Genomic DNA, 57,671 nt, shown 5'->3' on the forward strand with positions numbered 1-57,671 from the left:
GTTTTCCACCTGCTTCAAAATAGTTTTTCGTGTAACGCTGCATTCCATCTAAAGGAAACGTGCCCTTTTTTGCCTTTTCTAAAATAGTAGCATTTATATCTGTAGCAAAAATTCTTGCTTTTTCATAGAGCCCTTCTTCGTGTAAAAGAATCGCCATGGAATAAACTTCTTCACCCGATGAACAGCCGACATGCCAAATACGAATCTCAGGAAATTCCTTCATAATCGGAATCACTTTTTTTCGAATAGCCAAGAAGAAGTCTGGATCACGAAACATCTCCGTCACATTGATCGAAAAGTCTGATATCAGCCTCTCCATGACATTATGGTCCCGTAGAATCTTTTCCTGAAGGGCTGATATACTAGAAAGATTTTCTTTATTCACTCTATGGCAGATTCTCCTTTGAATAAAAGGAGATGCATAATTTCGAAAATCGTATCCATAATAGCGAAATACCGCTTCTAAAAGTAACTCTATTTCAATTTTTTCAATTTCATCTAGATCAGTTTTAACAGAGTTAATTGGAAATAGTTTTGTAATGTCCTAGCCCTCCTTCCTATAAAGCCAAACTTGCATAAGTGAGAATAATTGATCCAAATTAATCGGCTTACTAATATAATCAGTTGCACCAGCGTTTAGGCATTCTTCACGGCTATGCTTCATGGCCTTTGCTGTGAGGGCAATGATTGGAATCGTGCTAAATTCATGTTTTTTGCGGATTCTGCGCATGGCTTCAAATCCATCAATCTCGGGCATCATAATATCCATTAAAACTAAATCGGTATCTGGATTGTTTTGCAGCACTTCAATACCTTCACGGCCATTTTCCGCGACAATAATATCCATTTCATATTGTTCCAGCGCAATGGTTAATGCATATACGTTGCGAATATCATCATCGACAATCAAGATCTTCTTATCCTTAAGCATTGATCTCCCATGCTGTTTCAGATTTTCGTCTTTTCTTGCCAGGTCTCCCTTATTTAATTGATACTGGTTCACTTCTAGACTGACAGCTGCTTCTTCAAAAGCAGAAGTTTCTTCGATCTTGTCAATTTGCTCAAAGTGTGGCAAGTATAATGTAAAAGTGCTCCCTTCGCCTTTCTCACTTCTGACCTCAATAAATCCGCCCAGCAGCTGGGCAAATTCTCTGCTTATAGAAAGACCTAGTCCTGTACCGCCATATTGACGGCTTGTCGTTCCATCCGCTTGTTTAAATGCATCAAAAATCGTTTGTTGTTTATCTCTGGCAATGCCAATTCCCGTATCAATAACAGAGAAGGCTAACATATACTTTGTTTCTCGATCGACAGAATGGAGCCTTGTACCAATTGCTTCTTTTCCAACCTTATGAACAACTAGGGACACACTGCCGCTTTCGGTAAATTTAAAGGCATTAGAAAGCAGATTTTTTAAAATTTGCTGAAGTCTTTGTTCATCTGTATAAAAACGATCTGGTACTTGTACAAGTTCAACAGAAAACTGGACTTGCTTCTGTCTGGCAATCGGAGAGAATTGACTTAAAATATCGTCTCTTACCTGCTTGAGCTCTATTTCTTTAGGAACAACTTCCAATTTGCCTGATTCTACTTTTGCGAGATCCAAAATATCATTAATCAAGTGAAGCAAATCATTTCCTGACGAATAGATGGTCCGAATATATTCTTCTTGCTTTGATGTAAGATTTCCCTCACCATTTTCTGAGAGAATTTGTGCCAGAATTAGCAGGCTATTTAACGGTGTCCGAAGCTCATGGGACATATTAGCTAAAAACTCGGATTTATATTGGGAACTTAACTCTAGCTGTTGCGCCTTTTCCTCAAGAGCCTCTCGAACCTTTTCAATCTCTTTTTTCTTTTGTTCCGATGCTTCATATTGCTCTTCAAGCTTTTCATTCGTTGTCCTTAATTCCTCTTGCTGCAATTGCAATTCCTCAGATTGAGCCTGAAGCTCTTCTGTTAAGGCTTGAGATTCTTGCAGCAGCCTTTCAACCCTCATCCTGTTTGAAATACTATTAAGCGTAATGCCGATAGTGCTGTTTACTTCTTCAAGCAGCTTTACCTGTGACGGAGTAAATGACTCAAAAGAGGCAATTTCGATGACTGCCAGGACATCGCCTTCAAATTGAACCGGCAGAATAATAATATTTTTCGGTGCGCCTTCTCCCGTGCCTGAACGAACTTTTATGTAATGTTCGGGTACTTGGTTAAGCAGGATTGGCCGTTTTTCAACCGCACACTGTCCAATCAGCCCCTCGCCAAAACGAAAACGATCAAAGTCTTTCTCTTCTTGCGACAATGCATATGCTGCGATCCTTTTTAAATACGGATGGCTTTCCTCTATCTCCTTGACATAGAAAGCGCCATGGCTTGCACTGACCATTGGGACAAGCTTCGCTATTAACAGCTCAGCCAACATCTGAATATTTTCAACCTCAGGATACATGGTGGATATTTCGGCAATCTTCGTCTTCAGCCAGCTATGTTCCTCCGCTTCTTCAACTAGCTTTTTCTCAAGCTTGCTATGCTCCTCTAACGCTCTGGCCATTTTATTAAAGGCTAAGGCAATTTCACCAATTTCATCTTTATAAAAAACCTCAATTCGAGGCAGTCTGCCAAAATCACTTGATGTCACACGTTTCATAACAGAGGTTACATTATTAAGGTTTTTCGTCATGCGTTTAATCATATAAATTGTGTAGCTAATACCAATAGTTAAGCCAATGGCCAAATAAATATAAATCACCATGACAGCCCAATTATACGTTTCTCTCGATCTTAAAAGCTCATTTTTCATCTCTTGCTCCTGCAACCCATGGAGAAGCTCTGCAATTTGAAGCATCCTTTGTCTCGTAAGCTCTGCTTCATTCCATAGGGCAGGTTTAATTTCAACATTTTGATCAATCTTCCTAGCCGTCATCACCTGCTGTGCCAAGTTTTGATAGGACTCGTGCAAGGTTTTAAACTTTGCAATCAACTCCTGAGACTCTTCTTGTGTATCCTTTTTTTCCAGTGACTCAATGGCAAGCTGCATATTGATATGAGATTGCTCCCAAGCATTTGTCGCTTTTTGTCTATTTTCACTTGATTGTTCAGTTGTGATTTCTCTTAACTCTCTGCCTATATTAGATGTCTCGTACTTAATATCTGAAGCCATATTAATTCTCTGATACAATTCATTCACAACAACATGCATATTAACTGTCGATTGTTCAAGCATATTCAATAAAATAACAACAATAATCGAAATTAATAGCAATAATGATCCAATACTCAGATAAAGCTTTGTTTTAAATTTCATTTGGCCTCCGCGAATAATTTTTTTCATTATCGTTTAATGATTATTTATAATATTTCAATATTCTGTAAATTACTTTTCCACTAGATAAATCTTTTTCAATTTATCTCTTAAAATTACATATTTTGCTTATAATAATACTTTAAATCGCTGATTATCGTCTACCCATTATTTCATACAAGCAAATAGTCAAACGAACTTTTTTTCAACATAAAATGACAATTTATCTGTTTTCGAAAATTATATTAGTATATTAATATGGAATTTAATTAACAATAAAAAAAGAACCTAGATAGACAATTAGGTTCACCTTACACCAATATATTGGGCACCCCATTACACTAAGTTCATTTTTCCCTTCTTGCTTGCGGAAGTAAGTATTATTTTTTAAAATCTTATACAATTCAATTTACCGTTTATTCATCCCTTTAACAAAGCGTAAGGACCTGTCGTTTGTAATAAATTCCCAACAAATAATTCAACATCTTATCAAAAGGGATTATAAAAACGATTCCCATCAAAGAACGTAACGATAAGTGAAATGGATGAAATGACTCCGATCAGACATAATGCGAGATAGTCGTTTTTAGTAAATGGGCGCGCGCTATACCATGTTCGTTTATCCTTCTTCCCAAACCCGCGCAGCTCCATAACATTACTAATCGCTTCAATTCTATCCAAGCTCGAAAAGATAAGAGGCATAATGATTGATAACGCATTTCTCATACGTGCTGGAAGCTTTTCTTTTTTAGACATGTCAAGGCCTCGTGCCTGTTGTGAACGTGCAATATTTCTAAAATCCCTTTGAAGGTCTGGAATATATCGCAAAGTTAGCGATACAGCAAATGCAATTCGGTAGCTTATGCCAATTTTATTTAATGAAGCAGCAAATTCACTAGGATTTGTGGTTAAGATGAGGATAAGTGCTGCCGGAATGACAGTTATGTATTTTAACGTTAAATTAAATTGATAGAATAGTTGCTCAAGAGTTAGTTCATAACCTTTAGGCAACTCCACTAGTAGATGCTTTGATCCATAAATTCCAACACCCTCCTGAGGTGAAAAGATATAAATGGCCACATTATTAATAAAAAGGAAGAATAGGATAAAACCTAACACAAAAGATATCTCGCTAAATTTAATTTTTGAAACAAGAAAGAGAAAAAAACTAATAAAAAGCAAGAAAAGGAGAATTCGTGTATCATATGTAAGCATAGCTGCAGTTGACCAAAAGAGAAAACAAATCAATTTCGTTGCACCTGTTAATCGATGTACTGGTGATTCTCGATCAATAAAAGACAGCATATTAACGGCCAAAGTGTTTTTCCCCCTTTTCATGGAAGATAAAATGGTTTATAAAATCGTTGATTTCATTGATACCTGCTCTTTTGGCTAATTCGTATAAAGATGTTTCTTTTAAATTAGCCTGTTCCAATACAGGCCGGCTGCTTAAAATTTTGGTTGCCCGATCATCTGCGAGCACTCTTCCATTTGCAATGACAATTGCTCGAGGGGTATACTCCAGCATAAGATGCATATCATGTGTAATGATTAAAATAGTGACCCCAAGTCCATTAAGTTTAACAAGAAAGTCCATTATTTCCGTGTAACGGCGGTAATCTTGACCTGCTGTAGGCTCATCCAATATGATAATATCCGGCTGCAGCACAAGAATGGATGCAATCGTGACCCGTTTTTTTTGACCATAGCTTAGTGCAGAAACCGGCCAATTTCGAAAAGGGAGCAGCCCGCATATGTTAAGTGTATGTGTAACTCGTTCCTTTATTTCATTATCCGGAATCCCTCTAACGAGAAGCCCCAAGGCAACCTCATCATAGATCATTGCTTTTGAAATCATTTGGTTCGGATTTTGCAGCACCATACCAATGTTAAGGGATCGCTCCTTCAGCGTATCATGCGTAATATCCCTGCCATCTACTAAGATTCTTCCGGTATCAGGTTTTTCAAATCCGCAAATCAGCTTAGAAAGAGTAGACTTTCCCGCACCATTTTTACCAACAATACTGACCATCTCACCTTTTGAGATAGTAAAAGAAACATCCTGTAAAATTTTACGTTGATCATCATATTGAAAATGAATTTGCTCAAGCTCTAACACAGGGGCTTTTTTCAAATTTGACTCTTGCTGAACCCCTCCTTTAAACCAGGAAAACAGCTTTTCTTTACATGATTTTACTAAAAGGCGCTCCATTTGGGTTGGACTTGAATCTGGAGTAATTCGATAACCGGCATATTTTAATGCTTTCACATATAAAGGCTCACGTAAATTATTCTCCTCTAATACATTTGAGGCTAATACCTCATCGGGAGACATATCACATACAACTCGTCCATTATTTACGATGATGATTCGGTCTATTTTTTGATCCAGAACATCCTCTATTCGATGTTCAACAATAAGAACAGTCGCGTTTGTTTCTTCATGGATGCGATTTATGAGTTCCATTGCATGCTTACCAGTTGCTGGATCGAGATTTGCCAAAGGTTCATCAAATAGAAGAATTTTCACCTGATCAACAAGGACTCCGCCAAGAGCAGCCCTTTGTCGCTGCCCGCCTGATAGTTCGTGCAAAGAATGATTTAAATGGCCATCAAGCGCCACTATTTTGGCTATTTCAAAAACCCTTTCCTTCATTTCCTTTTGGTTTATACAATCATTTTCTAAAGAAAAGGCCATATCTTCCCCAACTGTTAAACCTATAAATTGCCCATCAGCATCTTGCAGGACAGTCCCTACTATTTTTGACAGAGCAAATATCCCTTGTTCTTTTGTATCTTTTCCCTTCACCTTTAGTTCTCCAGTGATTTTCCCTTTATAAGAAAAAGGAACCAATCCATTAATACAATGTGCAAGCGTACTTTTTCCAGAGCCTGAAGGTCCTGCAATGAGTATTTTTTCACCCTCATAAATTGTTAGGTTAATATCTGTAAGCGTTGGCTCTGCTTGACTTTTATATTTAAAACCAAAGTTTTTAAATTCAATTACTGGCACTTTCATTGCATTTCCCCTATCAAAAGAGACTGACCTTTCTATCAAAGAAGTCAGTCTCTTTTATTAATGAAATCATATTGAAATTTTGGCTTTAGGCGATCACTTTCCGCAGGTGGTCCTGGTCCTCCTCAGCGCTTTGCAGCTCGTTTGGTCTCCCCTGTCCCGTTGTTCCGATGGGAGTATCGCTTCCTACGCTCCAATCGACATTGTAACTGAGCTTAAATTAAAGAGTTTCTTCTTTTTTCAAACTGTCTGATTTCGTACGTGTTTTTGCATAGGCAGTGATTAAGATCGTACCTAAGACACCGACGGTTACTATATTTGCAATTGCGGCAACTGCTCCTTGTAAGAAAACTTTGTTAACTGGTTCAGCATAAATTAAAATATCTAAAATCGGAGCAACAAGGATCCATCCAATCGCCTGGACAATCGCTTGGATGATGTTAAACGAAACAATTTGCTTTGTTGCAAAAACACCCTCCTGAACCGTTGATTTTCGTGTTGCATAACCGATTAAAAAACCAACAAGTGCAGAGACAATCACCCAGCTCCACCATGGTGAGCCATAAAATAATGCATCCTTCAACGCATGTCCTATAAATCCTATAAGTCCGCCGGCAATCGGCCCAAAAACAACAGCCATTAAAGCCAGAAAAGCATAAGACGTTTCAATCGACGTGTTTGGAATTCCAGTTGGAATAGAGGCAAAGCGACCTAAAATGACAAAGACAGCAGTTCCAATTCCTATTGCAACGATTGTTTTTGTTGATAAGCTTTTTCCCTTCATAAAGATCCTCCTTTACGATTAAGTATTTTTGGCTCTTTTGCCTAAATCAACTGAGCATTTACTTTAAGGAAAATGAGAGCATAATAAATTGCCTTTTAAATTTTATTTAACAATTCAAAGACTTATGCTAGGCATTTGGTTGTAAATTTATTACAGAAAGACAACTGCCCTATACGACCAAAACCAAACCAATTTGACATACCAATTCCTTGGAAATCAAAAAAACTCGTCAAATTGACGAGTTCTTTAACAATAGCAGTAAACTGGATATTTTTTAAAAGCTGGAGAATCTTAAATAAAGTGAGAAAGTGACCTTGATTATGCTCTTCTAATGAAAAAATTTCCATGAATAGATGAAAAGTAGCCTTGATCTCCCTTCTCAAGGACATTTCTCTAGGTGAAGTGATGAAAACTGGCCTTGATCTCTCTTACATAGACTTAACTCTTGGTGAATCGATCTAAACTGGCCTTGATCTCTCTCCTCAAGGACGAAACTCCCGGTGAACCGATGATAAATGGCCTTGATACCTCTTCTCATGGACTTAACTCTCGGTGAAATGATGATAAATGGTCTTGATCTCTCTCCTCATGGACTAATCTCCATGTAAATCGATCTAAACTGGCCTTGATACCTCTCCTCATGGACTTAACTCTTGGTGAATCAATGAAAACTGGCCTTGATCCCTCTCATCAAGGACTTAACTCTCGGTGAAATGATGAAAAGTGGCCTTGATACCTCTCATCAAGGACTTAACTCTCGGTGAATCGATCTAAACTAGCCTTGATCTCTCTCATCAAGGACTTAACTCTTGGTGAAATGATGAAAAGTGGCCTTGATCCCTCTCCTCAAGGACTTAACTCTCGATGAATCGATGAAAAGTGGCCTTGATACCTCTCATCAAGGACTTAACTCTTGGTGAATAGATGAAAAGTGGCCTTGATCCCTCTCCTCAAGGACTTAACTCTCGGTGAACCGATGGAAAAGGGCTTTGGTCCCTCTCTTCAAGGACTAAACTCTTTGTGAATCGATGAAAAATGGCCTTGATACCTCTCCTCATGTACTTAACTCTCGGTGAATTAATAAAAAGCGTCCTTGATCACTCTCTTCAAGGACGAAACTCTTGGTGAATCAATGAAAACTGGCCCTGATCATGCAATAACAATGAACTGCTATCAAAACTAGCACCTTTAGCTAGTTTATTCTCCTAGCAGCCTGCTGAATAGGATCCCATACACTATTATATGGAGGAGCATAAGCTAAATCTAAATCCAGTAATTGATCGGTTGTCAACGATTGGAATAAAGCTGTAGCTAATACATCAATTCGTTTATCCACGCCATTTTTGCCGATGATTTGTCCACCTAAAAGCTTATAGGAATGCTCATGATACATTAATTTCACCGTCATTTTTTGATCATCTGGATAGTAGCCAGCAATATCAGTGGCTTGGATAGTTACTGATTGACTAGGGATATTTAATCGTTTTGCTTCTGTTTCAGATATCCCTGTTCGTCCCAGTGTTAGATCAAAAAATTTAATGATTGATGATCCTACCACACCTTTAAATGTTTTATGGTGATTGATCATGTTCAAGCCGGCAATTTGCCCTTGTTTATTTGCATGAGTTCCTAAAGGAATATGGTCATCCTTTTCTTTAATGCGATGAAATTGGGTGGCACAATCCCCGGCGGCATATATATCCTCTATGCTTGTCTGCATATAGGCATTTACCTGGATCGCACCATTAACGCTTGTCATAATGCTGGTGTCTTTTAGAATTCCCGTATTGGGTCTGACACCAATTGCCAACAGAACAAGATCTGTTTTATACTCTCCTTTGTCGGTTTTCACAAATTCCACATGGTCCTGACCCTTGAAAGCTTCAACAGACTCTCCAAACTTTAAAACAATTTCTTTCCTCTTGGCTTCTTCATGGATCAACTCTGCCATCTCTTTATCAAAAATCTTTGCTAATTGCTCATTCCGTTCTATGATGGTTACCTTCTTACCTAATTCCACAAAGCTTTCTGCCATTTCAAGACCTATGTATCCGCCGCCGATCACCGTAACATGCTTGATCTCTTTTTGCAGGTAAGCCATCATACTTTTTGCGTCCGGAATCGTTTTTAACGTAAAGATACCTGGCAGGTTCACACCCTCCCAATCTGGGATCACCGGACTAACACCTGTTGCGATGAGGAGACGGTCATACGGCATGTTAAATGCTTTTCCATTTGAATGATCAGTTCCGCTCACCTGCTTATTCTTTGGATCAACATTAACCACTTCATGGAAAATTCGTGCATCAATTCCGTATTTGTTGCGAAACGTTTCCTGTGTACGGGCAACCAATTTATCAGCAGATTCAATTTTTCCACTAATCACATAGGGAAGGCCACATTGACCGTAGGAATAAATTCCCCCCTTTTCAAAAACCGTTATTTCATGTCCGGAGCTATTCCGGACAATTTGCATGGCAGCACTCATCCCTGCTGCATCCCCGCCGATAATCACAAACTTCATTTTCATCCCTCCTTTCATTATTTTCCATTTAAATGATTTTTTTAAACATAGAAAAAATACCTGCTATCATCCTGAAAATCGGACAAATGACAGGCAGATCATTATTTTGGTTGTTTTCTAAAATTTGGTGCTATTTGCCAAGATATGCGGTGTGATTGATTGCAGTTAGAAATGCTCGCATTCCATGGAGAGAGCGGCGAGCCCCTTCGACTTAAATGCATGCCTAATAAGTCTCACCTGTCCCCTGCTCTATGCAGTCTCGCAATCAACTCCAATCAATCTTAAACAGCTTTCGCCAAAAGCTATTTAAAGGCAGCAATCTCTTTAGAAAGAACCCTTTATATAAATAGCCATTGGCATCATGAACTGTTCTCCTAGATAAAATCAGCCATCGAACGCACTTCTATTTTTTCTGGATTTTCATCCTGTTTCCGTGCCTTAAACCTTACCTTTTTAGGCAGACCTGGAATGAGGTCAAAATAGTTATCGGTAAAAATACCTTCTGTTTCTGTTGACAGCCAAACTTGTTTAGCTAACACATCAGTTGTCAGGATCCATTCAGCTCCCTCGCTGCTTTCTACTAATTCCATGGAAATTGCAGGTGGTTTAAGGACTAATTCTTTAGAAGGGACAAAGTAATATTCCTTGCTATCGATCACTTTTTCATCTTGATCCAATACATAGCGCAATACGACATTACTGCGATTCCGATCATTTAGAAGCTCGTCGACTTGAATGGTCTTCACGACAGTGCTGGAATTTGGGCTTATTGTTACTGGACTTGTCTCCTCGAGAAGCAATTGTCCGTCAAAATCGTATAGTTCAATTGTGACATTACCTACAACCTGGCTTAATTGATCGGAAACGACATAAATATCTAATGATTTTTCTTTTGCTTCAATTGAAAGAATGACATCCTGGAAGCTTTTCTTTCCGTAATAATGAAGGGCTTTCCATCTTCCATAATAGTCCATGCTCGACCATGAAGCAACCGGCCAGCAATCATTCATCTGCCAATACAATGTTCCCATGCAGTAAGGTTTTCTTCTCCGATGGGCTTCAATTGCCACCTTTATTCCTTCTGCTTGCAGAACCTGACTCATATATAAAAATCCAGGAAAGTCTTTCGGGGCAGGGCAATATGCTTCCATATATTCCTTAATTAACTGGTTTCCTCTTACATTCTTTTGATGGTGGAGCATAATTTCCGATTCTAGTGCCAGATCCTTCTCTTCAGCATAAGAATGGACTGTTTTTAATTCAGGAAATGACTGAAAGCCATACTCACTCATAAATCGTCCTACATGTGTGTTATAATCTTCGAACGGTTTAGAGCCATGCCAAACATCCCAATAGTGAATATCACCGCTTGTCGTGGTAAAGCTGGCGTGTTGGTTTTCATCTCCTGTCCAATCATTCATCGGTGATGAAGGCCAATAGTCTTCAGCTGGAGCATATTCGTCCACTGCATCTGGGAGAATTCTATGGAAGATCGCCTCATAATCACTCCAGATTTTTTTGCGGATCTCAGGAGAATATTGTTCCTTCCAGCCCCATCCTGCATGGTCAATATATTCAGACCACGCGGTATCCATTTCATTATTTCCGCACCATAAAACTACAGAAGGATGATTCCGCAATCTTTTAATCGTTTCTTCCGCCTCTATTTTTACATTTTGTAAAAATGCTTCATCACCAGGATACATGCTGCAAGCAAACATGAAGTCCTGCCACACCGTGATTCCATACTCGTCACATAAGTCATAGAACTCATCATATTCATAAATTCCGCCGCCCCATATACGAAGCATATTCATATTTGCTTCAACAGCGCTGATGATTTCATGCTTATACCTCTCATATGATATTTCTGTTACAAAGCTATCATTTGGAATATGGTTCGCTCCCTTAGCAAAAACAGGCACTCCATTTAGTTCAAGATAAAAGGAACTTCCCTCAGAATCCTTTTCCCTTATCAGCTTTACAGACCTTAAACCGGCTTTGACAGATTTTTCAGCAACGATATGGTTTTCGTTATGTAATAATACGGAAAATTCATATTGATGCTGTTCCCCTAAACCTCTGCTCCACCATAGTTTAGGATTCAAAATTTCTATATCAAGCTCTATGAAGTTTTGGCCGGATTTTAAATAAACCTCTTTTTCTAGTAAAATCCCTTCTGTTGAAAGCTGAAGATGTCCTTGCCAGTCACCATCAGATTCAATTTCAACCTTTGCACTCAGGCTTGCTGAAGAAGCGGTTATTTCTTTTTGATGAATAAATAAATCTGTTATTTTACACGTTGTCCAGCCCTCTAGCTGGACTTCTTTCCAAATGCCGCTAGTAACAAATCTCGGACCCCAGTCCCAGCCATAATGATAAGGAGCTTTTCTTGCAAAGATACTCACTTTTTTATCACCGAGACCACCATCTTCTGAATGATCGTTGCCGGCAGGTAAGTCATAGCCTAATTTCTCCAGTTTCGGCAGGTCTTCTTTAATTGGTGAGCGGAAGAAGACTGTTAACCTATTTTTTTCTTTTTTAACTAATGCCTTAACATCTGCTTGCCATGTGCGAAACATATTATTCGCTTCCAATATTTTTTCATCGTTTAGATACACATCCGCATAAGTGTCTAAGCCATTAAAGACCAGATGTAAACGGGAGGTGTTCATTAAATGATCCGGGATATCAAAGATCGTTTCATATTCCCAATCCTGTTTGTCTATCCATTGCAGGTCCAACTCATTTGTTCCATAGAATGGATCTGCAATCTTTTTATTCGCTAGTAAGTCTGTATGAACACATCCAGGTACACTGGCAGGAAGCCACTCTTGATTATCACTTTGTTTAAAATGCCAATTTCGCAGGAGCATTTTCGTTACATTTTTATCATTTGTTACATTTAACGTCTTTTGAGTCACCGTTTCTCCTCCTAGTCCTCTATTAAAGTTTTATTCTATTTAGAGCAACCACCTGTTGTGTCATTGAGGACTCGTAAGCACCTTTTACCACTTCCAATGTTCTTAATCCGTCTTCACCTGTTATAGACGGAGTTCGTTCTTCTTTAACACATGAGATAAAGTCATGAATGAGACCTTGATCCATATCTTCTGCCCACGGTAATTGGACAATCTTATTCTGGGCATCATCATAATGTAATGAATGTTGTTTAAAAACATCAACCGATAGATTCCCTTTTGTCCCGATGATTTCCATCGTTACATCTCCCCATGTCGGAAATGTTTTTGGCCGTGACCAGCTTGGATCAATCGTTACAACCACACCAGACTCAAGCTCAATCGTTACAATTCCACAGTCCTCTACATCAAGATCGTAAAACCTTGTGTCTAACTCAGCATAAACGCTTTTAACTTCATCATTCAGCATCCAACGAAGAAGATCCATTACATGAACGATATGGTCTGTTGCAGCACCGCCGCCGGACAATTCCTTTTCAATAAACCAGCCTCCTGGCATTAAACCATGATTGGTTCCGTTGACCGCAATCACTTCTCCAATTTCTCCCGATTGGATAATGTTTCTAACTTGTTGAATCACTGGAGAGAATCGAACAGGATAAGCCACTTGCAGGATAACCCCTTCTGCTTTACAAACGTCAATCATTGCCTTAGCATCTTCTATTTCCGTAGCAATTGGTTTTTCACATAAAATATGTTTTTTTGCACGTGCAGCAGCAAATACATGCTCCCTATGATGCGCATTTTCCGAACAAATGATGACGGCCTGAATGTCCAATTGCAGGAAACCAGCTAAATCTACATAATAATCACACTGAAATTGTTCAGCCATTTTAGAGCCTCTCGTCACATCTTGATCCCAAATAGCTGTTAATTCGACTTCAGGGTGATCCATTAGATGATGGGCATAGTTTAATGCATGCATATGGGCAAAGCTTATTATTCCAACCTTCATTGTCATGCTCCCCTCTCTATCAAATTTACAGGCTGACCGGTAGAAGCTGATCTTATCGCTGCTTCAGCTACTTCAATCGCTTTCAAAGCGTCTTCCGGAGTCACAAGCGGTGTTTTTCCATCTGTGATACATTCTTTGAAATGTCGCAATTGTTGGAGAATGGGTGATTCGCCTATGGGATTGTTCACTAACGCACCCGTTTCATTGAACTCATCTTTTAATGTGACCTTGATTGGTGAACGATCTTGATTACTAATAATCATTCCTTTATCTCCCGCTAATTCAAACGATGCCTCCAATGCGTTTTTTGCCCATGAAAGCTCAACATGTGCGATTGCTCCATCTTTCATTCTTAAGGTTACTAATGCATAGTCTAAAACTCGTCCGCTATTTACTTGCTTTTTAATATGTTTCGCAAAAACCTTCTTTACATCTCCAAAGGTCCATATTAACCAATCAAAATCATGAATCCCTAAATCTAAAAGGATTCCTCCGCTTTTATTGGCATCTGTATACCATGAATCACTGCCGTTTGGATAAGCAGTACCTCTGGAAAGTCTAATAACACCTGGTTTTCCAATCGCACCGCGTTTCACTTGTTGATGAGCCTGGGCATATTCAGACGAAAAGCGGAGTGTCTGACCCACAAATAATTGAACATTTTGCTTTTCGCATATCTCAATAATTGCTTTTGCTTCAACAGCATTTAACGCTAATGGCTTTTCACAAATAATCTGTTTTTTTGCTTCTGCTGCCTGTTTAATAAATTCGAAGTGAAGATGGGTTGGTAAACAAATATCAACGACATCTACTTCGACTGCATTCACTAGATCTTCTAATGATGTAAAGGGTTGGGCATTATACGTTAATCCTAAGTCCGTTACCTTATCAGGGTTGCGCCCAACGATTCCGACAATTTTACAGCCACCGATTTGCGACCATTTCTCCAAATGCCTTTGCCCCATTTTTCCAATCCCGATCACCGCAACTTTTAACATACCTATCATCACACCTTTTGTACTCTTTGTTTATTTATAACTCCCAATATTAGTAACTTAAATGGTTTGGTATGTGTTACTTTCGTTCCAAAACCGTCTAATGTTATCCATACCAATTTTGGATGCAGCACGGCATTCCTCCATCCCCTCAAATTCCAACGTAATATAGCCGTCATAACCGGAAGCTTTAATAAGCTTGACTATCTCTCTTATTTTGATATCTCCTTGTCCAACAATAGCTCCGCGTAAAAAGTTGCCATTGGAGGTTTTAAACCATTTTCCTGCACCAGGGTCATTATAGTAAGGCCGGAAATAAAAATCTTTAAAATGAATGAGGGATGCATATGGCAGATTCTTCTTTACACCTACAATTGGATCTTCATCCACACACATGAAATTGCCAATATCTAATGTTGTTTTAAAGTTTGGCCTGTCTACTGCTTGCAGCACCCTTTGGACCCGATCGCTATGCTGTACAGCAACTCCATGATTTTCAATGGTTGTTGTAATGCCAAATTGTGCGGCATAGTCAGCGATGCGGCGGCTACCTTCAATGATTTGGGGCAGGCTGTTTTCAAAGTATTCAATCGTCATTTTCTCAGGCGGCAAGGTAAAGGCCGTCACATCATGGCGCATATGCTTGATTCCCATACGATCCAAAAGGTCAACATGCTCCTTAAGCCTTGACACCTCTGCCTCAAATTCTTCCTCCGTTTCCTGGACAAAGTTTGCAGGCAATGAATAGTTTGATAGTTCAATCCCAACTTCCTTCGCTTTTTCACGCACTTGATCGGCAAGCTCCAGATTATCGACTAACGTGAAACCATAAGGAACGATTTCCATATGTTCTCCGCCATTTTCGGCAATCCATTCAACAACATCTAAAACATTCATTTCCCCTGCGTTAATGGCATCTAGTAAACTATATGTGCTTAAACCTAGTTTCATCGTAAAACACCCCTATTTTCATATATTGTTAGATTCAACTATTCAACTTTTCCGTGATAACAGACAGTGTCCGGTATAATTCTTCTAATTCCTCTAATTGTTCATTGCGTTTAAAATGTTGTGAATTCATTGTGATACATTTTTCAAAAGACTCTTTGTTCCAACCGTTCCAGGATGTCACAAACATACCGGGCATCTTCGCTTCCGCATCTTGTTCATGAGCCTGACGCTTACTATCATCTAAAAAATGAACGGCCGCATCTGTTTTGTACCAACAAGCCGGTATTACAGTAAAGCCCTTCTCAATAAAGTTTCCAATCGAAGGATATAACGCTATTTTTTCATAATGCCAATCCATGATGACAATATCTTTAGGAATGAGATCTATGGCTTTATGAGTACCAAACGTGTCTCCTTCCCATTGGTCATAACCAAGCTTTTCACTGTCGTTCAACCTATCTCCCCACATGAACATTTCAACGCCTCGATCTTTGACCAAATGCCCGTAAAGATCATTAACTGCCTTGGCAAATAAATCAGCTCGATCCTTCCCCTTACAGCGAGGACACTGATCATCTGTAAGTTCATATACTTCATCCATGCCAACATGAAAGGCATCTGCACCGAAAGCGTCAATCAATTCATCCAAGAGCTCAAAAATAAGTCGATTTACATCAGGATGCTTTGGGCACCAGCTTCTGCAGAAAAAATCCGGCCATTTTGCATCAAGAGGTATATGAGGTGTTTCATCAAATTCCGGATATGCTTTTAAAATTGAATTAGGTGCACCGCCCCACCCTTGGTGACCGAGGCATTGGAATAGAGGGATAAGTCGTATCCCGTTGTTACTGCATACTTCTGCTATTACTCTAGCATCCTGCTTCGTTAACGTTCCAGCGGTTACTTCTGGATGTGATTCAAAAACAAAGGAGGTATTACATTCCAAGAGCAAATGGTTTATTCCCTTTGGAACTAAAACCTTTTCAATAAATTCCTTAAATGGTTCAAGCAGTTCATGTGAACCAAATCTTAAATGAAATCCGCGGATAGGTTCTATTCGATTCATTAATTCGTTCACTCCCTATATAAATGGAAATTCCATTAGCTCAAATGGTTTAACCTTGCTAAAGGACTGCCTTTTACATACAAGTTGCATTGACTTAATAAAAATTCACTAAACATTGAATTAGCCCAGGAAAACCAAGGTCTCGTGAATTTTTCAGGTTCATCAACATGGAAACCTTCGTGCATAAAGTCTGTATTTGCATCGGTTCTTTTAAACAAATCAAGAATCTCAGTTTTCTCATCTTCTGATATGGCGGTCATCCCTTGAAGGGCTAAAGCAATATGCCAAATATAATGTTTTGGCGTGTGCGGGCTGCCAATCCCCTTTGCCACTTTTCCTTCATAATAGTAAGGGTTATCAGAACTAAGGATAAACTTTCTTGTATTTTGATAAACGGGATCATCGGGATCGCAATAACCTAAGTAAGGAATAGAGAGAAGACTTGGCACATTCGCATCATCCATCAAATGATGATTTCCAAGCCCATCTGTTTCATAGGCATAGATTGTTCCATAGTTTGGATGTTCAACCTTCCCATAAGTTTGAATACCGTGATCAATTTCATGTGCTAAATCAGAGGCTATTTGTGCAAGATGTTGATCCTCAAGAACCTTTTCTGCTATTTCTTTTAATTGGTTTAAGGCAACAACTGCAAACATGTTAGCAGGAATTAAATAGCCATATGTACACGCGTCATCACTGGGGCGAAATCCGCTCCAGGTCATGCCTGTATACCCAACAGGGGCTCCTTTTCCATCATGTGATAATGTATCCTGCGGCGGGCAGTTATCTCGTTCAAATAGATAACTAGACATCTCTTCGTGATGCTGCTCCGTTTTCCAGGTTTCGATGATCTTCGCAACCGCTTTCAAAAATAATTCATTAAAATGAGATGTCCTTCCACTGGCTTTCCAGAATAAATAAGAGAGCTGAATCGGGTAGCATAATGAATCAATTTCATATTTACGCTCCCATAAAAGCGGGGTCATGTCCGTCTTGTCGTCATGATAACGTTTTCCATTCGCCTCCTCATTAAATGCATTTGCATAAGGATCATGGATAATATAAGCCAATTGCCTTTTGATCACACCCTCAATTAAGTCTGCCATGTCCTGATCCTTTTCAGCTAAAAGTAAATATGGACGCACTTGTGCTGCAGAATCACGTAACCACATGGCCGGGATATCACCTGTTATCACAAAGGTGGTCCCATCCTCTCTTTGCTTCATTGTTGTTTCATACGTATTTGAAAAGCAGTTTTCAAAAAGTGCTTGGACTTTTCGATCATCGGAAAAAGACCCTTTCACTTCTTCTATCAATTGCTTCATTGATTCTGGTAATTTCTTATCCATAACGATCCCTCTTTACGTTTTATGATAAAACCTTATAAGCGATAGATTCTTATTTTAGTATTAGTCTTTCTTCCATTTTCACCTGCAAGCTATACAACCTTATCTCGATAAATAATCAGATCTCCTCCCTTCAACATAATGCAGATGCCCTAACCTTAAGTGATATTCAATAGCCTCGTCAATATGTCAATCTTGCTCTTTGTTGTCATTTACACCTCTTCTGATACATAGTTTCTTCAAGCGATATGTAGCTTTTGCGCGAATATGTAATCCCTTATATTTTTTATGTTATGACAAAGCAAAAAAGCATCCATCTCTACTAGAGTGTGAGTGCTTGGGTCACATGATGGAAAGATGGTTGATGTGAACAGGTAAACACCAACCAAACTTTCCATCAAAATATCTATATCAATTATATATCGCTTCTAACTCCGCCTATGGCTGCTCATCCTATCATAACTGTATATGACTTAACAAAACTTCATGCTGAAGGACTTCTGAAAGCAACACAATGGCCAATGCTTGACCATATGCCGTTGGAGCAATGATGATTTTCTTATAGTCCTCTTTTTCTTTTCCAATTGCAGTTCCTGCAGAAACATTTAATACCGTTCCGTCCTCTGAAATGTTTTTCAAAACGGCGTAAATGGATTTACGGCAAGCATTTAGATAATCAGAATCTAATAAGCCATAACGAATTCCTTTTAAAATTCCTGCCGTAATCGCTGCAGATCCTGATACCTCTGTGTAACTGTCCGAATCGTCAAGCAGTGTATGCCACAGCCCATTTTCAGATTGCAATTCTACTAATCTTTTAACTTGTGCTTTATATGTGGACACAATAGATATATAGGTCTCTTCTTCAAGATTATTCTTCATCATGTTAATAAATTCAGGAACAGCTAAGGTAAACCAGCTATTCCCGCGGCACCAAAAAGCGCCGCTAAAATGATGTTGATTTTCAAAATCCCATCCGTGGTAAAATAAAGACTCCTCTTGATTGAATAAATAGCGGATATGAAGCAAAAATTGATAAGCAGCTTCCTTTTTCCAATCTGCTTGCTTATATTCTATCCCCATTTTGCCCATGAACAGCACCACCATGAATAACGTATCAATCCAAATTTGACCTTCGTTAAGAGTTAGCTCGTCCTTTGTATCACCAGAGGTGACATGCTGCAAGCCATTTTCTTTTGTCCTTGGAGAGTGATGGTAAATCCAGTTCATCCATTGCAGAGCCAGCTCTTCCATATCTTCAAGATCCATGAGTGTTAACATCGGGGCAGTTGTATTGATATTTTTTAACGGCAAACCTCTTCTTATTTGTTCCTCAGCCCAATTTTTGCTAAACACATCATAACTTGGGAATTCATCATTCTCAGCAAGGTTTCTTAATCCGTATAACCCCACACCTTGAGGCCAGTCCCACTCTTCCATGCCAAAATCTCTCGGAAAATAACCAATCCTTGCTCCGTCTTCCGCTTTTTTTAAGCTTTCTTCATTATTGGGTCTTTTTAAATGCAATAATTGATTCGTGATCTTTCGTACCGCCTTACAAACATCCTCCTTCAAATGAACGACCTCTCCTTCCAATATTCGTTTTTATCAGTTAATGGGCATTCTTTTTAATTGGTTAGATATTAAATAGGTATTGCCAAAATAATCCCGGTTTTTTATAAATGAACTTAATCGCTATTTCCTCAATCGTATCTTCATTCAAGATCAAAAATCTTTATCCTCCTTCATTCCGCCTCTGTTACATAATCAACAAAATTTTCACCAGTATGCTTTTTGAATGAGATCTTCTTTCCCTTACGTATGGCTGTTTATGCTTTACATTCACCTTCGAGTCAACATTATCGTTTTATGTTGTAAGCGCTTAACAATAATTTATAAGGAATGTTATTTATTTTAAATAACATTCCTTCTACCTTCTGCCCAATGTGCAATTATAGATAATCTTATATTTTCTAGATTTTTATCTTTTTTTCTGCTATTTTAGCTTGATCTCAATGACTCGATCGAATGGAGTCATAAGGTTTAATGATAAGTGTTTACAGCCTGCTGAATGTTCATCTTCACGAAGCGTATCTAACCAATGTTCATGGGCGCCTGATGAGATTTCAAGTGAAAGATTTCCAACTGAATAAGCTGCCTTCCCTTCTGTTAAGAAGTATTGCTCATTCTGAACATGTTTCACTCCTTCTCCACTAAACGTTCCCTTTTGATCAAAAATAAACGTCACCTGAGTAAAGACCTCATCCAATTGATCGCTTTTAATGTGAATTCTCCACACGTCTGTCCCTGGAGTGATCTTTACAGTGATTTCGTGCTTCTGAAGATGTGTAATATCACGATGCTGATGAGGAAGCAAATACCAAGGAATACCATTACCATCAACACTCTGCAGTTCCCCTAAAAAATGCTTCGGAATAGGTGAATTATATCCTTTCTCCATCGTAGCTCTTAACACATAGCTATCATTCTGTTCTATCAATTCATTGAAATATACAATTCCTGGTGAAAAGGCAGTAGAAATCTTTGTCCCTAAAAGTCTCAATTCTCCGTGACGAAGTGAGAAAAATGAAGGTGTATTCGTCATGATCGTCGCACTAGTATCTTTTTTTCGATAACGTACTATTGGTGACCCAAAGGCAGTATGCGGGGCACTGTGCAAGATTTTGAGATTATGCCCTACATCAGCAATCTTACTTAAATACTTAGAACGGGGAAACTGTTTATTGATGGTTTTCACATATTCGTTTGGAATAGGCTGCCGTTCAATCTCATTATTCATTCTCTCTGGATAAAGGAGGTGTCCAATCATTGCATTAGAATCAACACTGCCAGGTTCAGTTACACTTTCAGCCGCGAAGTCTGCCATGTAAGCAAAAAGCCGATTATTGTCATGTGCCGCCATTAAGCGATATATGACATAATAATTTGATAGATTCGACGTTACTCCGAAATCCTGTCTGCCCGAATAATCTGTAACAACTTCTCCTGAGGGATGAACAAGATATTGCATTAATTCCAGATTCCTTCTAACCGGCTCGAGAAGCTCTGGGCAATTTAAATTTTGTGAAGCATGGTAGAGCATCATATTGTTTACGGCATTATAAATTCCATTACTTCGTTCCGTCCATTCTCCATCCTCTGTAAAGTCTAATCCTTCCGCTAACCACTCTTCAGCACGATTCAACAACTTTTTGTTTGGAAATAGTTGATTTAAAAAGGAAAGAGCCGCAGTCAGGACCCAACGATGATTTGGAGTATGGCAGCCGCCAGTGAGAAGGGCAGGAACAGTCCGTTCTAAGAAAACCTTCAGATTGGCACAAACCTCATCGTACATGTGTGATGATTGTTTGTTTAATAACAAATAAACCTGTGATAAACCTACTACCACAAATCCAGTATCCGGCGGGGAATGATAATTCGTTGATCCTAACGAAATCGTTCCATCCTGATGCTGATGCCTTAGCATATATTCTGACATTTTTCTTAATCGTTCAATTAATTCCTCATTATGATAAAAATGAGAATCAGGGTTTACAATTGAGGCAACCCAGGCCGCCAAAATTCTCGGTGTATTCCAGTGGCTTGGCAAGGCAACTCCCATAGCCGGATCAATAATGCCGCCAAAATATTTACTGTTCGGATCAAGATCTTGGTAATTCACCATTTTCATTGTAAAAGATTCATTTGATTGCAGAATTTTTTGATACATTTCGTTTCCCCCTTGCCTTCATAATGAAAGTTCATGCTCCAGCTGATAGAAAATAGTTCTATTGTGTTTCTCTAACAATAGTTTGTATTTTCCGAAAACTCAACAAAAAAATCGCCTTTCTATCAAAATATCTGCTTTTGAAACTTTATTATTGACTTTACTGAAAAATACACGCAACCCTACCAATAAGATATCCACTTTACTCAAAAGGCAATTTTTCTTTGGAAGGAGCTCTTCCATATCACTCTGATTTTTCAAAGGGGAAGTGAAATCGTAAATGGAGGATATATGTGACCTGATCGCTCGATTAGCCAATATGAATCTATGTGGATTGCTTTCCCTTTAGTGGGCTTACTCTTTTTTGGGTTCCTACCACCTGCTGCTGACATGTTTACGATTTTATAAAAATGATTAATGGGTGATCATGAGTTTTCCATCTTCCAAACATTCTCGTATACCGAAAAAACGGATTAATCGGTGCTCTATTGGATGCAGACCTGCAAATTTTCCAATTCGGAACAACTGCTTTTTTCTGTAAAAGTCTACCGCTTTTATTCTGATGCGGGCATCCTCACTATGTTTTAATAAGCTTGTGAAAAATAAATGAATCCCAAGAAGACCTCTGCTAATAAGCATACGTGTTCTTGGGATTCCAAAAAATGAATATGGATTTAATTCTAAATAGGAAGAATCTATTAATTACCGGCAAAACAAGACGATTATTTCCCAGAAAATACATCCTTCGACTGAAACTGATAGAAAGGAACTGCATTTATTGTCAGAAAAAGCTCAGACAATATTAAATTATTTCCATCATAGAACCTTTAAAAACAAAGGAGCATTTAGCTTGGAGTCTTGCACTAGCTGAAGAGGAATAAAACAATTTTATTATGAACCCCTAGCTCTTCTTTTACCTTTTCTATTAGATTCTATATCACCTGATAATAGTTATTTTCAATTTTAATTCCATCCGATAGTAGTGTTTCAAACCCCCAATTAATTTAATTCCACTCACCATAACTTATTGCCCGTTGCTTCCAGTTCCTTTGCTAATTTTTATGATATAGGAAAGTCCATAATCTCCAGGTTGCAGCTGCAGACACTTCACCAAATCGGATCTGGACCAAGATCTCCTTCCATTTTTATATCATTAGTTATGCCGTTTTTACAGAAGCAATTCATGTTACACTCTTCCCCTTTGATTTTTAGGATTACTCCAATTGCCTTCCTATTTAATCTTTCTCTGCTTTAATATTCCTGCTAATATTGGAAAACCTGTACCAATAATCGTTACTGGCAAGATCCATTTACCAAATCCGCTTCCCCAGCCTAATGCTATGGATACTGATTCAAATAATATGAGAGCAAAAAGAACCAGACAAATATTCTTTAATTGATTAACGAGTTTTCGGCTATGCAGATGAAACTGTGCTGCATTCATTTTTTTCAATCGCTCAGGGTAGTTATGTACCTCTGGAAATCTTTCTAACACCTGCATGATAACAATAATAACTGCACCTACAAGAGGTAAAATGAGAAGTTCCCATTTGGATCCCCAGCGATCTACTTCACCCGAAGCATTGTAATGCCCTGGCACTTTTCCAGGAAGGATACTCCAAACAAAGATTAAAAAAATAATAGAGGCTGCGTAAGAGGAATAGCCAATGATATCCCAAATCCATTCACCTTTTGTTTTTAGTAACTTCATTTTAGGGCGATCAGAATAATTTGACACACTACTTTCCCCCCTTCTAAATGTTGAAGAGTACACATTATAGTGAGACTTCCACTTATCTTGGAAGAAACTGCTTAAACTTAAAACAGAGATTTTACTGCCCATTAAGTTTAGGATAAAACTATAAATCTGTTAAAACAATAACTTCCCCATTCGATGCATCCACTCCATATTGACAATCTAATTTCCCGCATAAAACATACTGTTTTCGTTTAAAGTCATAAACATAATAAGGCTTTAGTTCAAGCAATCCTTTGACCTTCTCATATGCTTCTTCTTTTTTTATTGTAATATTATCAGGGACTTGAAATTGATCAAAAATCTCCAGCATCGACTTGTTATCTATGTAATTTACAGCTTGAAGGCTATCTGCATCTATCATGACATTGATTTGTCTTTGAAATACACGATTTAGCGGTTATGAGCTAATTGCTCGGCTTTCAACCATAAAAGAGAATTAACCTAAAAAAGTCTGTCACTTCAAGACATAATAATCCCTTTGTGACAGACTCCGCCAATGTGAAATATCCAGCAATCTTATCGATAACTGCTTAAATTCATACTACTTGTAACTTATTCCCCCAGTTCTTTACTTCTTCTTTGTTCACTTCCAATCACTCCTTCATTTTTGTAAACTTCCTTCAAATCATCTCTGACACTTTCTTTTGAAAGAGCAACATTTGAGCGGTAAGCCGCACGTACTATGACATGGGCTGCAACCGGAGCCGTAAGAAAGACAAAGAATATACCAAGAAATAACCGGATGCTAAAAATACCTTCCATGATAAAAAAGAGAAAGGTACCAACAAGTATAAATAGGACACCCATTGTTGATCCTTTTGAAAGTGCATGAGAGCGAGTATAAAGGTCAGGGAGGCGAATTAATCCAATTGCACTTAAAAAACTAAAAATGGTACCAATCAATATTAAACTTACTGCAATCAGTTCAATCTGAATGATTACGTTCAATGACCACACCTCTTTCAATATATCTCGCAAAGGCAATTGTCCCAATAAAGGAGAGAATGCCAATTAATAAAATCACTTCAAAAAATCCTGTACTTCTTAGCAAAACTGAAAATATAGCAACTCCTGATATTAAATTAATCCCTAATGCATCGAGTGCCTGCACCCTATCTGGTGCTGTCGGTCCTTTTACCAACCGATAAATCGTAGCAAAAATGGCAAAGCTCAAGAAAATTAATGAGCAAATTAAAATTCCCTGTATCATGAACGTGTCACCTTCTTTATTGCTTTTTCAAATTTTGTTTTAGATTGAAGAACAGCATCACTTGATTCCGGGATATCCATCGCATGTATATAAAACTTTTTACTATTCGAAGAAACCTCCACTACAACCGATCCAGGTGTCAATGTTAGCAATAAGGCTAATAAGGTAATCTCCAAATCACCATCTAACTCCGTTTCCAATGTAAAAATACCTGGGGTAATATTGATTCTAGGCCGCATCACCTGTCGAACAACTAATATACTGGAAGTAAATAATTCAATGATAAACACAAGGAAAAGTTGAACAATGGCAAGCAATGTCACTAAATAAAATTTTGTTGGCAAATATCTTCTCAGGATAAAAAGGACCAACAAACCAAATAAGTAACCGCTAAAGAATGTTAATACACTCCAATCATCTTGAAGAAACATCCAGATAACACCGATTAATAAATTAATTAACACTTGCATGGGCATGGCTGCCACCCCTTTCTGCTATCAAGAATACGAATTAGGTTATTGCCCTTGACCACTGCCCAATACAGCTTCAATATAAATACTTGGATTCATTAAGCCTTCTACGGCATAATCAACGTAAGTATGAATTCCTTCCGCACCTACTCCCAGGGCAATTGTTAACACGGTCAGAATTCCTATAGGTAACAATAACCCCTTGGTTGTCCCCTTTTCATTCTCCTCAGTTAAGTCCGTATATCCCCAAAAGCAACTCATAAATATTTTCATAATTGAATATAAAACCATAAGGCTGGTAAGTAATCCAATCCCACCCAACCAAAAGTATCCTGCTTCAAAAGTTCCTTCTGAGATAAAAATCTTTCCTAAAAATCCGCTTAGTGGCGGAATTCCCGATAATGATAAGGCAGCAATAAAAAACATCCAGCCTAATCCCGGGTGCAACCGGATAAGACCACTTATTTCATTAAGTTTACTCGTTCCTGTAAGATGAATGATTGTTCCGCCTAATAAGAAAATAAGGGCTTTAACAATCATATCGTGGATCAGATAGAATAACGATCCCGTCATTCCTTCCGTTGTGAAAGAAGCCACTCCGGCTAAAATAAATCCCACACCAACAATTACGTTATAGGTTAATATTTTCTTAATATCTCTATAAGCTACTGCCCCTATTGCTCCTAATATCATGGTTGCGGCTGCCAATATTCCTATTAACAAATGCGTAACTCCTGGTTCATGATAAAAGACTAACGTAAAAACTCTAATAATCGCATACATTCCTACCTTAGTTAATAACGCAGCAAATATAGCAGCAACTACAGTAGGCGGAGCACTATAAGAACCAGGAAGCCAATAAAATAGAAATAAGCCGGCTTTTAAACTAAACACGATTAAAAATAGAATTGCTACCGTATTCATAAGTCCCTCTTGTCCAACCTCTGCAACACGAACAGAAAGATGAGCAAAATTCAACGTACCAGACATGGCATATAAATAGGCAATAGCAACCAGAAATAGAAAAGAGGAGATGATATTTATTAGAATATACTTAATAGACTCCCTTAGCTGTATTCTCGTTCCGCCATGTGAAATCAGCACATAGGAAGAAACTAACATGACTTCAAAGCAGACAAATAAATTAAACATGTCTCCTGTAAGGAATGAGCCATTAACCCCGGTAATTAGACACAAAAACAAAGGGTAAAAGTAGTAAGATTCCCGTTCTCTTCCTATCGAGTGAAAAGCATATAATAAGCAACATAAGGAAACAATACAAGTCACAAGTACAAGCAAAACTGAAAACATATCAGCGACCAAACTTACACCAAAGGGGGCTTCCCAACCTCCTAAATGCAGTAATTGAATCCCCTCATTTTCAATCTGAACCATCAAATAAATGGCCACGGCACCAACCACTGCTATAGATATAATACTAAGACACCTTTGGAAATTAATATTTTTCTTCCAAATGACCATTATCATTCCTGTGATGATGGGAATGATGATGGGCAATATCACTAAATTATTCATTTTCAATACCTCCAAGTTGCTCTGTATCATCCGTGCCCAAAAATTTATAAGCGCGGTAACTTAACACTAGAAACAGAGCAGTTGTGGCAAAATTTATGACAATCGCCGTTAATAAGAGGGCTTGCGGCAGTGAATCAGCATAGGTAAGATTCTTTATTCCAAGGAGCGGCGGACCTCCCTTTTTTAATCCTCCCATAGTGATAATGAGTAGATTAACACCATGACCAAGAATCGATGTTCCTAAAATAATTTGCAATAAACGTTTCGACAAAATCAGATAAATACCAATAGCAAATAATATTCCGACAAGGATAGACATTAATGTTTCCATTATCGATCATCACCTATACTCAATATTATCGTGATGGAGGTGCCAATTACCGCCAACGCTACTCCAACATCAAAAATCACTGCTGTTGCCAATTCTGTCTTTCCGAAAACAGGCAGATTAAAATAGCCGAAAGACTGAGATAAAAATGGTACATTAAACACCATAGATCCGACCCCTGTCAGAACAGAAATCAGAACCCCCACTGCAGCCAAAATTTTAAAATCTACCGGAATATTATTAAGAACCGTTTCAATATCAAACGAAATAAATAAAAGGATTAAGGCAGATGCAAAAGCCAGACCGCCGATAAAACCACCGCCTGGATAATGATGGCCTGAGACAAAAAGATTTATTGCAAATGTAAGAATGATCACGACTGCCACTTTTGTGACACTTCTGATGATGACATCATTTGGTTCCTTCATTTTTATCCCCCCCTGATATTCTTAGCTTTATTAAGGTATAAACTCCTAAACCGGCAATGCATAGCACTAAAATTTCCAGCATGGTATCAAACCCTCGGAAATCAACGAGGATTGCATTTACGATATTTTTTGCTCCCGCCAATTCATAGGAGTTTTCATAATAACTCGAAATTGATTCGAAGAAACGATTCCCATTAGCAGATAGTGCAACAATCGCAACAACAACACCCACACCAATCGAGATAACAGCATTAACGGCTTTAAATCGCACACGACTTACTTCTTTCCGAAGCTGAGGTAAATGATAGAAACATAACAGGAACAGAGCTGTTGTAACCGTCTCAACCACCAATTGGGTTAAAGCCAAATCTGGGGCTCGAAATAAGACGAAGAAAAAAGATACAAGAAAACCCAGTCCCCCAACAGCAACAATACTGGTCATTCTATTCTTTGAAAAAAGAACCGTTAATGCAGTAGTAACCATTGCAATCATTAATCCTGCTTCAAAAAAATTAACAGGTGCATCAACAGAGGGGTTAAAGGAAAACCCATCGAACAACAACATCGACCCGCCTAAAAGAATGATGATAAATGAAAAAATATAGACGAGATAATGACGAATAAACCCTGTCATATACTGATCAGTAATAAAGCGGGAAACATTCTCCATCTTTTCTATTCCAAAGTTATAGATATTATTTAATGTTAGACTCTCTGGATAAAAGTGATAGATTCGATGCCATTTTTTCAAAGAAATATATAATAGCGTTCCAACGCCTATCACCCCAAGAGTCATAAATAACTCTGTATTCCAGCCATGCCAAGCACTAATTTTGACATATAGTTCTCCATCCTGAGCAAGTGTTGGCAAAACAGCACTTAAAGCCGGTTTTAATAAATAGTGTGAAAGGACATTTGGAAAAAAGAAAATCACAATTACAAGGGAAGCAAGAACTAGTGGGGGAATTAACATTCCAATTGGTGCCTCATGCACTTCCCTGCCCAGTTTTTCAGGCTTATTTTTGCCTCTAAAAGTTTTAAATACTAATATCATGCTGTACACAAATGTAAACAAACTGGCAATCCATGCGATGATAGGAATGATCATCCCAATATATTCCGCACTAAAAACCGGCAGTTGTGCAGCATTTAATACTGCTGTAAAGAACATTTCTTTACTTAAAAAACCGTTAAAGGGAGGAAGACCTGCCATAGCGAAACTGCCAATTACAGCAATGGTAAATGAAACCGGCATGAAGTGGATTAAGCCACCTAACCTTCGAATATCACGCGTCCCGGTCTCATGATCAATGATGCCAACAACCATAAACAAGCACCCTTTAAAGGTTGAATGGTTCACTAAGTGGAAGATCGCAGCAAATATAGCTACTGCATAGACGGAAGAATCATCTCCTATCTTGAAATACAAAGAGGCAGAACCAAGACCAAGCAGGCTCATGATTAAACCTAATTGACTTATGGTTGAGTATGCCAGCAAGGCCTTAAGGTCAGTTTGCCTTACAGCATTTACAGAGCCGTATAATAAAGTAATGATCCCTACTCCTGACACGATCCAGAACCATTCAGCAAATCCTCCAAAAACTGGTGTGAGACGAGCAACTAAGTAGATTCCCGCTTTAACCATGGTAGCAGAATGTAAATATGCACTTATTGGTGTTGGTGCCTCCATTGCGTCTGGTAACCAAATGCTGAATGGAAACTGTGCTGACTTAGTAAACGCACCAATGAGAATCAGAATCATTGCCGGAATAAATAATGAGTGTGAAGGAAAAACAGCTGCATGACTCACCATTTCACGGATACTATAAGTGTCCGAGATCATGGCAAGCATAATGAAACCTGCCAGCATTGCAAGTCCGCCAAATATCGTAATCAACATAGACTTTTGCGCACCATATCGTGATTTTTCACGTTCATACCAATACGCAATTAATAGGAAGGAAGACACACTTGTCATTTCCCAAAATACATATAAAACAAAAATATTATCAGAAAAAACCAGACCGAGCATCGCTCCCATAAACAACAACAGATAAACATAGAAATTATGAAGCGCCTCACGATGTTTAGACATATAGTAAATGGAATAGAGAATAACTAAAGCACCGATTCCTGCAATTAACAATCCAAAAACTAGACTTAATCCGTCCACATGAGTTGTAAAGTTAATATTATATGATGGAAGCCACGGGACAGTAGCTGTGAATGTATTTCCTTGAGAGATTCTGGGTATAAAGGTTAAAAGGTTAATAAATATCAACAATGGAACGAAAAGGACAAACCACCCCGTATGGATGCGCGGAGTGAATTTCTTATATAGGTACGGGACCGCTATTGCAAAGATAAATGGAATTAAGATCAACAGGTGTAACCAAGACATCATTTCCCCTCCCAATTAGTATTAGTTAAAAATGACATATTTCAACGATTGACTGAATGTGTAGCATGCGTTATAGTCATACATAGTTTATTGTAAGTTGTATTTTTTTTTAGGTTAATTCACAGCCATACTGAGGTGAACTAATAATGAAGAGAATAAAGGGACGCATGGACGAAAGCATCCTCGTCTGTGTATATTATGGTCCTAATGGAGAACGTCTCATACAACGGGGCTGTAAGATTGCCAATATGCTTGATTGTCCTCTTTACATCCTGACCGTTGATCCTAAACCCTACGATGATTTGGATGCAGAAAAGACAAGTTATATTACACGATGGAAACAGTTAGCGGAGCAACATAGTGCTGATGCTTTCATTATTAAAGATAATGAACACAGACCAATTACGAAAGTAATCGCAGAGGTTGCACGTGAAAAGAATATTACACAGATCATTCTTGGCCAAACAGCTCAAAGCCGTTGGGAACAAATTGCAAAAGGGTCAATTATCAACTCTCTACTACGTGAAATCCCCTTTGTTGACCTGCATATTATTTCTGTATCACGTTATCTTAAAAATCCCGATAGACACTTTGAAAAAGGAGTACGTGCTTATCTGATAAAGGAGCACGGCCAATATCGACTCATCTTTAAACATACAAAGAATATTGAATATGAAGGCATTTTCTTTAAGGAGTATGGAACTGACTTTAACAACGGTATTTTCAAATTTATGAAGGATAAAGAAACCTTACAAGTCCAAGTAAATGAAGATATCGTTACAGACTTAACAAATGTTGAAATGAATTCAAATTTAAACTCTGATGACGATTACTTATAAAACCCTCCCTCCACCATTGGTGGAGGCTTTTTATTTATCCCCAACTTACAAGTTAATGTCGACTTTAATCATATCTTGATCTTGTTTATTTATCCCTATATAGCGTAATGTTTCAGAAGGGGACTGATGATGATAGATGTCCATAATGATTGAAATAGCTATCCCCTTCCGATACGCATGATATCCAAATGTTTTTCTAAGGGTGTGCATCCCTATTTTCTCTTTTATCCCAACCTCTTCGGCTGCTTTATGGATAATCCGATAAGCCTGCTGACGAGTAATCGGTTGGTTAATCTTTTTGGACTTAAACAAATAATCATTTTCATTAAACTCTCGGCTGCTTAAATATTTTTCTAACTCCATTTGAATGGAGTTATTAATATAATGTGCCCGTGTATGACCACTTTTTTCATCTTTTAAATATAAAAATTCCTTAATATGCTCTCCATCCCACACATCGATAACCCTTAAAGAAAGTAAATCACTCACCCTAATTCCTGTATTGATCCCAAATACAAAAAGCAATAAATCCCTCTGCGATTGTTTCCTTAATATGTTCTTTATCGCATTTATATTCTCTATATCTCTTATAGGGTTAACATACTCCATAAGATTTCCTCCCATATCAGGTTACATAATAATATATTAGCATATATTAAGTAACATTACCAAAAGATATGCAAAATATTCTTATTCACGAATGAAAAAAACAGTTTTATCCCAACCTCTTTTATCACCATAAAAGGTTGGGAATCCCTGTCGCTGCTAACCTATACAGAGTGGCACATTATTGTTTCTTGGGGTCTTTGTTTCCGGCATTACCGCCAATTGGTTATTGGGGAAGAAACTTGAAGGATCAGAGACTTAAATGATTTCTATGTTCCTATACTTGGAACCTTTAAAACGTAGTTGCCTCTGGTTTCCTTTTATAAAGAAAAGTTTTCATCATAAGTGTTGCTGGAGGAATCATAATTATAATAGGAGTAATTATTGTGGATGGACAGCAAGTTGCTTTTCCTATGTTATTGAGCCTTTTCACGAAAAAAAACGACTTTAGGAGGAAGGCTTCATGACAATGTCAAACAAGATAAAAAATGTTTTAGATGCCTTAAAAAATCCATCTAAAGACGAATTGAAGGACGCTCTATTGCAGTTAAATATGACACTCGATGATCTCGCTCACTTACCAGAACCATCTAACGGCAAACCCTATAACCGAAAGCTTCTATATAAAAATGAAGAAGTGGAACTGCTCGTAATGAATTGGTCCGAACTAGAATGTGCCCCTCACGATCATGGAAATTCATCAGGCTGGATCCAGGTCCTCTCCGGCACATCCTGCAATTCAGTTTATGAAGTGAACGAGAATGGTTTGCCTGTCGAATTATTCCATCAGTATTACCAAAAAGGAACATCTTTTTATGCTCCTAAAAAAGCCATCCATAAAATGAAAGCCTCTAATCATTCAGATTTGGTCACTCTCCACCTCTATTCCCCACCCATTACCGGAATGATCGTTTATGATTTACAAAAATGTGCTGCATGTGTCGTATCAGATGATTGCGGAGCATGGTGGCCTGATGAACAATATCAGAAGGTGAAGGAAATGCGGTTTAGGAAGGAATGATAAAAAAAGAGCAACGAGAAAGTTGCCCTTTTGAAAGTAAATTACCCCTATGTTAGCGCCTGATTACTGTTGATTGTTACAAAGGAAAAAGCACTATTGACTAACCGAAATACCTATTATACTTATCCCCTATATACGTATTCAATCAGATAAATCAGGTGTCTTTTGATAAATTTCTCATCACATATATTGTTTCCTTCTAAATGTTCCTGTTTTTCTCAAACTTAGCTGTATTGGTTCGCAAAGTTTGTGATTGGATTCAATGCTAATGCAACATACCAACATACCTTGATTCAGGTTATTTGAAGAATGTTATATTTTCAATAGAGAAAAGCGAATCCTTAACAGCATCCGTCGCAATGAAAAGCTTCAATCTCTCACTTTACCCATAAGAATTGATATGGCTCAAGCGTTACAATCGAGTTAATTTCTTCACCGGTTAACAGGTCATGGCCCTTCATGCCAATCTCAACCTCCACCTGTTTAGAATCGACATTGACAATAAAAAACACTTCATCTCCTGTCGTTTCATTGCATCGCTTCAATGCAAAAACATTCGAACCAAGATCAACAACGGTTTGCGGGGCATAAGGAGAGAAAGCACTCTGCTGCTGGCGAATCGATATCATCTGCCGTAAACCTTGGAAAATTCCCTTGCGGCGTGAGTTTTCCTTCAACTCTCTAGTGATCTTGGCGAACTCAAGCTTTTCTCGGTTAATCCGGCGATTGATCCCTGAGGCTTCGAGTCCATCGTAATCATTTTCAGACCCAAGCAAAGAATGATAGTATATGGCCGGTACGCCCATCACTGACAGAAGAATCGAATGAGCCGCGAGCATTTTTTTCACCGCTAACTCTTCGGTATCATCCTCGTCTTTGTTGATTAACGCGTTGGAGTAATTGATATTCATCTCATAGACAGACTGGCTGCTATCGCTATTGGTTTTATAAGAAATTCGCCCGCCATTTTCTACAACTTTATCTACCAATCTTTGTTTCTCTTCTTCTGACAAGATCCCTTCTGTCGGACGCATGCCAATACCATCATGGCTGGCGAGGAAATTAAAGTAGGTTGCTTCATTAGAAACCTTTCCGATCGTCTTCGCCCATGAAGACAACTTCGTTGCATCATGCGTCGTCATCGTGTGCAAGACAAGCGGCGGGAGTGAAAACTGATAGACCATATGCGCTTCATTGGTGCCGTCGCCAAAGTAACTGATGTTTTCATGATGCGGTACATTTGTTTCCGTAATGATCTGTGTATTCGGCTTGAAGTAATTTAAGACATCACGCCAAAGCTGAATAATCGCATGGGCTTCCGGTAAATGCATCGAAGAAGTACCTGACTCCTTCCAGATGAAACCAATCGCATCCAAGCGGATGCTAGACGCTCCTTTCTGGGCATAAGAAAGCAGAATTTCCGTTGTCTCGAGCAAAACAGGGAAATGGCGGAAGTTTAAATCCACCTGATCTTCACTAAAGGTAGTCCACGCCGTCTTAGCCCCAGCCTTCCCCTCATATTCATGAAAGAGCGGTGAGGTTCTTGGCCTAACAACTTGCTCAGTGTTAAACGCTGGATTCTTTGGAATAAAATAGTCCTGATATTTTCCCTCTCCGTTAAGATACTCTTGAAACCACCCGCTGGATTTCGAGATATGGTTCGCAACGAAATCATACATCAGCCGGTAATCGCGGGACATGCCCGTAATATACTCCCACGTCCCTAATTCAGGGTTAATCTCCTTGTAATCCACAACGGAAAAGCCATCATCAGAGGTGTAAGGGAACATCGGCAGCAAGTGTACATCGGTAATCGTCTCCTGGACTTCCTGTTTTAAAAACTGATGCAATGTTTCTAATGTTGGTTTACCCTGCTCAAAAATACTGTCACCATACGTAATTAAATAGATATTTTTTTCGGAAGGAGCATCAATTCCTGCCCATTCCTTCTTCTCCCATTGCCTAATAAGCTCGAGGAAATCCTCTAAAAAGCTCTCCTGATATTCTTCTTGATAAATACTCTTTAGCTTTTCTTCTATTGTTTTCAAGATCAACATGCCATCATCTCCCAATTTAATAATAAATAAAACTCGTCTGCCAGCGAGCCCTTAGTACGAAGACAGAGGTTCAGTAACTTCTATGCTGATAGGAAACATATCCTTTTCCATCAGTCAAAAAAGCTGTAGACAAAACGAAGGTTTATCTACAGACATTTTTAATTAATCTATGAATATGCTGCTTTTACTTTCTCCCAAACAAGCTGTGATGTTGTGTCAACAGTATAATCTGCTTTGGCAAGGCTTGGACCTACGCCGACTGCAAACATTCCGCTTGCTTTAATTGATTCAATTCCTGCCTGCGCATCCTCAATACCAATGGATCGGGCTGGGTTAGCTCCTAAACCGCTGCAGGCTGTTAGAAAAATCTCCGGGTCTGGCTTCGATTTACTGATCTTCGCTGCATCGGCACAATAATCAAAAATACCTTCAAGCTGTAAAGCCTTTAAAACCGTTCCGGCATTTTTGGAAACAGATGCAAGTCCAATCGGAATCCCTTCTTCTTTAATCGCTGCAATTAACTCCTTAATACCTGGTAAGACATCGTCTGGTGTTAACTCTTTTAAGAATTCACAGTAATGAGCATTCTTCTTGGCAGCCATTTCTTCTTTTTGCGCCATGCTAAATTCATTTTGCCGATTTCCCTCCTGTAAAATCAACTCGAGAGAGTCCATGCGGCTTACCCCTTTCAATCGTTCATTAAACACTTCATCTATGACGATACCAAACTCTTCCGCCAGCTGTTTCCAGGCAAGGAAATGAAAATGCGCCGTATCCGTAATTACTCCATCTAAATCAAACACAACCGCTTCTATCCGTTTGTTCTCCATTCTTTCCACCTCTTTTCAGTCGGTAATCTCCACTTCAAGCCGATCCTTCAATTCAAATAAACTTCCATTTATCTCAATCTTTAATTCTAAGCCTGAGAGCTTAGTAATCTCACAAATTTGATGAGTCAATTTAAATTCTAGCTTCCTTCCCTGATAGCTTAGAGGAAACTTTAGTTCTTTCCAGTTTGCCGGCAGCTTAGGAGTTAATGCCAGCCGGTCAGCACGCATCGTCATATTTGCAAAACCAAAGATTGCAGCCAGCCAAATTGCTCCTAAGGAAGCAGCATGAATTCCTTCGTCCGAAGAACGCGGATTTGTTCCTAAATCAATTAAACATGCTTCCTGAAAAAAGCGGTACGCAGCAGCATAATCGTCACAGCGGGCTGCCACAATCGCGTGAATTGCTTTGCTTAGTGATGAATCATGGATTGTATGCTCTTCATAATAAAATAGATTTTTCCTTACGATCTCACTAGAAAACAAATCCGGTAAGAGATACAGCAGCATCACAACATCGGCCTGCTTAAGAATTTGCATTTCATTGACTTCCTTACGGGAATAATCGAGTAATATCGCCTGGCTTCCCTGCTTTTGTTTATAAGGGCTCAAATCAATTTCAGATTTTGTTAAGAAAGTATCGTCCTGCGGAATAATCTGTTCATCATTCGGCTCCGGGAGATACAAACGCTTAAGGAAGTCACGGCCCTTCTCAAACAGCTCTGCTTCCTCATCCATATACTGTTCCATAAAATAAAGGGCTTGTTCTACATTGTAATAGGCCAAGTAATTCGTATACGCATTATTATTGATGTGCTCCGTATACTCGTCCGGTCCGATTACATCATGAATCGAAAGCTTGCCGCCTTCATCCACTGTCCTGCTGATCCAAAAACGTGCTGTTTCTTTAAGCAGAGCAAGACCTTCATTTTTCATAAAGTCTTCATCGATGGTGCTTTCATAATACTGGACAACGGCGAAGGCAATGTCTGCCACGATATGGTGTTCAGCAAGCGCGGAGGCTACCTTTTGACGAGTACCAGTCCGAATATTGATTGCTGCAAACTCAGGTGTCTCTTCTTTTCCGGTAAAAGCACTTTCCCACGGGAATAACGCTCCCTCATACTTATTTTGAGCCGCCTTTTCTTTTGCTTCCTGCAAATGCTTATATCGGTACTGCAAAAGCTTTTTGGCTGTTTCCGGCTCCGTGTAAAGGTGAAATGGAGCAAGGAAAATTTCCGTATCCCAAAATACATGCCCTTTATACCCTTCTCCAGTGAGACCTTTAGCACCGATACTAAAACGCTCATCATGGGCGGGTGTCATAATCTCGATGTGGTAAAGAGCAAAATCCATCGCAGTTTGATCAAATTCATTACTAGAAGTAATCGAGACACGCTTCAGTTGCCAAAACTCCTGCCACATAGCTGCCGATTGTGCAAGTAAACCATCATAGCCTTTTGGAGTCAGGGTTTGAACAGCCTCCAAGCTAATCGTTTCCGGATCATCACACTCATGGGAAGTATAAACCGTTCCGATTTTTTCAAGCACAAAAGGCTCAGCCTGAGCAACCTTACATGAAATTCCCGAAAGCAGCTGGCGGTTTTTAGCAGAAAACGTCACTTTACTCGTTTCAGGTACATGAATGCCTGCCGCAATCGCCACAATCACTCCGGATTCAGTTGTCTGATATACACCCTGGATGATTTCTTCGTTATAAACCCGGACACTTTCTTCGATTACATGCTGTTTTCCAAAGTTTGTCTGCTGGGCATCAATACCGGTCACAATCTTGATCTCAGCTTGTTTATCTAAGCTAATAATCGTTACCTTTAAAGCCGCAACGTGCAAATCATGCTTGCTGACAAACCTTTGAAAGAGAAGCTGATAACGGGCTCCTGCTTTGCTCCTCCAGACAATCTCCCTCCTTAATTCACCTGTTTCAAAATGCAACACTCGTTCATAGGAGACCACTTCACCTTGAAGCAGGGAAAAAGGCTGACCGTCGATTTCAATCACCATACCGCTGATATCCGGTAAGTTCACGATCTCGGATGGTTCATTTGCTGTCGCTTTATTGTAGACGCCGGCCACATACATTCCGCGGTTTTGACCTGTATAGTCTTCCTCATGGGTGCCGCGAATACCTAAATAACCATTTCCTAGAGCTAGTAAACTCGCATACTTATTCAGATAATGTAAGTCAAAACCATGTTCATAAATTCCTCTTTTTTTCTTCATAGTGCTACACTTTCACCTTTTTCAGCAGATTGATACAATCCTTCGATGAGTTGTTGAATAACGTAACCTTGCTTTCCGTCCGCCACCATAACCTCTTTTCCTAAACAGCGATTGACGAATGCTTTCATACTTTTGTAAGGGCGGTCAGCATCAGCCGTCTCCCTGTCCAAGTAGTAAACCAGCTCGCCGCCTTCATCGGTATAGATCTGAGCGGGGAAAAGAGTGGCGCCGGCCGCATCACCGCAAAATTCTACATTCATTATCGATGGATCCTTTATATTTAAAGCAAATGATGTTTCTAGTTGGATGATTCCTCCGCCTTTAAGTTCAATAAAACCAAATAAGGAATCCTCCACCTCATACTTGTTTGGGTCCCATTCACCCAGTGTACCTTTCGATTTTTTCGTGCCAATCTTTTGATACATTTTTGCTGTGACTCGTTCGATTTTCGGGAATCCCAGAATATAGAGGGCAGCATCAAGCATATGTGATCCCAGATCAATCAGCGGACCGCCTCCCTGTACATCCTTGTTGGTAAAACTTCCCCAGCCGGGAATACCGCAGCGGCGTAATGCCTTTACCTTCGTGACATAGACATCTCCAAGCACACCCTCTTTCACCTTTTCATGGAGAATCGTGACATCGTCGGCAAAACGATGATGAAAATTATAGGCGAGGAGACAGCCATTTGCCTCGGCAGCATCTTGCATCTTCTTGGCTTCCTCTGCTGAAATCGCTGGCGGTTTCTCACAGAGCACGTCACAGCCATTTGCAATCGCAAGCAGAACATGTTCACAATGAAAACGATTCGGAGTACAAACACTTACAATATCGGGCCTGATGGCAGCGTACATTTCTTCCTCATTCGTATAGTAATGCGGAATACCGTTGCGCTCAGCAAAGCTTTTTACACGTTCTATATTAGTGCCAACCACCGCCACCACATCGAGTTCTTCTCGTGTTTGATAATAGGAAACATGAACTTTTTCGGCTACTTGTCCAGGTCCAATAATCGCAACCTTCTTTTTCACTCTATACGCATCCTCCCTTAACGCAACGCTTCTCTAAGATGTACTAATGCCCTCTTGTATTCTGCCTCAGGATCATTTCCGCGAACCCGGCATTCAATCGTCAAAAATTCTTTGTAACCATCTTGTTTTAGCAGATCAAAGTGTCTCTTAAAGTCGATGGAACCGCTGCCCGGCTGATAACGATGGTTATCAGCTAAATGGATATGACCAATCAGGTCACGGTTTGCATGCAATGCCTCGGAGATACCATCTTCTTCAATGTTCATATGATAAAAATCAGCAATAATTTTTACATTTTTCAATTGATTATCTTCGATATAACGACGGGCATCAGCCAATGTATTAATCATATGGTCCTGATAACGATTCAATGGCTCAAGAAAAATCGTAGTCCCTGTTTCTTCTGCAACCTTGTCTAAATACAGAAGCGAACTAGTTACAGCTTCACGGTCACCTGCCTTGCTTCTTGGTGATTGCATCGGCGGAAGCCGGTACGTAAACATTCCCCAAGCAGCTGGCACGACGACTCCCTTTCCGCCAACTTCTTTTAGAGCTTCAAGGATTTGTTCAATTTCTGCCAATCCACTTAACCGGCGCTCTTCAATAAAGTCGCCAATCCAGCCATTGTATCCGCCGCAAGCCGTTGTCACAGGGATTCCCGTCTCCGCAATCGCTTCTTTCACTTCTTCCAGATGATTGACCAGTATTTTCCCGTCAATCTCAAAGCCATCAAAGCTCAACTCCTTTAAATAACGGAATTTCTCCTTTATGTCCTCTGGAAAAAAAGCCTGGTTTTGTGTGCCTATTTTCATGACCCTACTCCTCCTCGGTGATATTTTAGAAGCCATCCAGAGCGGGACGGCACCGCTGAATTACTTTGTATATCGAATCCCCATCTTAATGCTTAGCTCCGGACGGTGGTCCACAAATTCCATATAGGACTCCGCACACTCTTCAAAAGAGACAACTGGATCAATAATGTCCTCGCAATTCAAATAGCCGTTCATTAATAAGTCCCAGCACGTATCTTCAATGCGCTTGCGATTCCAACGCGGATAATCCGGATTTGGCTCACTCGCCGCACGTGAAAAGACGATCTTTGCATTGTTGAAATGAGCTTCACGGCCTAAATTCAGTCCTTCTGGAAATGGCTTCGTAAACGCCACATAAGAAATGATTCCGCCATAGGCAATTCCTTTTAGCGAAGCTTGAAGGGCTGCGACATTTCCGCTTGTTTCAATGATCGAATCCGCTCCAAGCTTGTTCGTCAGCTTTTTCACTTCATATCCAACATCAGTGGAGATTGGATCCAGACAGAAATCCGCTCCATTTCTAAGGGCGATATCACGGCGTTTTTCTATTGGATCTATACCGATAACGATGCTTGCCCCTGCTTTTTTTGCAAGCTGGATTGCAATTTGGCCGATGGCGCCCAAGCCGACAACAACTACATAGTCCCCAGCACGAACATTCGCATCACGTATACCGCTTAAAGCAAATTGAGCCGGATCATAGCAGACAGCATTTTGCCATTTTCCGCCCTCTGGCATCTTGCGCAGTCGATGATTATCGACACCATTTACAATCACCGTTTCCATGATTGGCCCATATGAACAAACCGTTTCGCCAATCTGATAATCCGTTACCTCGCTGCCTTTTTCGACAATTTTTCCGACAACCATGTTTCCAAGCTGGAATTCACCGAACACAATCCCAGGTGCTGCTCCTTCTTTCCGTGGCATAAACATGCGCCATTCTTCATCGAAATATTCATCCATAAATGGAGTCATTCCACGAAAGTCGATGACCTCTGTGCCATGCTTTGGAGAAGCAAACTCTACATCAATTCTCACTTCGTTCCCTTTTAAAGGACGATCTTCATATTCCACTAAAGCAGCCACTCTAGGTGCTGCAGCAATAAGTTTTTTCATAGTAAACAACCTCTTTTTTAATTAGTATTTTTCAGGTGGGGGTAGGAACCCCCGCTTCCTTTATCCTTTTACTCCGCCTTCTGTTGCTCCGCCCTTGATCAGACTTTCAGATATGGCATACATAATAACGACTGGTAAAGCCGTTACAAGCGACGCGGCCATCATCCTTCCCCATACATACTCCGGTGTGCTGAACAATGTATTTAAACCAATTGGCAACGTGAAATTTACCGAATCAGATAAGAAAATCGAAGCAAACAAGAAATCATTCCAGGAAACCATAAATGAATAAACAAACACAGAAATAATCCCCGATATCGATAAAGGAATAATGATATAGAATATAATTTGAATCCTGTTCAAGCCGTCAATTTTTGCTGCTTCTTCCAAGTCATCCGGAATCGTATCAAAATAACTTTTTAACATAAAAATCGCGGTTGGCAATGTCTGTACGATCATCGTAATGACGAGTGCTGTTTTCGTATCGTATAAGCCAAGACCGGAAATAATTTTAAACAACGGAACAACGAGCAGAATCCCGGAAAACATATACACGGTATAAAAACTAGCATTAATCGTTGTTCTCCCGATAAACCTCAATCGTGATAAGGCATATGCACCAAAGATTCCAATTAACACTGAGATAGCTGACGCCGTAAGGGAAACGGCTAAACTATTTTTAAAATAAGAGATATACGGAAAAATATCCGGGTTGAAAATATCAATATAATGTTTAAACGTCCATTCTGTCGGCAGGATGGTAGGACTGATCGAAACAGCTTCCTGTGCAGATTTAAAGGAAGTCATCAACATAATAAAAAATGGAAATAAACATACCGTTAACAGCGAAATGAGACCGGTGTAAAAACCAACCTTTCTCGTAAGCTTATTTTTTTTATTGCTAGCCATTGCCATCAGTATTTCACCTGCTTTCGTGTTGCAATAATAACAATAGAAAGAATAATAAACAGAATCACAGAAATCGAAGCTGCTTTACCTAGATCATTGAAGGCAAACGCTGTTTCATACAGGTAAATACCGAGAATGTCCACTTGATTGGTCAGCAGATAGACATCGGTGAACATATAGAACAACCAGATAGAACGCAGCGTTACAACTGTAATTAACACCGGCATGATTGCTGGCAGGGTCACAATTTTAAACTTTTGCCAAGCAGATGCACCATCAATTTCAGCTGCTTCATATAAGGTTGAATCGATCGTTTGTAAAATCGCTAAGAATGAAATGAACGCATAAGGGAAATATCTCCAAATGGCATATAAAACAACAAGAATAAAACTGCTTATCGGCTTATCAAACCAAAGCGGCGCTTGATCAAATATGCCGAAAACGTCTACTCCCAAATAGTTGATCATTCCATAGCTGTTATTGAACATGTATTTCCATGCAAACACCAATGAGATGGATGGAGTTACATAAGATAAGATAATCAGTGAACGGGCAAGTTTGCGGAACCTGAACGGCCGGTTAAAGAAGATTGCTACAGCCAAGCCCAAAGCTGTACTCCCGGCAACTGCGAGAATCATATACAAAAGAGTAATACCCAATGATGTTAAAAACGCCCCATCAGTTAAAATGTCTGTATAATTCTTTATGCCAACAAAGGCAGCACTAAGCCTTGGGTTTATCGGTTGATCAAAAAAGCTTAGTTGAATATTCGAAAGCATCGGATAGGCAACCAGCAGCAGGATTAAAAACATACTTGGAAACAGTAGGACAATCGCCAATTTTAAATCCGTTTTTTCCTTTTTTATCGCTTTCATGTTCTCCCTCCTTAACGAAGAAATCATTCATTCAAAATTATTTTTGTTCTAAAATTTCTTGAATCGTTGTTTCAGCTTTTTTTAATTCACTTTCAATGCTTTTGCCGCCAACTGTAATTGAATTAATCATTTGCGGGATGGCACCAGAGCTGGTGATATCACCCATTTTCAAGAAATTCTTTCCATCGACCAATCCAAACACTTGAATATCGTTATATGACGCAGCAATTTCAGTTGATAGTTCACCAAAGGCTTTTACAACCTCATTTGCTTGATACATTTCATTATCAACTACAAGCTTGTTAACAGGTTGTGCTCCTCCCGGAGACATTAATACCCATTTCGTCATGTTTTCCGGCTGAGCCATAAATTCTACGAATTTTTGAGCTGCCTGTTTTTTCTCCTCTTCTAGATCCGTTGAAATCGTTAACGCAGATACGGTTCCGAATACTGCTTTTGTTTCCTGCGTTGGAATCGCAAAGCCAATATTGTCTGCATCTCCTTCTTCAAAAACAGAAGGAAGAAGATAAGTTGAATAAACAGCCATTGGTGTCGAACCGTTCATAAACGCGTCCTTTACTTCGGTTACGTCGTTCGATCCTGGCATGGTGTACTTCGCTAATTCTTTATAGAAAGATAAGGCGTCTTTCATTTCTTTAGAGTTAATATCTAACTTCCCTTTCGCATCAAGGATATTGGCATTGTTGGATAAGGCAAATTGGGAGAATGCCTGTTCAGAGAAACCGCCTTCAACCGTTGGAATCGCAATTCCGTACTTTTTGTCAGATGGTTCTGTAAACGCTTTAGCTATTGCTAACACATCGTCCCAATTCTGTGGCTCTTCAAACCCTTTTGCAGCCAGCATTTCTTTGTTATACCAAATACCTTGAACCCAGCCGCTGATAGGTACACCTGTAAAGCCTTTTCCGTTCTCAGTTTTTACTAGTTTCAATGCACCTTCATAGAAGTTGTCTTCGCCTGTCGTATCTAACACTGTATTAACCGACTTTCGGTCGATCAATTGCTCTTTATCCAGAACCTTTGCAAAGTCCTGTCCAACTTCAAGGACGGCAGGAAGTTTCCAGGCACTTGCCAATGTTACCATCTTGGTATTATAAGAATCTTCCTCAACCGGCACCTGTTTGATTTTAATATCAGGATTTTCTTCTTCGAACTTTGCAACCAATTCATTGATAACAGCCAAACGCTCTTGTTCAACAGAAGAATGCATGAACTCTATCGTTGTCTTTCCGCTGTTCTCTTTGTCTGCGCCGCACGCTGTTAAAGCAAACGTTAAAAGCAGCAGCATCACTATATAAAGCCCTTTATTTATCATGTTTTTTCCTCCCCATCACCTGATTAATTTGCGCCAGATTCTTTTTAATATGAATACATTGAAGACCAGTCTAAGCTTAGTTTGTTCATTCTTAAGAAGAAGTTTTAAGATGATCAATCTTTAAATTTCTTCCCTCATTTGTGGTACCGCTCCCACGGATGAACAAAAAAATATACATTTCCGTATTAAACTGTAATAAAACAAATTTTATGGTACCGCTCCCAAAACTTTTCAAAAAAATTAAGATTTATAGATTTGGTTGTGGTACCGCTCCCACGAGGTAAATATATTACAAATAAGAATAGTTGTCAACCTAAATGTGAAATGATATTTCAATAATCAGCTTTAACACTTAAAATCTCTACTTACAAAAAATAAGTTGATGAATTCAAATTTCATTACTATAATTTAAGCTATATTGCTCCCACTTTTTATAAACATTTATTCAAATTGCTATAAATATTGTAAACGAATACATATTTTTGATTTACATTTTAAAGCACCCTATAGATCAATTCCATTTAAAGAGGAGGGAGTTTTTTGAGTTATACCATTTATGATATAGCCCGGGTAGCAAATGTTTCAAAATCTACGGTGTCCCGAGTGCTTAATAACCAAACAAATATATCAGATGCAGCACGTGAGCGTGTTATGAAAGCAATAGAACAGCTGAATTACCAGCCGAGTAAACGGGCGAGAGCCCTTTCGATCGGATTTGATGCGATCATGGTTTTATCCCGGTCTGCAAAAACCACTGCAAACAATCCATTTTTCTCCGATATCTTACAAACGATTGCTGAAAAAGCAGAAGAAGAAAATTTTGATGTGATTTTGCAAACCGCTAAAAATAGTCATGACGAACTCAATAAGTGCTTGGCAAAAATTAAAGATAAATTGATCAAGGGCATCATTATTTTAAGTTCGCCAGCGAATGAAGATTTTTTTAAACAACTGGACATTTTTAATATACCGATCGTTGTTATTGGAAAAGTTGAAGGTAATTATCAAAATATATATTCTGTTGATACTGACAACTTTCAAGACAGCTATCATTTAACCGAATTATTAATTGAGCAGGGTCATACGGACATTGCCTGTTTACATTCACCATTGGACTATCATGTTTCCATCGACCGGCTTGAAGGCTTTAAAACCTGTATGCAGGATCATGATTTGCAGCTGCGAAAAGAATGGATGATAGACAGCGGCTATTCGGTTGAAACGGCAAGTAAGGCAGCGAAACAGCTGCTTTTATCGGATCACCGCCCTTCAGCTGTACTTGCGACCGATGACTTAAAAGTCATTAGTTTATATCAAGCCGCTTCGGATCTAGGGATCAACATTCCGAAAGAGATATCCATTGTGGGCTACAGCAACACCAGCCACACACCATTTCTTTCCCCTTCCCTGACCAGTATAGAAATTCCAGTCAGAAAACTTGGCGAGGCTGGAGCCAACATCCTTTTTTCGAAAATAAAAGATAATAAGAACCTGCCAGCACAAACGATTATTAAAACTGAAAAAATTATTCAATATTCAGTCTTAAAAAAATAGGTGAAAAAGATATATTCCCTCTTTATGAACTATCTCCATTCATAAAGAGGTTAAGCACATAAGAGGTGACTTCGTATTATACTGAAGTCATTTTTTATTGCCAATTGTTAGCCATAATAATTGTGTTCATGCATGATGAAGAATTGAATGTACCTATTTTTTTGTTCGGTATGATATTTTAACGTCATTTCCATAATAAAGGAGAGACAGCTTTTCCGGGACTTTCCTCTCTTCAAACGCAAGTAACCAATTATGATAAAAATAAGGTCCTGACTATATCCCTCGATAGAATCTTTGCGGGCGGGCACTTGGTGCTAAAAGTAATATTCATTATCAAGCAAGACAAGCATAGGATGGAATAACAGGCTTCTGCTAAGGAGGAATGTTCATGGCTTATTTAAAGTCGAAGCTAACTTCATCGCTTTATGCGACGATGTCGATTAGTTTTTGGGGAGTCTCTTTTGTATCGACCAAGGCAGTACTAGGAAAGCTTGATCCCTATTCCTTACTTGTTCTTCGATTTGGAATAGGATCTTTATTTTTGCTATTACTTCTACTCGTGCAGCGGATCCGTCTAAAAGTCTCAATTACCTACATACCACATTTAATTGTGTTAGGCATTCTTGGGGTTTTTGTTCATCAGGTCCTCCAAGCGACAGCCTTGTTAACGATTGATGCTTCTTCTGCTGGTTGGCTCATCTCGTTTTCTCCCATCTTTACAGTCATCTTGTCCATTCTTTTTTTGAATGAAAAAATAAGTATGATAAAAGCGTCAGGAATGATACTGGCGATAACAGGGGTTTTGCTTGTCACCACAACAAGAAGCGGACAATCCTTTGAGTTTGCAATGAATATAGGCTTCTTTCTTATGATCTTAAGCACATTGAACTGGGCCGTTTATTCAGTGCTGCTAAAAAGCTTAAGGATTCCTTATCCCCCACTTTTAGTCACGTTTTACATGTGTTTACTAGGTTTGATTTTAACCACACCTTTTCTCATTCGCAACAGAGGCTGGGAATCTCTATCTCTGCTAACCAATACGGAGTGGGCCCATTTATTATTTCTTGGGGTTTTTGTTTCCGGCATTGCCTATTGGTATTGGGGAAAGGCACTTGAAGGGTTAGAGGCTTCAAAGGTTTCTATGTTCCTCTACTTGGAACCCATCACAACGTTAATTGCCGCTGTTTTCCTTTTACAAGAAAAAATTTTCCTCATAAGTGTTACTGGAGGAATCATCATCATTATAGGAGTAATTATTGTTAATGGGCAGCTTGTGCCTATGTTATGGAGCCTGTTCAAGATAAAAAGACTTTAGGAAGAGCGCTAAAAATCCAACTAAAGCTGAGTTGAATTAGAGTTGGGAAACACTCAATCAGATTAAACAACCTCTGCCAATCTAAATTATTTCTTTAAAAAGGCAAATACCTCAGCTGTAGCAAGAATTCCAGTGTCGGTTCCATTCTTCTCCAGAAAAGTCAGTGATCATAACAATGGTTATTAGAAAATACCCGCTGTTGAAAAACCAAACAACAATAAAGGCAACTTCACCTGTATATGAGGCTGCCTTTCCTTTACGATCTCTCTTATACTCTTAAGTACTTCTATTACAAATTCCTTTTAGTTTGGTGCAACAATCATTTGATCATCGAGTTGATTTTATCAATTAAAAAGAATCACCTTAGATTAACTATTAAATTTCACATCTATTAAAAGTAGATCAAAGAATATTGAAAGTTTTTCTGTAGTGTTTAAACCATACATGGTTACATGCTTTGTCCTATTCATCTATCACAAGTGAAATAATTTTAGCAGGATTGTTATACTTTTTAGCTGTATTGTTACTTTTACAATGATTAGAAGATTATTACAATATCATATAGAAATGAAGACCAAATATTGGGTAACGAATCTATTATTAGATAATTATTAAAAGGTAAGAACCCTTAAAGCGTTACACAAGAATGGTCAACTATTATATTATTTGGTTAACGAAAATACAGCAGTTTAATTAGAAAAATGAATGCAAAGGGGATGGAAGGTTGAAAATAGATATCCAACAATCATGGTGGGCGATGATCGGTTTAGGAAACGGCACTAGGGAATGGACAATGGAAGAAAAGTTTGAAAAGATAGCGGAAGCAGGCTTTACTGGTATCATGGGTTCTCTTCCTGAGGATCATGAGGCCGAAAAGTGGAGGCGACTCCTTGATGAATACCAATTTAGTTTCGGGATTCATTCCTTTCCTGCTAAAAAAGAAGATCTTCAACCATTGATTAAAAAGGCAAAGGAATTTGGTGTTCAGTATATTAACTCACAAGTAATGGATGATTTCACCATCGGTGATGAGGCAATCCTTCTGTTAAAGGATCTTGTTGCTGAAGCAAAAAGAGAAAATATCCAGTATTTTGTTGAAACACATCGAGGCCGGATTACCCAGGACTTAATTCGGACAGTACAATATGTAAATGCAATTCCTGACTTACGATTAACCATTGATTTTTCCCATTATGTTTTAGCTGGAGAAGGCTGCTATTCAGAGAAAGCAGAAGAGTGTTTTGATGTACTCTTAAAGAGGACTTCCTCTATACATGCACGTGTTTCTAACGGGCAGCAGATTCAGGTAGATATTGGTCCAGAGGGAAAACATCCAATGACGGAACGATATGTTGGTTGGTGGGAAAAGGGAATGTCATATTGGTTGAAAGAGGCAAAACCGGGCGATGTTCTCCCTCTTGTCTGTGAGCTTGGCCCACCAGACTATTCAATTACCCAATATTCAACTCTCTCTCCGAAAGAAATTTCAGATCGTTGGGAACAGGCACTTGTTTTTAAAAGAATACTAGAAGAAGCTTGGGATAGAGTGTCTCGGGAAAGCTCCTTTGTTTCTAGTTAATTTTTTCAAGATTATACATGCTTTTTTGGAGAAATAAGCATAACTATATGAAACAAAGACTCGTTTTGATGCGGATGATTTGAGGGCTTCCGCTTTACAGAACCAAAAACTTGCGGGGTTTTAGTTTTTTTAAAACTATAAAATCGCATGAAAGCCAAGCTCTCAGAATTAGAATTCAGTCTTTAAGGGATTTCCATGTGATGGAAAATAGGCAAAAAGATAGCAGCAGACCGTTTAGAGCATTTAATCATGTAAGAAGTAACGGAACGAAAATTCAAAGAAGCAAGTTTAAAAGGCAATGGGTAATATGTGGTCAAACATATTCCATTGCCTTAAAATAACTTGATGTATAAAGGTAAGTAGATTTAAGGAAATTCTTTTTTCCTTGTTAATCAGATTACTTCATTTTCTAATAGCATTAGATTTGATCCTTTCGATGGCCGCTATTTTAAGCACCTTTCCCTGACTTCATATCTGAAACTTGTTGTTTGGGAAACAATTGATCGATTACTGGATTCGTTTTGTGCATGGTCTTCTTAACAAAAATAGGATTTAGAATTACAAGTACTAAGACATTTGCAACTAATCCCCAGAAACCCTCATAAATACCAAAGGACTTTCCAGTTGCGTATACAGTAAAGGTAACAATAAGTCCAACAATTAAGCCCATTATTGTAGCTTCTTTCGTTTGTTTTTTCCAGAACAGACTAAAGACAATTGCCGGGAAAATTTGAACCATTCCAGAAACACCAAGAAGCTGAAGAGATACAAGTGCTGTCGGGAATAGCATTCCAAAAATTAAAGCTAGTCCAATAACGACAAATACCATTGAACGGGTAATCATCGTTAATTTTGCTGGTTTTACCTTTGGATTAATAAAATCGCGGTAAATATTATTCGCAAACAGGTTTGAAGCACCAATTGCCATAATGGAACAAGGAATAAGCGAAGCTAGTGCAATTGTAGAATAAGCTAGTCCTTGAACCACACCGCCGTAAGACATTTGAATTAAATTTAATAATGCGAAACGCGGATCGCTTCCTTCTGGCAGTATATGGAATGCTACAAATCCCAGGAAAATAACAAGTATCAAGACTATATTATAAAATGGCAAAAAGATTGCATTTTTTCGAAGCGCGTCGGCACTCTTAGCAGTAAATACGCCAGTTGCAGCATGAGCCCACATAAATAATGCTAATCCAGAAACTAATGATGCTGTTATAAACCATGGATAACTTTTTGGTCCTGTAGCAGGGATGGTTAGCAGCTGCGGAGATTCTGCCACGAGTTTATCCATCATGGAACCCCAACTTCCAAAATGGATGATTGGAAGTGATGCAACCAGGAATAACATAATTACCCACACTAAAACATCTTTTATTATAGCAGTATATGTTGGCCCTTTAATACCGCTAAAGAATGTATAAAGTGCTACTAATAAGAACGATAGAATAACAACTACTTTAACATTAATAAACCCTGTCCCAGCTACTGTTAGCGTATCTTGAATCCCAGCTAACTGTAAATCAATATAAGGGATTAACATTAAGACACCAACGATTGCGATTAATAAAGATAAAAACTTACTATCAAATCTTTCCTTTGCATAATCCGCAAGTGTTGTTAACTTGCGATTTTTAGAAACTTTCCATAGCTTTGGAAGATAGAAATAAGAAGTAAAGAAAGCAATGATGGTATAAGGAATCGCAAAAAATGCAAGACTCCCGCCTGAATAGGCTGTACTAGTTAACCCTAAAAATGTATAAGCCGTATATAAATCAGCGCCTACTAAAAGCCAAACTAGTAATGGTCCAAATCGTCTGCCGCCAACAGACCACTCTTCCACTGAGCTCCTGCTCGCTTTATTTCGTCCAGCAATAAATCCGATTAAAACAACTGATAAAACAATGAAACTTGTGATGATCAAAGCTGTTAAATTTCCTTGCATCATTCAATACTCCCTTCTGATTTTTGTAATCGATAAATTACAAACGTACATATTGGAGTGATAAGCATCCCTAAAAATAGCCAAAAATGGAAAAATGGCAGACCAAGAATAATAGGATCAATTCGATTTACAAATGGTAATGCTCCGAGCATAAGTATAAAAGGCAAAACAACTAAGATTAACATGATGAATTTTTTGCCCATATTGAATCCCCCTTTTTCATTGAAATTATTTCAGAATATTAATAATTTAATAATAATATCAATTAATAGTCAGTAAAACAAGGGAATTGTATAAAAATGGGGAAAATAATGAAAAAACTAGATTACAAAAAGAAATCTTCAGGTTTTACGTCAACTCTAAAAAAGACCTTATCGATTTAACTGATAAGATCTTTTTCTTACTGTCACATTTCTATTTAATCCTATTTTTATAAGTTGCGAACAACATTTGACATGCGCAGAGTGTATATGACAACAGATGGTTGTTAGTTACATTCGATTTATAAACCTTTTAGAAAATAGATTCTCTCAGATTCCATTAAGGCGCCAAAGTTTTAAGACTGAAACTATAAAATTGATGTATAACTTCTAATTTATCTTCAATTAAGGTAACTTCTTTTTCAAATGAGTTTTCTATCGCTGCCTGACATCTAGCCTTATATTTAAATATTGCATGTTTTAATCATCCTAGTTTAATTATTTCTCTCTAGGCATTGGTATACCGCCATCATATCACGTTTATTCAACTCACGAATACGATTGAAAATTGGAATATCTGCAACTTCCTCGGTTATTAAGCTTTCTTTAACAACTTCACTTACTTTGCCAGTCAGCCATGTTTGTACATCTATGCCGTCGACGATTTCCTTACGACCTTCATCATTGATGCCACTTGCATAACAACTAACACATGGTACTGATAATTTATGCACGCCATCATGGAGACCATCTTCTGAAATTACTTTCTTCCCTTTACAGAATGGACATGGATTACTTGCTTTAATCTTATTAATTTGTGTAACAATTTTTTTGTAGCCAAACGCTTCATAGACATAAGTTAGTTTTTTGTATTTTCCATTAGTGAAATACTTATCAATAATTGTTTCTCTAGTTTCGTTAATATTGGCAAAATCACAGATTGTTATCAGATTTTTGCTGCTTATTGCTTCGATATTGCCTTTGATTCTGTCCCAGAACGGTAAAACATTTTGTAATGCCATTTCATAACCTGCAAAGCTTGCAAGTTCTAATTCAAGCATTTTCAGCGATACTTGTGTTTCCCTGGGAAGTAAGGAGACATCTGCCGTTAGTGCAATATCGCCGCTAACAAGTGATTTTAGTTTTTCCAGTTCCGGTAATTTCCCTACTGTTTTTATGACCTGATCAATAGGTTGATGGATAATTTCACGAATATCTGTGCCACCAAATTCTAGTTTTTTCTGGTGGTTTAGCACAGATCCTTGACAGATTGGACAGACAATCATTTCTTTTGATGCTTTCATATGCTCTTTAATAATTGATTTCGAAATAAACATATATCGCCCAATGATTAAATTAAACCCTTCCCATGTTCTCGAAGCCTTGCCTGCTTTATCATAAAATGACTTTTTCCAATAACCATATAAAAATGTATGTCTTTCTGCTTCTGTCATCTCATTGTAGCTTTTACTAATATCCTGACCAAGTTCATTCTTTATCTCATCAAATAGGAATTGCAATTTTGGATACTGATAATAGTTTAATACCTCCATCACGTCTGGATGTAATAAGCCGTCCCAGAATGGCACTGATTTGTCTTGGATAACCACATCAAAATCAAATTTTTCAATTTCTCGACGTCCTGAACAGCTTGGGCAATGATTTTCTTGACTAAAGAAATCGAAGCTTCTTGTATCTTTATTAGTCGGATGTGCAGCCACAATATGGTTGATCAGTCCACCAATTTCATAGAGAAAGCTATACTGGCTATATAAGTGTCTTTCAAGATCAATGGCGATAACGGGTGCAATTGTTTCAGATTCGTATTCACCATAAATCAAACGCGCCATTGATGATAAGCTTTTCAAGATGCCGCCTTTATAGACGTTTTCTGCATGTTTAAAATAGCTAATATGATTTTCTTTTAAGTAGTTAATGCCATTTTTTGAATCTAGTGTTGAGGAAATATGCAATGGAGCAATACTTTTTGTCCCGTTATGCTGATTAAAATAGTCAACATGACTGACAACATCAAGATGTTGAACAGGTTCTAACTGTCTTTTACCAAAATCAACGATAAAATCAGAGCTTTCTAGCATATAGGCATTATGTTCAATCATCATGATTGAGACAGTTTCATCTTGCAGAATGACCCTGACACTATCAATGAATTGGTTTAATATATTTTGTGATAAACCTTTTGAAGGCTCGTCAAAAATAAACAGCGTATGGGGGGTTCTTGAGTTCGAGAACAGCTCAGAAACTAAATGAACACATTGAAATTCACCTGTCGACAAGGTTTGTGTTTTTCTTTCCAACGTCAAGTAACCGAGTCCCAGTTTAATCAGTAAACTCAAGCGTTTGTGAGCGATGTCTTCTTTAGGAAGATCCTCAATAATATCTTCAATTGAGCGCTGAAATATATCATCAATTTCGTCTCTGTATTTGGTGAGTTTCTTTTTGATATCGAGAAACGTGGCAACGGTTGACCGGCTGGTAATCGATTGGTTTCGGTCCTGCCCTACCATGACCAGTTTGTCTTTTGGATATCGCTTCAGAAAATCCTTGGAGATACACTCATTTACAAGAGTCGATTTACCACATCCAGACTCACCTGTAAAGGTTACAAGTCTATTCTTTGGAATCTGAATTTCAGCCATTTGAATATTACGACAGTAAAGGTCATGAAACTGATAGTAGTCTGATGGCATTGCCTCATTTCGTTCAACAAAAACAGGTTTTGGACGAGGTGATTCTTCGACAATTTTTCCGCCGTATTTACCACTGCCTGGCCCAAAAAACAATTGCTCATCAGCAGTATCCAGCACCGTGTCAGAATGATCAATAAGCCAAATTTGATTCTTAGTACCCAATTGTTTAATTTGTTGTAAAATTTTCAACAGATTTTGGTGATCAAGACCAACAGAAATTTCATCAATAATAATCACGGTATTTTCACTGGTTGCCATGAATTCTGCCAAGTAAAGCCTTGTTAATTCCCCTCCAGACAAGGTACCCATGATCCGATTTAATGTTAAGTAACCAATATTCATATTGATAATATTTTTAAGAATCTGCTGTCTCTCTTCGCTAATAGTTAATTCCTCTGAAAGGGAATAAATCACTTCAATGCTTAAATTGTTGATATCTGAAATACTTTGTGGCTGATTCCATAATTCTAGCTTATATTGCTCAACTTCGGGATTATAACGCTTGCCCTCACACTTTTTACATTCGACATTTTTGGTGGACCCACGTCCTTTACAAGCAGGACACCAACCTAATGCATTATTAAAGGAAAATACTTCAGGGGAAAGATGAAATTTTTCTGCAAGCCGCACGCGTAACTCTTTAAAAACGCCGGTATGGGTGCCAATCGTAGAACGCGGATTAGAAGAAATCGATGATTTCCCTAAAAAAAGAACTAAAGGCATCTCTTCCATCTTGATGGCACTGAAATTTGTTTCCATTATATTAGGAAACAAATACTGATATTCAGCCTTAGGCAATAAGGAAACGAGACGCTTCTTGGATTCTTCACCAATAGTTTGACAAAATGTGGTTTTACCAGATCCGGATAATCCAGCAATTCCTAACGATTGATCTTCCGGCAGGACGGCATCTAAACAATTAATATTGTTGGCAATTAATTGATTGATTTTCATTGGATATCCTCTCCCTTCTCTAAAACTAGTATTGCCATGTTAGCACAACTTCATATGAATTTGTTGTGCTTTTCTCGAATCACCACTCATATCTATACTAAGTCACCAATATGATCAAAAAAAGCAAAAATAATAAAAATGAATCTTACTAGAGAAAGTTACGTATTATAGGATTGAACAATGTTACTTTAGAATTATAGAAAAATGACAAAGTTAACACATTGTCCCATTGCAAGATGTCAATGAGACGAATGCTTTAATCCGAACATAAAGTAGAGGTCAAAGCGTATGAACGAGACTTTAATAAACAATGAAGATTCAATATATCGTAAAGCTGAGGAGAATGCGGCTCAGTATTATCAATCATTGCTCACACAGGTTAAACAGAAAATATATATCTCAACTCTAAAAAACGATTTTCATGACTGGAAAAAAAATCATATTCGGCATCCATTTTTACCTTTCCTTTCTGGAAAGAACAAAACTGGGCCAAAAGGGTTTCACAATTATATTAAATGGCTTAACTATACAGGCAAACTAGATCATTATTTGGATCGCAGCATTTCCTATATTTTCATGCGAGACCTAGGAAAAGCATTAAATTCACAAGAAACACAAAAAAGCATTCGGAATACAGTCGATCATCTAAAAGAGCATTTGATTCAATCTATCTCGAATGCCAAGGAAAGCAAAACGGAGACGATAAGCATAACATGGCTGTTTCGTTGGTCCCAGAAGGAAGGCATTGAATCCGCAATCATTTGGCTTTTTGACAAGCTAAAGACTGTAGCTGCTAATATCCCTGAGGGTATGGATGCGGATCATGCGCAACGCAAGCTCATTAAGATCATTGCCGGGGTTTTGATGCATGTGTTTGAAGAGATGGATGATGAGATTCCCCCTGAAAAGCGTAAGCAGAAACTGGATAAAGCAATTAGGCTGGGCTATTGCTATGGTCTGACATATCCTTTTATCGATGATCTCTTAGATGCGAAGGTGTTGTCTTGTGAAGAAGAGAAACAATTTGCTAATTTGATTCGAACCACACTACTCACTAAATCTGTACCTGAATTAGGGACGTGGACGGGAAGTAACGAAGAGTTAATCAAGTATATTCATTCAGAGCTGCGAGAAGCCTTTGAGTATATAAAAAGTCAGCAACAAGCAGAGTCGTTTAGGACATTTTTCGAGCAAGCGTATGTCTTTTTTCATTCTCAGGAAGTCGACCGGGTAAAGGATTTATCGAATGATACTTATACAAATGAAGAGCTGTATTTACCGGTTATATTAAAATCTGCATCTTCCCGTTTGATAGCTCGCTCGATTATCAATGCACCTCAAGATGAGGGCTTTGAAAGCAGGACTTTTTATTATGGGATTTATAATCAGCTGGCGGATGATTTTGCGGATATGTTTGATGATATGAAAGATGGCGCGGTAACTCCCTATACCTATTACATGAAATATCACGATAAACGAGCAGATCTTATTAATCCATTTGAATTATATTGGACGGTCATCTCGAATCTGATTCATAATGTATATGATTCAGATGTTAAAAGCTGTGAAGTTATTTTGGATCGCGCTATAAACGGTCTTAAACGTTTTAAGGAAAGAATGGGTATTGAAAAGTACAACGAAGTAATAGAGCTTTTTTCTTCCGGGGAGCCAGTTTTTAAGCGTGTTGTTCAAAAAATGGTAAAAAAAGCAGTTGACGTTGATTTCTTTGACAAGCTGCTTCGAGATCATATTATTACAACCTTGAAAAAGGAACGGCAGGAGCAGGAAGAGTTTTCAGAAACGCTTGAAACAGTGCGAAATCAGATTAATGATAGCTTGAAAATCCAAAAATCCGAGAACCCTTTTCAAATCAATGAAACGATAATTGATGCGGCAAATTACAGTCTGGCCGGTGACGGAAAACGATTAAGACCAATCATAACGTGGTTTATGGGAGTGAACGAATATGGATTAAACAATTCAGCCATTATGCCGCTTTTAAGGTCTTTGGAATATATGCATACTGCATCGTTAATCTTTGATGACCTTCCATCCCAAGATAACTCGGCCACTCGGAGAGGACGGCCAACCGTTCACCATGTTTATAATACTGCCGTAGCCGAATTAACTGGTCTGTTTCTGACACAGAAGGCGATCTGGGAGCAAGCATCACTTGATCAATTTGACTCGAAAACCGTTCTGAAATTAATCCAATATTCGACTGAAGTGACAGAGATTATGTGTAAAGGTCAGGCGATTGACCTGGACTCAAAAGGGAAAAAATTGACCGTGAAGCAATTAAATGCGATGTGCTTTTATAAAACGGGCATCGCATTCGAGGCATCACTTATTATGCCTGCCATCCTTGCCCAAGTAGAGGAAGCTGAAATAAGCGTGTTGAAAAAATTCGCCTATCATGCAGGGATTGCCTTTCAGATTAAAGATGATCTGCTTGATGTTGAAGGGGATATAAAAACTCTAGGAAAGCCTGTTGAACTAGACATCGAAAACAACAACTCTACTTTTGTGACAATTCTAGGTCAGGATAGAGCTCGAAATGAGTTGTGGGAGCATTACTGTTTGGCCATTGAATCGCTTGATAATGTGCCGCTAAATCCTTCATTTTTGAAGCATTTGATGGATTATATTTTGAATCGGAATCATTAAGGTTGGTGCATGGCGCCACCTTTTTTTTGTTTTATATGCTGTGGAAAGTATTTGTGAAAGAAGAAGTTTCGGAGAGGCTCCACATAAACAGTCACGAATTAGAACGAACGATTCGTGACTGTTTTATACTAATCTTTCTCATTATATTTCTATTTATAAACCATTGCCCACCTCCCATTTTTTGCTATACTGACAAATAGATATGTATATTTAATGAAGTGGAAGGAGCTTCCCTTTTTTATGAAAATAAAAGTGATAATTGCCGATGATAACTCATTTATTCGGGAAGGCTTGAAAATCATTCTTTCTACGTATGAAGAATTTGAAGTGCTTGATACAGTAAACGACGGAAAGGAAGCATTACATTATTGTCTTAAGCATCAGGTCGATATTGCACTCCTGGATGTTCGAATGCCTAATATGAATGGTGTGGAAGCAACAAAGCTTATTACCGCACAAACGAACACAAAAGTGATTATCTTAACGACCTTTGATGATGAAGAATATATTCTTGATGCGATAAAAAATGGTGCCAAAGGCTATTTGTTGAAAAATAATGATCCTGAACAAATTCGTGATGCGATGAAAAGTGTTTTTAAGGGAAACAGCATTATTCAGGATTTAATTTTAGAAAAAATCAAGTCGAATTTACTACCAGAGAAAAAGGCAGCGACAAAAATCAATCTAACCCCTTTCACTGAAAGAGAACGGGAGATTATGTCTTTGATTGCTAAGGGCTATTCCAATAAAGCGATTTCGAAGCAATTATATATCTCTGAAGGCACGGTAGCCAATTATATCACGAATATTTTAAGTAAGACCGGCCTTGAGCATCGAACGCAAATTGCTATCTACTATCTAACTGGGAAAGTGAACTGAAGATGGACAATTGGATCATCTTTACGAAGCTAGTATTGCTTTTATATATTGCTGTCGATTGTGTACAAACAGAAATACCACATATTTCGTGGGTTGTTCTTGCATTACTCCTTTATTTCTGTGTGAATATCACCATGTATATTTTTAAAAATAATAATGTGAAAAGAGGTCTTCACTTATTATCAATTGGCATTTCATTGGCCGCATACTTTATTGTAGACCCATTATTTTGTTTGCTATTTCCGCTTACGATTATCGAATTGACCGCTAGTTTTATTTACTATAAATTTGTTGCATTTATTTTAGCCATCATTCCTATCTGGTATTTAAATGGACTACTGAAACCGTTATATGGGCTAGTGGCGCTTCTCTCTTTTATCATTTTTTCCAGTATATGCAAGTATAGTGATAAC

Annotated in this window: 44 protein-coding genes (2 of these 44 cut by a window edge); 8 read left to right on the top strand and 36 right to left on the bottom strand. The window is 38.5% G+C overall.

The window, feature by feature from the left end:
• From WQ54_RS27730 to WQ54_RS27850, 23 genes are all read right to left on the bottom strand, one after another.
• Positions 1 to 541, bottom strand: partial view of a protein-glutamate O-methyltransferase CheR gene (locus WQ54_RS27730; protein WP_046589470.1) — the 5' portion only. Its footprint begins 317 nt before the window's first position; 541 of the gene's 858 nt are visible here — the first part of the coding sequence; its start codon is at positions 539 to 541; its stop codon lies beyond the left edge, outside the window.
• Positions 542 to 544: 3 nt separating this feature from the next.
• On the bottom strand, positions 545 to 3,301 hold the full coding sequence (locus WQ54_RS27735; protein ID WP_046589473.1) for a response regulator: 2,757 nt from the start codon (positions 3,299 to 3,301) through the stop codon (positions 545 to 547).
• Between the two features lie 486 nt (positions 3,302 to 3,787).
• Positions 3,788 to 4,615, bottom strand: coding sequence for an energy-coupling factor transporter transmembrane protein EcfT (locus WQ54_RS27740; RefSeq protein WP_046589476.1), 828 nt, complete (start codon positions 4,613 to 4,615; stop codon positions 3,788 to 3,790).
• The gene (locus WQ54_RS27745; protein WP_046589479.1) at positions 4,605 to 6,317 is read right to left on the bottom strand and encodes an ABC transporter ATP-binding protein; all 1,713 of its coding nucleotides are present in this window, start codon (positions 6,315 to 6,317) and stop codon (positions 4,605 to 4,607) included. The genes WQ54_RS27740 and WQ54_RS27745 overlap by 11 nt, the downstream gene beginning before the upstream one ends.
• A 217-nt stretch (positions 6,318 to 6,534) precedes the next feature.
• Positions 6,535 to 7,098 carry an ECF-type riboflavin transporter substrate-binding protein gene (locus WQ54_RS27750; protein WP_046589482.1) on the bottom strand — a complete coding sequence of 188 codons (564 nt, stop codon included), beginning with the start codon at positions 7,096 to 7,098 and terminating at the stop codon, positions 6,535 to 6,537.
• Positions 7,099 to 8,290: 1,192 nt separating this feature from the next.
• Entirely contained in the window at positions 8,291 to 9,622 is a 1,332-nt protein-coding gene (locus tag WQ54_RS27760; protein ID WP_046589487.1) for a CoA-disulfide reductase, read from the bottom strand.
• Between the two features lie 374 nt (positions 9,623 to 9,996).
• Complete coding sequence (locus WQ54_RS27765; RefSeq protein ID WP_046589757.1) at positions 9,997 to 12,498, bottom strand: glycoside hydrolase family 2 protein; 2,502 nt, start codon at positions 12,496 to 12,498, stop codon at positions 9,997 to 9,999.
• A 70-nt stretch (positions 12,499 to 12,568) separates the two neighbouring features.
• Positions 12,569 to 13,558 (bottom strand): Gfo/Idh/MocA family protein, encoded by a 990-nt coding sequence (locus WQ54_RS27770; RefSeq protein WP_046589488.1) that lies wholly within the window; start codon positions 13,556 to 13,558, stop codon positions 12,569 to 12,571.
• Positions 13,559 to 13,560: 2 nt separating this feature from the next.
• Complete coding sequence (locus tag WQ54_RS27775) at positions 13,561 to 14,556, bottom strand: Gfo/Idh/MocA family protein (RefSeq protein WP_046589490.1); 996 nt, start codon at positions 14,554 to 14,556, stop codon at positions 13,561 to 13,563.
• Positions 14,557 to 14,613: 57 nt separating this feature from the next.
• Positions 14,614 to 15,504, bottom strand: a complete 891-nt coding sequence (locus WQ54_RS27780; protein WP_046589492.1) for a sugar phosphate isomerase/epimerase — start codon at positions 15,502 to 15,504, stop codon at positions 14,614 to 14,616.
• 34 nt (positions 15,505 to 15,538) lie between these two features.
• Positions 15,539 to 16,570 carry a family 20 glycosylhydrolase gene (locus tag WQ54_RS27785; protein ID WP_046589495.1) on the bottom strand — a complete coding sequence of 344 codons (1,032 nt, stop codon included), beginning with the start codon at positions 16,568 to 16,570 and terminating at the stop codon, positions 15,539 to 15,541.
• Positions 16,571 to 16,605: 35 nt separating this feature from the next.
• Entirely contained in the window at positions 16,606 to 17,922 is a 1,317-nt protein-coding gene (locus tag WQ54_RS27790) for a glycoside hydrolase family 125 protein (RefSeq protein ID WP_046589497.1), read from the bottom strand.
• A gap of 453 nt (positions 17,923 to 18,375) precedes the next feature.
• Positions 18,376 to 19,494: a glycoside hydrolase family 105 protein gene (locus WQ54_RS27795; protein WP_046589499.1), complete on the bottom strand. Its 1,119-nt coding sequence runs from the start codon at positions 19,492 to 19,494 to the stop codon at positions 18,376 to 18,378.
• Between the two features lie 421 nt (positions 19,495 to 19,915).
• Positions 19,916 to 21,649: a hypothetical protein gene (locus tag WQ54_RS27800; RefSeq protein WP_046589501.1), complete on the bottom strand. Its 1,734-nt coding sequence runs from the start codon at positions 21,647 to 21,649 to the stop codon at positions 19,916 to 19,918.
• Between the two features lie 1,228 nt (positions 21,650 to 22,877).
• Complete coding sequence (locus tag WQ54_RS27810; RefSeq protein WP_046589759.1) at positions 22,878 to 23,357, bottom strand: DUF1648 domain-containing protein; 480 nt, start codon at positions 23,355 to 23,357, stop codon at positions 22,878 to 22,880.
• 148 nt (positions 23,358 to 23,505) lie between these two features.
• The gene (locus WQ54_RS27815) at positions 23,506 to 23,766 is read right to left on the bottom strand and encodes a hypothetical protein (protein WP_046589505.1); all 261 of its coding nucleotides are present in this window, start codon (positions 23,764 to 23,766) and stop codon (positions 23,506 to 23,508) included.
• 191 nt (positions 23,767 to 23,957) lie between these two features.
• Entirely contained in the window at positions 23,958 to 24,344 is a 387-nt protein-coding gene (gene mnhG / locus WQ54_RS27820) for a monovalent cation/H(+) antiporter subunit G (RefSeq protein WP_197089686.1), read from the bottom strand.
• Positions 24,331 to 24,615 (bottom strand): Na(+)/H(+) antiporter subunit F1, encoded by a 285-nt coding sequence (locus tag WQ54_RS27825; RefSeq protein WP_046589508.1) that lies wholly within the window; start codon positions 24,613 to 24,615, stop codon positions 24,331 to 24,333. Before WQ54_RS27825 ends, mnhG begins: the two co-directional genes overlap by 14 nt.
• Positions 24,612 to 25,091, bottom strand: coding sequence for a Na+/H+ antiporter subunit E (locus WQ54_RS27830; RefSeq protein WP_046589510.1), 480 nt, complete (start codon positions 25,089 to 25,091; stop codon positions 24,612 to 24,614). Before WQ54_RS27830 ends, WQ54_RS27825 begins: the two co-directional genes overlap by 4 nt.
• 39 nt (positions 25,092 to 25,130) lie before the next feature.
• The gene (locus tag WQ54_RS27835; protein WP_046589511.1) at positions 25,131 to 26,621 is read right to left on the bottom strand and encodes a Na+/H+ antiporter subunit D; all 1,491 of its coding nucleotides are present in this window, start codon (positions 26,619 to 26,621) and stop codon (positions 25,131 to 25,133) included.
• Positions 26,614 to 26,952, bottom strand: a complete 339-nt coding sequence (locus WQ54_RS27840; protein WP_046589514.1) for a Na(+)/H(+) antiporter subunit C — start codon at positions 26,950 to 26,952, stop codon at positions 26,614 to 26,616. Before WQ54_RS27840 ends, WQ54_RS27835 begins: the two co-directional genes overlap by 8 nt.
• Entirely contained in the window at positions 26,952 to 27,377 is a 426-nt protein-coding gene (locus WQ54_RS27845) for a Na(+)/H(+) antiporter subunit B (protein ID WP_046589517.1), read from the bottom strand. The genes WQ54_RS27840 and WQ54_RS27845 overlap by 1 nt, the downstream gene beginning before the upstream one ends.
• Positions 27,361 to 29,778, bottom strand: coding sequence for a Na+/H+ antiporter subunit A (locus WQ54_RS27850; protein ID WP_046589519.1), 2,418 nt, complete (start codon positions 29,776 to 29,778; stop codon positions 27,361 to 27,363). The genes WQ54_RS27845 and WQ54_RS27850 overlap by 17 nt, the downstream gene beginning before the upstream one ends.
• 146 nt (positions 29,779 to 29,924) lie before the next feature.
• Between WQ54_RS27850 and WQ54_RS27855 the strand changes: the two genes are divergently transcribed.
• Positions 29,925 to 30,617 carry a universal stress protein gene (locus WQ54_RS27855; RefSeq protein ID WP_046589521.1) on the top strand — a complete coding sequence of 231 codons (693 nt, stop codon included), beginning with the start codon at positions 29,925 to 29,927 and terminating at the stop codon, positions 30,615 to 30,617.
• A gap of 45 nt (positions 30,618 to 30,662) precedes the next feature.
• Here WQ54_RS27855 and WQ54_RS27860 read toward each other — a convergent pair whose 3' ends face one another.
• Complete coding sequence (locus WQ54_RS27860; protein WP_046589523.1) at positions 30,663 to 31,226, bottom strand: tyrosine-type recombinase/integrase; 564 nt, start codon at positions 31,224 to 31,226, stop codon at positions 30,663 to 30,665.
• Between the two features lie 460 nt (positions 31,227 to 31,686).
• Between WQ54_RS27860 and WQ54_RS27865 the strand changes: the two genes are divergently transcribed.
• The gene (locus WQ54_RS27865) at positions 31,687 to 32,244 is read left to right on the top strand and encodes a cysteine dioxygenase family protein (protein ID WP_046589524.1); all 558 of its coding nucleotides are present in this window, start codon (positions 31,687 to 31,689) and stop codon (positions 32,242 to 32,244) included.
• Positions 32,245 to 32,621: 377 nt separating this feature from the next.
• On the opposite strand, the gene WQ54_RS27870 is transcribed toward WQ54_RS27865, so the two are convergent.
• From WQ54_RS27870 to WQ54_RS27910, 9 genes are all read right to left on the bottom strand, one after another.
• Positions 32,622 to 34,301 (bottom strand): alpha-amylase family glycosyl hydrolase, encoded by a 1,680-nt coding sequence (locus WQ54_RS27870; protein WP_046589526.1) that lies wholly within the window; start codon positions 34,299 to 34,301, stop codon positions 32,622 to 32,624.
• A 167-nt stretch (positions 34,302 to 34,468) separates the two neighbouring features.
• Positions 34,469 to 35,131 carry a beta-phosphoglucomutase gene (gene pgmB / locus WQ54_RS27875; RefSeq protein ID WP_046589528.1) on the bottom strand — a complete coding sequence of 221 codons (663 nt, stop codon included), beginning with the start codon at positions 35,129 to 35,131 and terminating at the stop codon, positions 34,469 to 34,471.
• A 15-nt stretch (positions 35,132 to 35,146) separates the two neighbouring features.
• Positions 35,147 to 37,369 carry a glycoside hydrolase family 65 protein gene (locus tag WQ54_RS27880; protein ID WP_046589530.1) on the bottom strand — a complete coding sequence of 741 codons (2,223 nt, stop codon included), beginning with the start codon at positions 37,367 to 37,369 and terminating at the stop codon, positions 35,147 to 35,149.
• Complete coding sequence (locus WQ54_RS27885) at positions 37,366 to 38,400, bottom strand: Gfo/Idh/MocA family protein (RefSeq protein ID WP_046589531.1); 1,035 nt, start codon at positions 38,398 to 38,400, stop codon at positions 37,366 to 37,368. Before WQ54_RS27885 ends, WQ54_RS27880 begins: the two co-directional genes overlap by 4 nt.
• A 17-nt stretch (positions 38,401 to 38,417) precedes the next feature.
• Entirely contained in the window at positions 38,418 to 39,212 is a 795-nt protein-coding gene (locus WQ54_RS27890; protein WP_046589533.1) for a sugar phosphate isomerase/epimerase, read from the bottom strand.
• A 60-nt stretch (positions 39,213 to 39,272) separates the two neighbouring features.
• Positions 39,273 to 40,331, bottom strand: coding sequence for a zinc-binding alcohol dehydrogenase (locus WQ54_RS27895; protein ID WP_046589535.1), 1,059 nt, complete (start codon positions 40,329 to 40,331; stop codon positions 39,273 to 39,275).
• 60 nt (positions 40,332 to 40,391) lie between these two features.
• Positions 40,392 to 41,246 (bottom strand): carbohydrate ABC transporter permease, encoded by an 855-nt coding sequence (locus WQ54_RS27900; protein WP_156178206.1) that lies wholly within the window; start codon positions 41,244 to 41,246, stop codon positions 40,392 to 40,394.
• Positions 41,246 to 42,115 (bottom strand): carbohydrate ABC transporter permease, encoded by an 870-nt coding sequence (locus tag WQ54_RS27905; protein ID WP_046589537.1) that lies wholly within the window; start codon positions 42,113 to 42,115, stop codon positions 41,246 to 41,248. The genes WQ54_RS27900 and WQ54_RS27905 overlap by 1 nt, the downstream gene beginning before the upstream one ends.
• 37 nt (positions 42,116 to 42,152) lie before the next feature.
• Entirely contained in the window at positions 42,153 to 43,451 is a 1,299-nt protein-coding gene (locus WQ54_RS27910; RefSeq protein WP_046589539.1) for an ABC transporter substrate-binding protein, read from the bottom strand.
• 540 nt (positions 43,452 to 43,991) lie between these two features.
• Here WQ54_RS27910 and WQ54_RS27915 point away from each other — a divergent pair.
• The 3 genes from WQ54_RS27915 to WQ54_RS27925 all read left to right on the top strand — a co-directional run bounded on the left by WQ54_RS27915 (position 43,992) and on the right by WQ54_RS27925 (position 47,899).
• Entirely contained in the window at positions 43,992 to 45,005 is a 1,014-nt protein-coding gene (locus tag WQ54_RS27915) for a LacI family DNA-binding transcriptional regulator (RefSeq protein ID WP_046589541.1), read from the top strand.
• A gap of 388 nt (positions 45,006 to 45,393) precedes the next feature.
• Positions 45,394 to 46,320 carry a DMT family transporter gene (locus WQ54_RS27920; protein ID WP_046589544.1) on the top strand — a complete coding sequence of 309 codons (927 nt, stop codon included), beginning with the start codon at positions 45,394 to 45,396 and terminating at the stop codon, positions 46,318 to 46,320.
• A 724-nt stretch (positions 46,321 to 47,044) separates the two neighbouring features.
• The gene (locus tag WQ54_RS27925) at positions 47,045 to 47,899 is read left to right on the top strand and encodes a sugar phosphate isomerase/epimerase (protein ID WP_052738017.1); all 855 of its coding nucleotides are present in this window, start codon (positions 47,045 to 47,047) and stop codon (positions 47,897 to 47,899) included.
• 448 nt (positions 47,900 to 48,347) lie between these two features.
• On the opposite strand, the gene WQ54_RS27930 is transcribed toward WQ54_RS27925, so the two are convergent.
• The 3 genes from WQ54_RS27930 to WQ54_RS27940 all read right to left on the bottom strand — a co-directional run bounded on the left by WQ54_RS27930 (position 48,348) and on the right by WQ54_RS27940 (position 53,712).
• On the bottom strand, positions 48,348 to 49,847 hold the full coding sequence (locus WQ54_RS27930) for a sodium:solute symporter (protein ID WP_046589547.1): 1,500 nt from the start codon (positions 49,845 to 49,847) through the stop codon (positions 48,348 to 48,350).
• The gene (locus WQ54_RS27935) at positions 49,847 to 50,050 is read right to left on the bottom strand and encodes a DUF3311 domain-containing protein (protein ID WP_046589549.1); all 204 of its coding nucleotides are present in this window, start codon (positions 50,048 to 50,050) and stop codon (positions 49,847 to 49,849) included. The genes WQ54_RS27930 and WQ54_RS27935 overlap by 1 nt, the downstream gene beginning before the upstream one ends.
• A 491-nt stretch (positions 50,051 to 50,541) precedes the next feature.
• Positions 50,542 to 53,712, bottom strand: coding sequence for an ATP-binding cassette domain-containing protein (locus WQ54_RS27940; RefSeq protein WP_046589551.1), 3,171 nt, complete (start codon positions 53,710 to 53,712; stop codon positions 50,542 to 50,544).
• Positions 53,713 to 54,000: 288 nt separating this feature from the next.
• Between WQ54_RS27940 and WQ54_RS27945 the strand changes: the two genes are divergently transcribed.
• From WQ54_RS27945 to WQ54_RS27955, 3 genes are all read left to right on the top strand, one after another.
• Entirely contained in the window at positions 54,001 to 56,379 is a 2,379-nt protein-coding gene (locus WQ54_RS27945) for a polyprenyl synthetase family protein (protein ID WP_046589553.1), read from the top strand.
• A 240-nt stretch (positions 56,380 to 56,619) separates the two neighbouring features.
• Positions 56,620 to 57,258 carry a response regulator transcription factor gene (locus WQ54_RS27950; RefSeq protein WP_046589555.1) on the top strand — a complete coding sequence of 213 codons (639 nt, stop codon included), beginning with the start codon at positions 56,620 to 56,622 and terminating at the stop codon, positions 57,256 to 57,258.
• A gap of 2 nt (positions 57,259 to 57,260) precedes the next feature.
• On the top strand, positions 57,261 to 57,671 hold the start of the coding sequence (locus tag WQ54_RS27955; protein ID WP_046589557.1) for a sensor histidine kinase. It continues 699 nt past the right edge of the window; the window shows 411 of its 1,110 coding nt (coding positions 1–411); it begins with the start codon at positions 57,261 to 57,263; its stop codon lies beyond the right edge, outside the window.

This window comes from Bacillus sp. SA1-12 (assembly GCF_000981385.1).
Classification (GTDB): Bacteria; Bacillota; Bacilli; order Bacillales; family Bacillaceae; genus Metabacillus.

Coding starts and splice junctions, on each gene's coding strand:
- WQ54_RS27735 (WP_046589473.1), bottom strand. CDS start 3,301: ATGAAATTTAAAACAAAGCTTTATCTGAGTATTGGATCATTATTGCTA.
- WQ54_RS27745 (WP_046589479.1), bottom strand. CDS start 6,317: ATGAAAGTGCCAGTAATTGAATTTAAAAACTTTGGTTTTAAATATAAA.
- WQ54_RS27750 (WP_046589482.1), bottom strand. CDS start 7,098: ATGAAGGGAAAAAGCTTATCAACAAAAACAATCGTTGCAATAGGAATT.
- WQ54_RS27760 (WP_046589487.1), bottom strand. CDS start 9,622: ATGAAGTTTGTGATTATCGGCGGGGATGCAGCAGGGATGAGTGCTGCC.
- WQ54_RS27765 (WP_046589757.1), bottom strand. CDS start 12,498: ATGCTCCTGCGAAATTGGCATTTTAAACAAAGTGATAATCAAGAGTGG.
- WQ54_RS27770 (WP_046589488.1), bottom strand. CDS start 13,558: ATGAAGGTTGGAATAATAAGCTTTGCCCATATGCATGCATTAAACTAT.
- WQ54_RS27775 (WP_046589490.1), bottom strand. CDS start 14,556: ATGTTAAAAGTTGCGGTGATCGGGATTGGAAAAATGGGGCAAAGGCAT.
- WQ54_RS27780 (WP_046589492.1), bottom strand. CDS start 15,504: ATGAAACTAGGTTTAAGCACATATAGTTTACTAGATGCCATTAACGCA.
- WQ54_RS27785 (WP_046589495.1), bottom strand. CDS start 16,570: ATGAATCGAATAGAACCTATCCGCGGATTTCATTTAAGATTTGGTTCA.
- WQ54_RS27790 (WP_046589497.1), bottom strand. CDS start 17,922: ATGGATAAGAAATTACCAGAATCAATGAAGCAATTGATAGAAGAAGTG.
- WQ54_RS27800 (WP_046589501.1), bottom strand. CDS start 21,649: ATGTATCAAAAAATTCTGCAATCAAATGAATCTTTTACAATGAAAATG.
- WQ54_RS27810 (WP_046589759.1), bottom strand. CDS start 23,357: ATGAAGTTACTAAAAACAAAAGGTGAATGGATTTGGGATATCATTGGC.
- WQ54_RS27815 (WP_046589505.1), bottom strand. CDS start 23,766: ATGATAGATGCAGATAGCCTTCAAGCTGTAAATTACATAGATAACAAG.
- WQ54_RS27825 (WP_046589508.1), bottom strand. CDS start 24,615: ATGATACAGGGAATTTTAATTTGCTCATTAATTTTCTTGAGCTTTGCC.
- WQ54_RS27830 (WP_046589510.1), bottom strand. CDS start 25,091: ATGCCCATGCAAGTGTTAATTAATTTATTAATCGGTGTTATCTGGATG.
- WQ54_RS27835 (WP_046589511.1), bottom strand. CDS start 26,621: ATGAATAATTTAGTGATATTGCCCATCATCATTCCCATCATCACAGGA.
- WQ54_RS27840 (WP_046589514.1), bottom strand. CDS start 26,952: ATGGAAACATTAATGTCTATCCTTGTCGGAATATTATTTGCTATTGGT.
- WQ54_RS27845 (WP_046589517.1), bottom strand. CDS start 27,377: ATGAAGGAACCAAATGATGTCATCATCAGAAGTGTCACAAAAGTGGCA.
- WQ54_RS27850 (WP_046589519.1), bottom strand. CDS start 29,778: ATGTCTTGGTTACACCTGTTGATCTTAATTCCATTTATCTTTGCAATA.
- WQ54_RS27855 (WP_046589521.1), top strand. CDS start 29,925: ATGAAGAGAATAAAGGGACGCATGGACGAAAGCATCCTCGTCTGTGTA.
- WQ54_RS27860 (WP_046589523.1), bottom strand. CDS start 31,226: ATGGAGTATGTTAACCCTATAAGAGATATAGAGAATATAAATGCGATA.
- WQ54_RS27865 (WP_046589524.1), top strand. CDS start 31,687: ATGACAATGTCAAACAAGATAAAAAATGTTTTAGATGCCTTAAAAAAT.
- WQ54_RS27870 (WP_046589526.1), bottom strand. CDS start 34,301: ATGTTGATCTTGAAAACAATAGAAGAAAAGCTAAAGAGTATTTATCAA.
- pgmB (WP_046589528.1), bottom strand. CDS start 35,131: ATGGAGAACAAACGGATAGAAGCGGTTGTGTTTGATTTAGATGGAGTA.
- WQ54_RS27880 (WP_046589530.1), bottom strand. CDS start 37,369: ATGAAGAAAAAAAGAGGAATTTATGAACATGGTTTTGACTTACATTAT.
- WQ54_RS27890 (WP_046589533.1), bottom strand. CDS start 39,212: ATGAAAATAGGCACACAAAACCAGGCTTTTTTTCCAGAGGACATAAAG.
- WQ54_RS27895 (WP_046589535.1), bottom strand. CDS start 40,331: ATGAAAAAACTTATTGCTGCAGCACCTAGAGTGGCTGCTTTAGTGGAA.
- WQ54_RS27900 (WP_156178206.1), bottom strand. CDS start 41,246: ATGGCAATGGCTAGCAATAAAAAAAATAAGCTTACGAGAAAGGTTGGT.
- WQ54_RS27905 (WP_046589537.1), bottom strand. CDS start 42,115: ATGAAAGCGATAAAAAAGGAAAAAACGGATTTAAAATTGGCGATTGTC.
- WQ54_RS27910 (WP_046589539.1), bottom strand. CDS start 43,451: ATGATAAATAAAGGGCTTTATATAGTGATGCTGCTGCTTTTAACGTTT.
- WQ54_RS27920 (WP_046589544.1), top strand. CDS start 45,394: ATGGCTTATTTAAAGTCGAAGCTAACTTCATCGCTTTATGCGACGATG.
- WQ54_RS27930 (WP_046589547.1), bottom strand. CDS start 49,847: ATGCAAGGAAATTTAACAGCTTTGATCATCACAAGTTTCATTGTTTTA.
- WQ54_RS27935 (WP_046589549.1), bottom strand. CDS start 50,050: ATGGGCAAAAAATTCATCATGTTAATCTTAGTTGTTTTGCCTTTTATA.
- WQ54_RS27940 (WP_046589551.1), bottom strand. CDS start 53,712: ATGAAAATCAATCAATTAATTGCCAACAATATTAATTGTTTAGATGCC.
- WQ54_RS27945 (WP_046589553.1), top strand. CDS start 54,001: ATGAACGAGACTTTAATAAACAATGAAGATTCAATATATCGTAAAGCT.
- WQ54_RS27950 (WP_046589555.1), top strand. CDS start 56,620: ATGAAAATAAAAGTGATAATTGCCGATGATAACTCATTTATTCGGGAA.